This is a genomic window from Mesorhizobium sp. M1338 (assembly GCF_040318045.1).
Lineage (GTDB): Bacteria > Pseudomonadota > Alphaproteobacteria > Rhizobiales > Rhizobiaceae > Mesorhizobium.
This window is the reverse complement of record NZ_JAMYLL010000036.1, coordinates 1-56,471: the sequence shown is the minus strand read 5'-3', so window position 1 is coordinate 56,471 and position 56,471 is coordinate 1. Positions and strand designations below refer to the sequence as shown.

Annotated in this window: 52 protein-coding genes, 3 tRNA genes and 2 pseudogenes (1 of these 57 running past the window's edge); 39 read left to right on the top strand and 18 right to left on the bottom strand. The window is 62.3% G+C overall.

Annotated elements, in window-relative coordinates; translation table 11 throughout:
• From NKH19_RS24710 to NKH19_RS24695, 4 genes are all read right to left on the bottom strand, one after another.
• Positions 1-370, bottom strand: partial view of a cytochrome c oxidase subunit 3 gene (locus tag NKH19_RS24710; RefSeq protein WP_352871314.1) — the 5' portion only. 335 nt of this gene lie to the left of the window's left edge; the window shows 370 of its 705 coding nt (coding positions 1-370); its start codon is at positions 368-370; its stop codon lies off the left edge, out of view.
• Positions 367-2,136 carry a cytochrome c oxidase subunit I gene (gene ctaD / locus NKH19_RS24705; RefSeq protein WP_352871313.1) on the bottom strand — a complete coding sequence of 590 codons (1,770 nt, stop codon included), beginning with the start codon at positions 2,134-2,136 and terminating at the stop codon, positions 367-369. The genes NKH19_RS24710 and ctaD overlap by 4 nt, the downstream gene beginning before the upstream one ends.
• Before the next feature lie 21 nt (positions 2,137-2,157).
• Positions 2,158-3,078, bottom strand: coding sequence for a cytochrome c oxidase subunit II (locus NKH19_RS24700; RefSeq protein ID WP_352871312.1), 921 nt, complete (start codon positions 3,076-3,078; stop codon positions 2,158-2,160).
• 209 nt (positions 3,079-3,287) lie between these two features.
• Positions 3,288-3,362, bottom strand: a tRNA-Asn gene (locus NKH19_RS24695).
• Positions 3,363-3,584: 222 nt separating this feature from the next.
• Between NKH19_RS24695 and NKH19_RS24690 the strand changes: the two genes are divergently transcribed.
• On the top strand, positions 3,585-3,842 hold the full coding sequence (locus NKH19_RS24690; protein WP_352871286.1) for a hypothetical protein: 258 nt from the start codon (positions 3,585-3,587) through the stop codon (positions 3,840-3,842).
• Between the two features lie 22 nt (positions 3,843-3,864).
• On the opposite strand, the gene NKH19_RS24685 is transcribed toward NKH19_RS24690, so the two are convergent.
• On the bottom strand, positions 3,865-4,014 hold the full coding sequence (locus NKH19_RS24685; RefSeq protein ID WP_352871285.1) for a hypothetical protein: 150 nt from the start codon (positions 4,012-4,014) through the stop codon (positions 3,865-3,867).
• 275 nt (positions 4,015-4,289) lie between these two features.
• On the opposite strand from NKH19_RS24685, the gene NKH19_RS24680 reads away from it, so the two are divergent.
• The 8 genes from NKH19_RS24680 (at position 4,290) to NKH19_RS24645 (ending at position 15,323) form a co-directional block, all read left to right on the top strand.
• Positions 4,290-4,363: transfer RNA gene (locus NKH19_RS24680), tRNA-Cys, on the top strand.
• A gap of 90 nt (positions 4,364-4,453) precedes the next feature.
• Positions 4,454-5,122 carry a protein-L-isoaspartate O-methyltransferase family protein gene (locus NKH19_RS24675; RefSeq protein ID WP_352871284.1) on the top strand — a complete coding sequence of 223 codons (669 nt, stop codon included), beginning with the start codon at positions 4,454-4,456 and terminating at the stop codon, positions 5,120-5,122.
• Between the two features lie 184 nt (positions 5,123-5,306).
• Positions 5,307-6,695, top strand: coding sequence for a TolC family outer membrane protein (locus NKH19_RS24670; RefSeq protein ID WP_352871283.1), 1,389 nt, complete (start codon positions 5,307-5,309; stop codon positions 6,693-6,695).
• A gap of 217 nt (positions 6,696-6,912) precedes the next feature.
• Entirely contained in the window at positions 6,913-7,731 is an 819-nt protein-coding gene (locus NKH19_RS24665; protein ID WP_352871282.1) for a DUF2497 domain-containing protein, read from the top strand.
• A 365-nt stretch (positions 7,732-8,096) separates the two neighbouring features.
• Positions 8,097-10,880: a valine--tRNA ligase gene (locus NKH19_RS24660; RefSeq protein WP_352871281.1), complete on the top strand. Its 2,784-nt coding sequence runs from the start codon at positions 8,097-8,099 to the stop codon at positions 10,878-10,880.
• A 356-nt stretch (positions 10,881-11,236) separates the two neighbouring features.
• The gene (locus NKH19_RS24655) at positions 11,237-12,466 is read left to right on the top strand and encodes an outer membrane protein transport protein (protein WP_352871280.1); all 1,230 of its coding nucleotides are present in this window, start codon (positions 11,237-11,239) and stop codon (positions 12,464-12,466) included.
• Positions 12,467-12,772: 306 nt separating this feature from the next.
• Entirely contained in the window at positions 12,773-14,497 is a 1,725-nt protein-coding gene (gene ilvD / locus NKH19_RS24650; protein WP_352871279.1) for a dihydroxy-acid dehydratase, read from the top strand.
• Entirely contained in the window at positions 14,484-15,323 is an 840-nt protein-coding gene (locus tag NKH19_RS24645) for a tetratricopeptide repeat protein (protein ID WP_352871277.1), read from the top strand. Before ilvD ends, NKH19_RS24645 begins: the two co-directional genes overlap by 14 nt.
• A 31-nt stretch (positions 15,324-15,354) precedes the next feature.
• Here NKH19_RS24645 and NKH19_RS24640 read toward each other — a convergent pair whose 3' ends face one another.
• The 4 genes from NKH19_RS24640 to erpA form a co-directional block, all read right to left on the bottom strand.
• Positions 15,355-15,609 (bottom strand): hypothetical protein, encoded by a 255-nt coding sequence (locus NKH19_RS24640; RefSeq protein ID WP_352982927.1) that lies wholly within the window; start codon positions 15,607-15,609, stop codon positions 15,355-15,357.
• 105 nt (positions 15,610-15,714) lie between these two features.
• Positions 15,715-16,518, bottom strand: a complete 804-nt coding sequence (xth, locus tag NKH19_RS24635; protein WP_352871275.1) for an exodeoxyribonuclease III — start codon at positions 16,516-16,518, stop codon at positions 15,715-15,717.
• Positions 16,519-16,535: 17 nt separating this feature from the next.
• Positions 16,536-16,931, bottom strand: a complete 396-nt coding sequence (locus NKH19_RS24630; RefSeq protein WP_352871274.1) for a VOC family protein — start codon at positions 16,929-16,931, stop codon at positions 16,536-16,538.
• Between the two features lies 1 nt (position 16,932).
• The gene (gene erpA, locus NKH19_RS24625; protein WP_027024881.1) at positions 16,933-17,280 is read right to left on the bottom strand and encodes an iron-sulfur cluster insertion protein ErpA; all 348 of its coding nucleotides are present in this window, start codon (positions 17,278-17,280) and stop codon (positions 16,933-16,935) included.
• Positions 17,281-17,384: 104 nt separating this feature from the next.
• Between erpA and NKH19_RS24620 the strand changes: the two genes are divergently transcribed.
• The 14 genes and pseudogenes from NKH19_RS24620 to NKH19_RS24555 all read left to right on the top strand — a co-directional run bounded on the left by NKH19_RS24620 (position 17,385) and on the right by NKH19_RS24555 (position 33,581).
• Positions 17,385-18,599 (top strand): deoxyguanosinetriphosphate triphosphohydrolase, encoded by a 1,215-nt coding sequence (locus tag NKH19_RS24620; RefSeq protein ID WP_352871273.1) that lies wholly within the window; start codon positions 17,385-17,387, stop codon positions 18,597-18,599.
• Between the two features lie 62 nt (positions 18,600-18,661).
• Complete coding sequence (gene argS, locus NKH19_RS24615) at positions 18,662-20,419, top strand: arginine--tRNA ligase (RefSeq protein WP_352871271.1); 1,758 nt, start codon at positions 18,662-18,664, stop codon at positions 20,417-20,419.
• 103 nt (positions 20,420-20,522) lie between these two features.
• A complete protein-coding gene (locus tag NKH19_RS24610; RefSeq protein ID WP_352982924.1) occupies positions 20,523-23,903 on the top strand; it encodes an SPOR domain-containing protein in 3,381 nt (1,126 codons plus the stop codon).
• Between the two features lie 129 nt (positions 23,904-24,032).
• Positions 24,033-25,052 (top strand): beta-N-acetylhexosaminidase, encoded by a 1,020-nt coding sequence (nagZ, locus tag NKH19_RS24605; RefSeq protein WP_352871269.1) that lies wholly within the window; start codon positions 24,033-24,035, stop codon positions 25,050-25,052.
• A 61-nt stretch (positions 25,053-25,113) separates the two neighbouring features.
• On the top strand, positions 25,114-25,914 hold the full coding sequence (locus NKH19_RS24600; protein ID WP_352871320.1) for a segregation and condensation protein A: 801 nt from the start codon (positions 25,114-25,116) through the stop codon (positions 25,912-25,914).
• Entirely contained in the window at positions 25,911-26,678 is a 768-nt protein-coding gene (scpB, locus tag NKH19_RS24595; RefSeq protein ID WP_352871266.1) for an SMC-Scp complex subunit ScpB, read from the top strand. The genes NKH19_RS24600 and scpB overlap by 4 nt, the downstream gene beginning before the upstream one ends.
• 169 nt (positions 26,679-26,847) lie before the next feature.
• The gene (locus NKH19_RS24590; protein WP_013531295.1) at positions 26,848-27,069 is read left to right on the top strand and encodes a twin-arginine translocase TatA/TatE family subunit; all 222 of its coding nucleotides are present in this window, start codon (positions 26,848-26,850) and stop codon (positions 27,067-27,069) included.
• A gap of 29 nt (positions 27,070-27,098) precedes the next feature.
• A complete protein-coding gene (tatB, locus tag NKH19_RS24585; protein ID WP_352871265.1) occupies positions 27,099-27,899 on the top strand; it encodes a Sec-independent protein translocase protein TatB in 801 nt (266 codons plus the stop codon).
• A complete protein-coding gene (gene tatC, locus NKH19_RS24580) occupies positions 27,896-28,771 on the top strand; it encodes a twin-arginine translocase subunit TatC (protein WP_352871263.1) in 876 nt (291 codons plus the stop codon). The genes tatB and tatC overlap by 4 nt, the downstream gene beginning before the upstream one ends.
• A 187-nt stretch (positions 28,772-28,958) precedes the next feature.
• Positions 28,959-29,639, top strand: a pseudogene (locus NKH19_RS24575) (serine--tRNA ligase); the annotation flags it as partial.
• A 102-nt stretch (positions 29,640-29,741) separates the two neighbouring features.
• Positions 29,742-30,413 (top strand): annotated as a pseudogene (gene serS / locus NKH19_RS24570) (serine--tRNA ligase); the annotation flags it as partial.
• Positions 30,413-31,171: a 5'/3'-nucleotidase SurE gene (gene surE / locus NKH19_RS24565; RefSeq protein WP_352655206.1), complete on the top strand. Its 759-nt coding sequence runs from the start codon at positions 30,413-30,415 to the stop codon at positions 31,169-31,171. The pseudogene serS and the gene surE, both read left to right, overlap by 1 nt.
• Positions 31,168-31,821 (top strand): protein-L-isoaspartate(D-aspartate) O-methyltransferase, encoded by a 654-nt coding sequence (locus NKH19_RS24560; protein ID WP_352871261.1) that lies wholly within the window; start codon positions 31,168-31,170, stop codon positions 31,819-31,821. The genes surE and NKH19_RS24560 overlap by 4 nt, the downstream gene beginning before the upstream one ends.
• Positions 31,822-32,060: 239 nt before the next feature.
• Positions 32,061-33,581 carry a peptidoglycan DD-metalloendopeptidase family protein gene (locus NKH19_RS24555; protein ID WP_352871259.1) on the top strand — a complete coding sequence of 507 codons (1,521 nt, stop codon included), beginning with the start codon at positions 32,061-32,063 and terminating at the stop codon, positions 33,579-33,581.
• A 118-nt stretch (positions 33,582-33,699) separates the two neighbouring features.
• On the opposite strand, the gene NKH19_RS24550 is transcribed toward NKH19_RS24555, so the two are convergent.
• A complete protein-coding gene (locus NKH19_RS24550) occupies positions 33,700-34,575 on the bottom strand; it encodes an ATP-binding protein (protein WP_352871257.1) in 876 nt (291 codons plus the stop codon).
• 283 nt (positions 34,576-34,858) lie between these two features.
• Here NKH19_RS24550 and yajC point away from each other — a divergent pair, with 283 nt between their 5' ends.
• Genes yajC through NKH19_RS24530 form a run of 4 tightly spaced genes read left to right on the top strand, consistent with a single transcriptional unit; the run spans position 34,859 to position 39,063 of the window.
• The gene (gene yajC / locus NKH19_RS24545) at positions 34,859-35,197 is read left to right on the top strand and encodes a preprotein translocase subunit YajC (RefSeq protein ID WP_027024896.1); all 339 of its coding nucleotides are present in this window, start codon (positions 34,859-34,861) and stop codon (positions 35,195-35,197) included.
• Positions 35,198-35,248: 51 nt separating this feature from the next.
• Positions 35,249-37,798 carry a protein translocase subunit SecDF gene (gene secDF / locus NKH19_RS24540; RefSeq protein WP_352871255.1) on the top strand — a complete coding sequence of 850 codons (2,550 nt, stop codon included), beginning with the start codon at positions 35,249-35,251 and terminating at the stop codon, positions 37,796-37,798.
• A 28-nt stretch (positions 37,799-37,826) separates the two neighbouring features.
• Complete coding sequence (locus tag NKH19_RS24535) at positions 37,827-38,219, top strand: Mth938-like domain-containing protein (protein WP_352871253.1); 393 nt, start codon at positions 37,827-37,829, stop codon at positions 38,217-38,219.
• Between the two features lies 1 nt (position 38,220).
• On the top strand, positions 38,221-39,063 hold the full coding sequence (locus tag NKH19_RS24530) for a phytoene/squalene synthase family protein (RefSeq protein ID WP_352871251.1): 843 nt from the start codon (positions 38,221-38,223) through the stop codon (positions 39,061-39,063).
• A 64-nt stretch (positions 39,064-39,127) separates the two neighbouring features.
• Here NKH19_RS24530 and trmFO read toward each other — a convergent pair whose 3' ends face one another.
• From trmFO to NKH19_RS24515, 3 genes are all read right to left on the bottom strand, one after another.
• Positions 39,128-40,540, bottom strand: coding sequence for a methylenetetrahydrofolate--tRNA-(uracil(54)-C(5))-methyltransferase (FADH(2)-oxidizing) TrmFO (trmFO, locus tag NKH19_RS24525; RefSeq protein WP_352871249.1), 1,413 nt, complete (start codon positions 40,538-40,540; stop codon positions 39,128-39,130).
• A gap of 570 nt (positions 40,541-41,110) precedes the next feature.
• Positions 41,111-41,251, bottom strand: a complete 141-nt coding sequence (locus tag NKH19_RS24520) for a DUF1127 domain-containing protein (RefSeq protein ID WP_023757605.1) — start codon at positions 41,249-41,251, stop codon at positions 41,111-41,113.
• Positions 41,252-41,300: 49 nt separating this feature from the next.
• Positions 41,301-41,441 (bottom strand): DUF1127 domain-containing protein, encoded by a 141-nt coding sequence (locus NKH19_RS24515; protein WP_013531315.1) that lies wholly within the window; start codon positions 41,439-41,441, stop codon positions 41,301-41,303.
• A 236-nt stretch (positions 41,442-41,677) separates the two neighbouring features.
• Here NKH19_RS24515 and NKH19_RS24510 point away from each other — a divergent pair, with 236 nt between their 5' ends.
• From NKH19_RS24510 to NKH19_RS24500, 3 genes are read left to right on the top strand one after another with little or no spacing between them, the layout of a single operon-like run.
• Complete coding sequence (locus tag NKH19_RS24510; protein ID WP_352871246.1) at positions 41,678-42,796, top strand: DUF2157 domain-containing protein; 1,119 nt, start codon at positions 41,678-41,680, stop codon at positions 42,794-42,796.
• A complete protein-coding gene (locus tag NKH19_RS24505) occupies positions 42,793-43,377 on the top strand; it encodes a GDYXXLXY domain-containing protein (RefSeq protein WP_352871244.1) in 585 nt (194 codons plus the stop codon). Before NKH19_RS24510 ends, NKH19_RS24505 begins: the two co-directional genes overlap by 4 nt.
• Positions 43,378-43,403: 26 nt before the next feature.
• A complete protein-coding gene (locus NKH19_RS24500) occupies positions 43,404-44,852 on the top strand; it encodes an aromatic amino acid lyase (protein WP_352871243.1) in 1,449 nt (482 codons plus the stop codon).
• Between the two features lie 65 nt (positions 44,853-44,917).
• On the opposite strand, the gene NKH19_RS24495 is transcribed toward NKH19_RS24500, so the two are convergent.
• The gene (locus NKH19_RS24495) at positions 44,918-45,415 is read right to left on the bottom strand and encodes an acetylglutamate kinase (protein ID WP_352871242.1); all 498 of its coding nucleotides are present in this window, start codon (positions 45,413-45,415) and stop codon (positions 44,918-44,920) included.
• Between the two features lie 354 nt (positions 45,416-45,769).
• Between NKH19_RS24495 and NKH19_RS24490 the strand changes: the two genes are divergently transcribed.
• Positions 45,770-45,964: a hypothetical protein gene (locus tag NKH19_RS24490; RefSeq protein ID WP_352871241.1), complete on the top strand. Its 195-nt coding sequence runs from the start codon at positions 45,770-45,772 to the stop codon at positions 45,962-45,964.
• A gap of 102 nt (positions 45,965-46,066) precedes the next feature.
• Here the strand turns inward: NKH19_RS24490 and NKH19_RS24485 are convergent.
• Positions 46,067-46,151: transfer RNA gene (locus tag NKH19_RS24485), tRNA-Leu, on the bottom strand.
• A 357-nt stretch (positions 46,152-46,508) separates the two neighbouring features.
• Between NKH19_RS24485 and tig the strand changes: the two genes are divergently transcribed.
• Together tig and NKH19_RS24475 are read left to right on the top strand one after the other, a co-directional pair.
• Complete coding sequence (gene tig / locus NKH19_RS24480; RefSeq protein ID WP_352871239.1) at positions 46,509-47,984, top strand: trigger factor; 1,476 nt, start codon at positions 46,509-46,511, stop codon at positions 47,982-47,984.
• Positions 47,985-48,146: 162 nt separating this feature from the next.
• Positions 48,147-48,671, top strand: a complete 525-nt coding sequence (locus tag NKH19_RS24475) for a hypothetical protein (protein ID WP_352871238.1) — start codon at positions 48,147-48,149, stop codon at positions 48,669-48,671.
• Between the two features lie 60 nt (positions 48,672-48,731).
• Here NKH19_RS24475 and radC read toward each other — a convergent pair whose 3' ends face one another.
• Positions 48,732-49,493, bottom strand: coding sequence for a RadC family protein (radC, locus tag NKH19_RS24470; RefSeq protein ID WP_352871237.1), 762 nt, complete (start codon positions 49,491-49,493; stop codon positions 48,732-48,734).
• A 250-nt stretch (positions 49,494-49,743) separates the two neighbouring features.
• On the opposite strand from radC, the gene NKH19_RS24465 reads away from it, so the two are divergent.
• From NKH19_RS24465 to NKH19_RS24455, 3 genes are read left to right on the top strand one after another with little or no spacing between them, the layout of a single operon-like run.
• Complete coding sequence (locus NKH19_RS24465; RefSeq protein WP_352871236.1) at positions 49,744-50,601, top strand: MipA/OmpV family protein; 858 nt, start codon at positions 49,744-49,746, stop codon at positions 50,599-50,601.
• Positions 50,602-50,640: 39 nt separating this feature from the next.
• Positions 50,641-51,402, top strand: a complete 762-nt coding sequence (locus NKH19_RS24460; protein ID WP_352871235.1) for a response regulator — start codon at positions 50,641-50,643, stop codon at positions 51,400-51,402.
• Entirely contained in the window at positions 51,399-52,724 is a 1,326-nt protein-coding gene (locus NKH19_RS24455) for a HAMP domain-containing sensor histidine kinase (RefSeq protein WP_352871233.1), read from the top strand. Before NKH19_RS24460 ends, NKH19_RS24455 begins: the two co-directional genes overlap by 4 nt.
• A gap of 26 nt (positions 52,725-52,750) precedes the next feature.
• Here NKH19_RS24455 and map read toward each other — a convergent pair whose 3' ends face one another.
• Positions 52,751-53,578, bottom strand: coding sequence for a type I methionyl aminopeptidase (gene map, locus NKH19_RS24450; RefSeq protein WP_352871232.1), 828 nt, complete (start codon positions 53,576-53,578; stop codon positions 52,751-52,753).
• Between the two features lie 275 nt (positions 53,579-53,853).
• Between map and NKH19_RS24445 the strand changes: the two genes are divergently transcribed.
• Both NKH19_RS24445 and NKH19_RS24440 read left to right on the top strand, forming a co-directional pair.
• A complete protein-coding gene (locus tag NKH19_RS24445; RefSeq protein ID WP_352871230.1) occupies positions 53,854-54,150 on the top strand; it encodes a DUF982 domain-containing protein in 297 nt (98 codons plus the stop codon).
• A gap of 64 nt (positions 54,151-54,214) precedes the next feature.
• Positions 54,215-54,628, top strand: coding sequence for a DUF6074 family protein (locus NKH19_RS24440; RefSeq protein WP_352871229.1), 414 nt, complete (start codon positions 54,215-54,217; stop codon positions 54,626-54,628).
• Between the two features lie 236 nt (positions 54,629-54,864).
• On the opposite strand, the gene NKH19_RS24435 is transcribed toward NKH19_RS24440, so the two are convergent.
• Positions 54,865-55,233, bottom strand: coding sequence for a hypothetical protein (locus NKH19_RS24435; RefSeq protein WP_352871228.1), 369 nt, complete (start codon positions 55,231-55,233; stop codon positions 54,865-54,867).
• Between the two features lie 346 nt (positions 55,234-55,579).
• Between NKH19_RS24435 and NKH19_RS24430 the strand changes: the two genes are divergently transcribed.
• Positions 55,580-56,471 (top strand): pilus assembly protein TadG-related protein (locus NKH19_RS24430; RefSeq protein ID WP_352871226.1); only part of this gene is annotated, 892 nt, incomplete at its 3' end.

Here is a 56,471-nt window from a genome sequence, read left to right as displayed (position 1 = left end):
TGGCGAGGCCGAGCCTGACCATGTCGATCTGGCCCCTGCGCGCGGCGACAACGGCGCATTGCAGGGCTATGCTGCTCAGGACCAGCACGCCGGTATTGAGCCAGAGCAGCCGCGGCAGCGGCAGCGGCTGCCAGTCCGACACCGCCATCCGCATGAAATAAGCGCTGGTGAAGAGCGCGAAAAGGCAGCCGACGACAGCGAGGAAGACACCGAGGCCGATCTTGGCGGTGGGCAGCGCCGACCGGTCCAGGCCGACAAAATCACCGGCCAGACCTTGTTCGAGCCACGGCTTGGTCATCAGCCTCTGGTGCGAAAGCCACCATCCGGCAAAGCCGGCGATGACGAGCAGGAAGACCAGGATGACGCTCATGCCGGCTCCCTCGAGGGGCCGAAGGAGCCCGGTATGTTCTGCGGGATGAAATCCTCCTTGGCGCCCGGTACGCTGTAATCATAGGCCCAGCGATAGACGATCGGCAGGTCCTTGCCGAAATTGCCGTGGGCCGGCGGTGTTTGCGGCGTCTGCCATTCGAGGGTCGTGGCCCGCCACGGATTGCCGCCGGCTTCGCGGCCATGCCGGATGCTCCAGATCAGATTGAACAGAAACACCATCTGGGCAAAGCCGACGATGAACGCCATGACGCTGATGAACGAGTTCAGGTGGTGGGCTGACTCCGTCATGACAGTCATGTCGGTCAGTTCAGCATAGCGCCGCGGCACGCCCATCAGGCCGAGGTAGTGCATGGGGAAGAAAATCAGGTAGGCGCCGAGGAAGGTGACCCAGAAATGGAACCGGCCCAGCATTTCGTTGAGCATCCGGCCGGTGACCTTCGGGTACCAATGATAGATCGCGCCAAAAACCACGAGGATCGGGGCGACGCCCATGACCATATGGAAGTGGGCGACGACGAACATCGTGTCGGACAGCGGAACATCGACGACCACATTGCCCAGAAACAACCCGGTCAGCCCACCGTTGACAAAGGTGACGATGAAGGCCAGGGCAAAGAGCATGGGTATGGTGAGATGGATGTCGCCACGCCACAGGGTCAGCACCCAATTGTAGACCTTGATGGCGGTCGGAATGGCGATGATCAGCGTCGTGGTGGCGAAGAAGAAGCCGAAATAGGGGTGCATGCCGCTGACATACATGTGGTGCGCCCAGACCACGAAGCTCAGCGCGCCAATGCCGACGATGGCCCAAACCATCATCCGATAACCGAAGATGTTCTTGCGTGCATGGGTGCTGATCAGGTCGGAGACGATGCCGAAGGCCGGCAAGGCCACAATGTAGACCTCGGGATGGCCGAAGAACCAGAACAGGTGCTGGAACAGGATCGGGCTGCCGCCATTGTGCTGCAGTTGCTCACCCAGCTCGGAGATCGCCGGCATGAAGAAGCTGGTGCCGAGGACGCGGTCGAGCAGCATCATCACGCAGGCGACGAACAGCGCCGGAAAGGCGAGCAACGCCATGACGGTCGCCGTGAAGATGCCCCAGACGGTCAGCGGCAGGCGCATCATCGTCATGCCGCGCGTGCGGCCCTGCAGCACAGTCACCACATAGTTCAGGCCGCCCATCGTGAAACCGATGATGAACAGGATCAGCGAGGAGAGCATCAGGATGATGCCCCAGTCCTGGCCGCCCGGCGTGCCGCTCATGATGGCTTGTGGGGGGTAGAGCGTCCAGCCGGCACCTGTCGGTCCGCCGGGTGCAAAGAAGCTCGACACCAGGACCAGCACGGCGAGCAGGTAGATCCAGTAGCTCAGCATGTTGACATAGGGAAAGACCATGTCGCGCGCGCCGACCATCAATGGGATCAGATAGTTGCCGAAGCCGCCGAGGAAGAGGGCGGTGAGCAGGTAGATCACCATGATCATGCCGTGCATGGTGATGAACTGGTAGTAGGCTTCAGGGGTGATGAAGTCGAACGTGCCGGGGAAGCCGAGTTGCAGCCGCATCAGCCAGGATAGCACCAGGGCGACCAGGCCGATTCCGGTTGCCGTCGCCGAATACTGGATGGCGATGACCTTGGCGTCCTGCGAGAAGACGTATTTCGTCCACCAGCTGTGCGGATGGTAAAGCTCCATTTCCGCGACTTCGGCCGGGGGGATGCCATCCGCGGGCGTGATGTCGACCATAGGAAGACCTCCGTGTCCTTTTCAGCGAGACTCGACCGTTTCGAGCTTTGCCGCAATTTTCAAACCTGGCGCTATCGTCTTGTCCGGCGCCATCGTTTTCCCCGGCGCCACCGTCTTCCCCGGCGCGTTGTCTGCCGCGCCCGTTTGCTGGGGTACCGACAATTGCGCGAAAGTCTGCTGCTGGCCGAGCCAGGCCACATAGTCTTGCTGCGTGTCGACCATGACCACACCATGCATCAAAGGATGCCCTTGGCCGCAAAGTTCGGCGCACAGGACCTGAAAGGTTCCGGTCTTGGTCGGGGTGAACCAGAAATAGGTGACCGAGCCCGGGATCATGTCCATCTTGGCGCGGAATTCCGGCACATAGAAATCATGCAGCACATCGATCGAGCGGAGCAGCATCTTGACCGGTTTGCCGACCGGCAGATGCAGATCAGCCGCTTCGACCACGACATCGTCCCGACCATTGGGATCGCTGGCGATCACGCCCAACGGATTGTCGGCGGTGACCTCGCGGGTGTCGGATGTGCCAAGCTTGCCGTCCTTGCCGGGCAGACGGAAACTCCATTGCCACTGCTGGCCGACGACTTCGACCTCTGTTGCGTCGCTCGGGACGTTGACGAAGCGGCTCCAGACGAACAGGCCGGGAACCAGCAACGCCGTGACCCCGACCGCGGTGACGATCGTCAGCCACGATTCGAGCCGCTTATTCTCCGGCTCGTAGGCAGCCCGGTTCCCTTCCCGATGACGGAAGCGGAAGACGCAATAGGCCATGAATAGAACCACGGCGGCGAAGACGACGCCGGTAATCCAGAAGGTGATGATGATGGTGTTGTCGATATAGCCCCAGTTCGAGGCAATCGGCGTCCACCACCAAGGACTCAGCAGGTGAAACATCACCGAGCCCACAACGACCAAAACGAGTACAAGCGCTACGGCCATGTCCCGTCCCTCCCGGCATTCTGGAGGACGCGAAGCTGGTCCCGGCGAATGCCAAGGTCATCATAGCGCTTTTTTCGGTTGAAATTCCAGAGCCGACTATCTTGACGGGAAAAATGTCGCCAACATCAACTCCTGAAGATGCTCGCTGTCGAGGAAGGAGTATCTGGAGTGCAACCGCGCGCAGGCGGGCGTTCGCAGTTTGGATTAATTGGCTCCCCGGGCCGGATTCGAACCAGCGACCAACCGGTTAACAGCCGGTTGCTCTACCACTGAGCTACCGGGGAACGGGCTCTTATGCGAGTTGCGCAGCGTATAGCTGCCCTTTTCGGCTTTGCAAAGAAGCAATTCGATTTTTTTCGAGGCTTTTTCGCACAGGCGTTTCTCGCAATCGTCGAGGGATGCCCTCATATTAGCCGTCTTGGCAGGGGTATGGAACCGAAAGCGCGGCCGCGGCTTTGGTTCAAGGGTGCTCCAGGACGATCAGACCGGGTCAATTTTTCGAGACGATGACAGCACAAGACAACCAGATGCCGGCACGCAAAATCTCAGTTTTCGGGCGTGAGTTCAAAATGCCGCGCTCGCGCGCGCTCAGAATCACCATCGGTCTCCTGCTGACCATTGGCGGCATCCTCGGGTTCCTGCCGATCCTCGGCTTCTGGATGGTTCCGCTCGGATTGCTGGTGCTTTCTTATGAATTCGCCATGGTGCGCCGCCACCGGCGCCGCTTTGTCGTCTGGTGGGAACGGCGACGCCGGCCGGATTGACGGCCGATAGCGCAGGCACGCCTCAGCGGGCGGCGTGCTCTTCCAGTGCCTCGCGGATCTGCTTGAGAATAGCCGCGGCTGAGGCAAGCCTTGCCCTGTCGTGCGGCGACAGGTTGCCCGTGCCTTCGATGGACAGGCGGTCGATGGTTAGCGCAAAAGCTCTCCGCACCACGGCAGGGATAGGCTGGGCGGCGCGTTCTTGTCGTTTTCCACCATTGCCTGGCGCATTCGCCTCTTGCCGTGATCAACACACGGACCGTCGAAGGGTTTCTTCCCGCCGTGGGTCATGCTTAAGAATCCGCTAGTGTGGCGGCGAGGCTTGGGCCTGACGATTTGACAGGGGCTGCCCGGATTGGCGCGGAGGAAACCGTTCGGAATGCACGGTGGCCGCTTGACGGCATTTTCGCCGCAACCTATTGGAACCGGGTGGAACGCCGGGAGCAACGAGGCCTCGTGGCGGAGTGGTTACGCAGAGGACTGCAAATCCTTGCACCCCGGTTCGATTCCGGGCGAGGCCTCCAATGCCCGGGCCCCCGCGCAGCAGCGCAGGGGCCTGAAGTTCCTGACATAATGAACCGCGGTTCTGGCGCGGCAAGCGGATTGGTTGGGACATGAGCGCTGATTTCTCCGAGCTTCGCGTCAAGATGGTCGATGGCCAGGTTCGCACCACCGATGTGACCAGCGCGCCGCTGCTCGACGCCATGCTTGCCGTGCCAAGAGAGGTCTTTGTCGGCGCCGCTCAGCGCGATCTCGCCTATATCGACGAGGACATCCGCATTGCGGCCGGCGCCGACGGCGCGCGCTACCTGATGGAAGCCTCGCCGCTGGCCAAGCTCATCCAGCTGGCCGAGATCAATCCGACCGACTCGGCGCTCGATGTCGGCTGCGGCACGGGCTACGCTTCGGCCATCCTGTCGCGGCTGGCCAGGTCCGTGGTGGCGCTCGAAAGCGATTCGGCGCTGGTGGAAACCGCCAGATCGACGCTTTCATCGCTTGGCTGCGGCAATGTGACCGTTGTGGAGGGGGAGTTGCCGCAGGGGTATCCAGCCCAGGCGCCCTATGACGTCATCTTCGTCGGCGGCAGCGTCGCGGAAGTCCCAGTGCCGCTGCTCGACCAGCTTGCCGAAGGCGGCCGGCTTGTCGCCGTCGAAGGGCAGGGCAATTCCGGCGTGGCGCGACTTTTTTTTAAAGCCGGGGGGGTTGTAACCGGAAGACGCGCGTTTAATGCGGCAATTAAGCCACTACCGGGGTTTGAACGTATTCATGCCTTCGAGTTCTGAATGATTTGGCCTTGCAGCAGAGGCTTTGTCATGGTCGCTTGCATTTGAACAATCGTTGCTGATCCGCAAACTGGGGGCACTTTGGGGCTGAGCAGCAGGGAACATCGAACACGCGGCGGCGGCTGATCAGGATGAGAAGCCGGTGCGGCGCAGTTCCCATGGAAAAACGAATGAGGGTTTAACCGTGCCGTCTGTACGCAAGTCACTTTTCACCGCCGTCCTCGTTTCGGCGACCATGCTGTCTCCACTGGCCGCTTCGGCCGAAACCATCTCCGGCGCGCTTGCAAAGGCCTATCAGTACAATTCTTCGCTGAATTCGGCCCGCGCCGGCGTCCGTGTTACCGATGAGAGCGTCGCCATCGCCAAGTCGGGCTGGCGTCCGACCATCAACGGCTCGGCGGAAATCGACTACTCCAGCAGCCATCTCAACGGTACGGATCGGAGTGTACGGCTAACCACAGGCAATTTTGGCGTCCAGATCAATCAGACGCTGTTCGACGGCTTTCAGACCAGGAACAATGTCGCTGCCGCCGAATCACGGGTTCGCGCTTCGGTCGAAAGCCTGCGCAACACCGAAGAGAACACCCTGTTCAGCGCGGCGCAGGCGTATATGAACGTGATTCGCGACCGGCAGGTCGCAGTGCTGACCGAACAGAACCTGCAATTCCTGACCGAAACGGCGCGCGCGGCGCGGTCGCGCTTCGAGGTTGGCGAAGGAACGCGTACCGACGTCGCCCAGGCCGACGCTTCGCGGGCCGCCGCCGTGGCTTCGCTGAGCGCCGCCCGGGCGCAGGCACTGGCGAGTGCCGCTAGCTATCGCCAGATCGTCGGCGACGAGCCGGGCAAGCTCAAAGGCGCTTCGCCGGTGGCAAAGCTGTTGCCGTCGAGCCTAGCCGCCGCCGTCGGGGTAGCCTCGAACGAACACCCGGCCATCCTTGCCACCCAGCATCTGGTTGACGCAGCCGCGTTTTCGGTTAAGTCGGCCGAAGGCGCGCTGCTGCCGCAGCTTTCGGCTTCCGCCGGCGTTTCGAGCGCCTATCGCAACACTGTGCCGGGTGCCTTCGCGACGCAGGACGGAACGACCAATTCGGCGAGTGTCGGGGCAACGCTGACCATCCCGATCTATTCTGGTGGCCGCACCTCGGCCATCGTGCGCCAGGACAAGGAATCGCTCAGCCAGGCTCGCATCGAGGTCGACGTCAGCCGCGACCAGGTGCGACAGGCCGTCACCGCCGCCTGGACCGAGTACACCGCCGCGCAGCAGCAGCTGACGGCCAATAGGCAAGTCATCGAGGCCGCGAAGCTGGCGTTGAATGGCGTCATCGAAGAACGCAATGTCGGCCAGCGCACCACGCTCGATGTCCTCAACGCACAGGCGACGGTCATCACCGCAGAGATCAACCAGGCGAGTTATGAGCATGACGTGGTGGTGGCGAGCTACGCCATCCTGCAGGCGACCGGCCGCCTGTCCGTCGACCGCCTTGGCCTGCAGGTGACGAAATACAAGCCTGAAGAGCACTACAATGCAGTCAAGGACAAATGGATCGGCCTGCGCACGCCGGACGGGCGCTGAGGGGCGTTCGGTCCGGACTTTGCCGTCTCGCCGTTTGAGCTGGATTTCTTGCTTCGCTGCTCTTGGCTTTCAAGATCGTGCTAATCTGTTGAAATCCCACAAGTCCCCAGATTGGGGATTCTCGTGCGGCGATCCGTCGGGTACGCTGTCGCCATGATTCGATCCGGCTTTGCCGGAGCGGAAATCCACAGGGTCACAAAAGGCGGCGGATGTGACGATGGCAACGGCAAGCAGCGCACAGCGCGAACCTTCCATGGAAGAGATACTGGCTTCCATCAGGCGAATAATCGAGGACAGCGACGGCGGCCGCAAGCAGCCGGGCGACGCCGATGAGTTGCGCCAGGATCTGGAGCCGGCGTCGAGCGCCGATGCTGCCCCCGACGTCGAGGCATTCCGTGCCGACCTCCATGCCGCTCCCGAGATCAGGAAGCCGGTGACGCTGGCGGAAGTCCAGGCGCAGCTGCCGGCGGCCGAGCCGGTGAGTGCGCGTATGGAAACGCCGGTGCGCGCCGATCCAGCCCCGACCAAACCATCGATGACACTTGCCGAGGTCAGCGCCCGGGTTGCCGCCGAGCCGGCCGCGGTCGACGCGCCGGCACCGCGTCCCGTCACTGCCCCCGACGCTCCCGTTGCCGATTGGCGGCGCGAGATCGCCGCGGTTGGTGAGCAGGCCAAAATGGTGTCGGACAAGGCCGAGGCACGCAAGCCGGTTACCCAGCCGCCGGTTGACGATTCAAGGCACGAACCGAGCGCGAAAGCAGCCTCCGAGCCGCCTCGTCCGGACGCGGTACGGCCGGTGCCAGTTAGCGACGCGCCGCGTCCGGCGATCGTTTCCGAGCATACGGGCCGGCAGGTTGCCGCCGCCTTTGGCGAGCTTTCCGATGCGTTCGCCAGCCGCGGCAAGAAGACATTCGACGAGATGGCCGAAGAGATGCTGCGCCCGATGCTGCAGGATTGGCTCGACAACAATCTGCCGACGCTGGTCGAAAGGCTGGTGCGCGAGGAGATCGAGCGCGTGGCGCGCGGCGCGCAATAGTATCCGTATCGATTGCCAAAAAGAGACGGCGCCTCCGTGGCGCGGTCTCTTTTTGGGCGAAGGTCAGTTTGTATTCGTGGCGAGGCAGACAGGTTTTCGCCGGAATCCCTGACGACAATGGGCCGTGTACGACATCTTCTACGTTCGCCGCTCGGACTACGGCAATGACTGTCCGGCATGCGGAAAGCCTTATTGGGCGCCAAGGGCGAAGTTCTGCGCCAAATGGGGGCATGGCTTCCGTTGAAATGAACAAGGCCACGCCTATCTGCGTGTGATGGCCCGCGACAGCCCTTGCGGTTGACTTGGCCAAAACCTTCCGATTTACACCGGACCAGCAAACTCCCGACAGCGCGGACCATTTTCCCATGCTTGAAAAGACCTACGACGCCAAAACCGTCGAGCCGAAGATCGCCAAAGTCTGGGAAGAGGCCGATGCGTTTCGCGCCGGTGCCGGGGCCGAGGAGGGGGCCGAGGCCTTCACCATCGTCATCCCGCCGCCGAACGTGACCGGCTCGCTGCATATGGGGCACGCGCTCAACAACACTCTGCAGGACATATTGGTGCGCTTCGAGCGGATGCGCGGCAAGAACGTGCTGTGGCAGCCGGGCATGGACCATGCCGGCATCGCCACGCAGATGGTGGTCGAGCGGCAGTTGATGGAAAAGCAGATCCATCGCCGCGACCTGACGCGCGAACAGTTCATCGAGAAAGTGTGGGAGTGGAAGGGCGAATCCGGCGGCGCGATCTTCAACCAGCTGAAGCGGCTCGGCGCTTCCGCCGACTGGTCACGCGAACGCTTCACCATGGACGAAGGCCTGTCCAAGGCGGTGCTCGAAGTGTTCGTCACGCTTTACAAGGAAGGGCTGATCTACAAGGACAAGCGCCTTGTGAACTGGGACCCCAAGCTGCTGACCGCGATCTCCGATCTCGAGGTCGAGCAGCAGGAGGTCAACGGCAATCTCTGGCACTTCCGCTATCCGATCGAGGGCCAGGTCTTCGACCCGGAAAACCTGAAAACCTTCATCACCGTGGCAACGACGCGCCCCGAGACGATGCTGGGCGACACGGCCGTTGCCGTGCATCCCGACGACGAGCGTTTCCGGCACCTGGTCGGCGGGAACATCGTTCTGCCGATCGTCGGCCGCAAAATTCCCGTGGTGGCGGATGAGTATTCCGATCCTGAGAAGGGCTCCGGCGCGGTCAAGATCACGCCGGCGCACGACTTCAACGACTTCGAGGTCGGCAAGCGCCACAAGCTGCCGGCGATCAACATCCTGACCACGGCGGCGGCGGTAAGCCTCAAGGACAATGAGGATTTTCTTGCCGGTCTCGAGGTGACGCCGGAGCGCCAGACGGTCTGGGACGAGCTCGACGGCCTCGACCGCTTCGTCGCGCGCAAGAAGATCGTCGAGCTGATGGAAGAAGGCGGCTTCCTCGAAAAGGTCGAGCCGCATCGCCACGCCGTGCCGCATGGCGACCGCGGCGGCGTGCCGATCGAGCCGTTCCTGACCGAGCAGTGGTATGCCAACGCGGCGGAGCTGGCCAAACCGGCGATCGCCTCGGTGCGCGAGGGCCGCACCAACTTCGTGCCGAAGAACTGGGAGAAGACCTATTTCGACTGGATGGAGAACATCCAGCCCTGGTGCATCTCGCGCCAGCTCTGGTGGGGTCACCAGATCCCGGCCTGGTACGGGCCGGACGGGCGTGTCTTCGTCGAGAAGACCGAGGAAGAGGCGCTGGGCGCGGCGATCGAGTATTATCTGGCGCTGGAAGGGCCGTGGAAGGCCTGGGTCGAGGACAAGCTCGAGAATTTCCAGCCGGGCGAGATCCTGACCCGCGACGAGGACGTGCTCGACACCTGGTTCTCGTCGGCGCTGTGGCCGTTCTCGACGCTCGGCTGGCCGGACGAGACGCCCGAGCTGAAGACCTATTACCAGACCGACGTGCTGGTGACCGGCTTCGACATCATCTTCTTCTGGGTCGCCCGCATGATGATGATGGGCCTGCACTTCATGGACGAGGAGCCGTTCCACACGGTCTATGTCCATGCGCTGGTGCGCGACAAGAACGGGCAGAAGATGTCGAAGTCGAAAGGCAACGTCATCGACCCGCTCGATCTCATCGACGAATACGGCGCCGATGCGCTGCGTTTCACCCTGACGGTGATGGCAGCGCAAGGCCGCGACGTGAAGCTCGACCCGGCGCGCATCGCCGGCTATCGAAATTTCGGCACCAAGCTTTGGAACGCGACGCGTTTTGCCGAGATGAACGAGGTCGCGCGCAACGACGATTTCTGGCTGAACGACGCCAAGCTGGCGGTCAACCGCTGGATCCTGACCGAACTGACGCGGGCGGCGCGAGACATTACGGACGGCATCACCTCATACCGCTTCAACGAAGCGGCCGGTGCTGCCTACCGCTTCGTCTGGAACCTGTTCTGCGACTGGTATCTGGAACTGCTGAAGCCGGTGTTCATGGGCACCGACGAGGCGGCCAAGGCCGAAAGCCGCGCCTGCGTCGCCTTCGTGCTGGATGAAATCTACAAGCTGCTGCATCCGATGATGCCGTTCATGACCGAGGAACTGTGGGCGCAGACCGCGGGCGAAGGCAAGGAACGGCCTTCGCTGCTGTGCCATGCCGCATGGCCATCGCCGGACTTCGAGGACGCGGATGCCGCCGCCGACATCAACTGGCTGGTCGATCTCGTCTCCGGCATCCGCTCCGTGCGCTCGGAGATGAACGTGCCGCCGGCAGCCATTGCACCGCTGGTCGTGGTCGGCGCCAACGATGCGACGCGCGAGCGGCTGGTTCGCGAGGACTCGGCGATCAAGCGGCTGGCGCGGGTTGGCGACATCTCGCTCGCCGATGTCGCGCCAAAGGGTTCGGCGCAGATCGTGCTCAACGAGGCGACGATCTGCCTGCCGCTCGGCAGCCTGATCGATCTCGCCGCCGAGGCGGCACGACTGCGGAAGGAACTGGCCAAGGTTACCGAGGAAATCGCGCGCCTGCACAAGAAGCTCTCGAACGAAAGATTCGTCGCGAGCGCACCAGCCGAGATCGTCGACGCCGAGCGTGAAAAGCTCGCCGAATACCGCGACGCCCAGGAGAAGCTTTCAGTCGCGTTGACCAGGGTTCGCGACGCCGGTTGAGGGTAGAGTCGCGAGGTTTAGTGCCCTCTAAAATGACAGTTTTTTGCCTCGAAAACAGGCATTCCGTTGCGTTAATGTTGACGTAAACGGAAGTTTTGGCCCCATTGTTGCCATAATGTAACAGCGGGGCCAGATACCCTGCAAAATGCCCTCTTCTTGGGCCGTTTTGGAGACGTTTCGCCGATTTTGTTTGTTCGTTTGCACTCAAATGCCGGGTTTTCGGTCTTGCGGGAGCGTCGGAACTTTGCCGAAAACGCACTCTGATCAACTGTACGTGTACGCTTCTTGAATTCGTTGTTGCACCGTTAACCTGAATTGGTTCTAGCTTGATGCACTCGAATTCGGGGAGGACATTCATGACTATTCTGCGACTGAAAGCACTGCTGGGGGCGGGGTGCTTTTCGCTGGCTTTGATCGGGACAGCGATGAATTCGGCGCACGCTGGCGGCCTGGAGCGCGGCGGTTACGACATCGATCTTTTGTTTGACCCCGCGCCGTTCGCTACGGAAGCGGAAGCGACCTACGTGATGCCGGATCGCAAGCTCAAGAATGCACGCGGTCCTGGGGAGACCGACCTCGGTTTCGGGACCACGGCCGATGGGGCCGAGAACTATTGGGTCCCGCGCATCGGCGCGAAGGCCCAAATCGTCCAGGGCGTGGACTGTATGGTTGATTACTCGCAGCCTTGGGGCGTTCATGTTGCGCACGGCATCTGGAACGGTGCGTTTTCCAACATGGAAACCGACATCAAAAGCGATAACTACGCTGCGACTTGTTCTTACAAAATGGATGCGGGCAAGGGTCAGCTCCGCTTTATCGGCGGTGTTTTCTACCAGAAGGTCTACGGCTTCAAGGAAAGCTTGGTGTCACCGCTGGTGCCCGACTTCGGCGGCACCGGTCGCGTCGATCTGACGAGCAACGGCTGGGGCTGGCGCGCCGGCCTTGCCTACGAAATCCCCGACATCGCGTTGCGCGCGAGCCTCGTCTACAATTCGAAAGTTAAGCTCGACAACATCTCGGGCACGCTCGATCTGACCAATGTCGGCAGCGTTGTTCTTCCGATCTACGGCTCAACGCAGTACATGCCGGATGTGGTGGAATTGAAAATGCAGTCGGGCATCGCGCCCGGCTGGCTCGCCTTCGGTTCGATCAAGTGGGTTAACTGGAGCGTGCTGCAGAGTGTGCCGATCTGTCCTGTGGGTGTCCCAACCGCGCTATGCTTTACGAACTCGCCGGGCGAAGTAACGTCGCTCGACCTGATGTATCGTGATGGCTGGACGGTCACGGGCGGCATCGGCCATAAGTTCAACGACGAGTGGAGTGCGGCCGGCCAGCTCTCCTGGGATCGCGGCACGTCGCACGGCTACGGCTCGCAGACGGACACCTGGACGCTGGGCGGCGGCGTCGCTTACACCCCTAAGCCGAATATCGAGGTTCGCTTGGCCGGCGCGGTCGGCGTGCTGACAAGCGGTCATTCCGGTATATTGATTGGCGAGAATGGCAAAGTTGTTGGAGGGGACGCCAGCTACGACTTCGGCAACGATCTGGTCACGGCGATTTCAGGCGGTCTCAAGATCAAGTTCTAAGCCTCTGTAAAGGCGAATAAAAAGGCCGGGCATTGCTCGGCCTTTTCCGTTGAGCGGGTTTGGCCGACGCCTGGGCACCCAAGCCACATTGCATATTAGCCGCACCGCTTTCGCCTCATACGATTGTGACGTTTCGGCAACACTTTCTGAACAACCCCTGCGCTCGAAGTCAGCCAGAGGAAATTGCCCATTTCCCGCCATAAACCCGGCGCACCTCGATCTTGTCTCGGGACACGCGCCAAAAGGCTCGGCGATGGGGCAGGCCGCACCGCCCCGCTGCAAGGAAGATGTGGGGCAAGGAAGAGTATGGACGCCAAAGTCATTTCCAAGGCTAAGCTCCCCAGCCGCTATGTGACCGTCGGTCCGGCGCGGGCGCCGCACCGTTCCTATCTCTATGCGATGGGCTTGTCGGCGGCCGAGATCGCGCAGCCGCTGGTCGGCGTCGCATCCTGCTGGAACGAGGCGGCGCCCTGCAACATATCGCTGATGCGCCAGGCGCAGGTGGTCAAGAAGGGCGTCGCGGCCGCCAGCGGCACGCCGCGCGAATTCTGCACCATCACCGTCACCGACGGCATCGCCATGGGCCACCAGGGCATGAAGTCGTCGCTGGTGTCGCGCGAGGTCATCGCCGATTCAGTCGAACTCACCATGCGCGGCCATTGCTATGACGCGCTGGTCGGGTTGGCCGGCTGCGACAAGTCGCTGCCCGGCATGATGATGGCCATGGTGCGTCTCAACGTGCCGTCGATCTTCATCTATGGCGGTTCGATCCTGCCCGGCAGCTATCGCGGTCGCCAGATCACCGTGCAGGATGTGTTCGAGGCCGTCGGCCAGCACTCCGTCGGCACGATCGATGATGCCGAACTTCTCGAAATCGAGCAGGCGGCCTGTCCGTCGGCCGGCTCCTGCGGCGCCCAGTTCACCGCCAACACAATGGCCACCGTCGCCGAGGCCATCGGTCTGGCGCTGCCCTATTCCTGTGGCGCGCCGGCGCCCTACGAGATGCGCGACCGTTTCAATTTCGCCTCGGGCGAAAAGATCATGGAGCTGATCGCAAAAAACATCCGGCCGCGCGACATCGTCACGCTGAAGGCGCTGGAGAACGCGGCGACCGTGGTCTCGGCCACCGGCGGCTCGACCAACGCGGCGCTCCATCTGCCGGCGATCGCGCATGAGGCCGGCATCAAGTTCGACCTGTTCGACGTGGCGAAGATCTTCGAGAAGACGCCTTACATCGCCGACCTCAAGCCGGGCGGCAAATATGTCGCCAAGGACATGTTCGAGGCAGGCGGCATCCCGCTGCTGATGAAGACACTGCTCGATCACGGTTATCTGCATGGCGACTGCCTTACGGTGACTGGCCGCACTTTGGCCGAAAATATGGAGCACGTTGTCTGGAATGAGCATCAGGATGTGGTCCGCCCGGCCAACAAACCTATTACCCAAACCGGCGGTGTCGTGGGCTTGAAGGGAAACCTTGCCCCCGAAGGCGCGATCGTGAAGGTCGCCGGCATGGCGGAGTTGAAGTTCTCCGGCCCGGCGCGCTGCTTCGATTCGGAAGAGGAATGTTTCGAGGCGGTGACGCATCGCAACTACAGGGAAGGCGAGGTTCTCGTCATTCGTTACGAAGGGCCGCGCGGCGGCCCCGGCATGCGCGAGATGCTGTCGACGACGGCAGCGCTCTACGGCCAGGGCATGGGCGGCAAGGTGGCGCTGATCACCGACGGGCGCTTCTCGGGCGCGACGCGCGGTTTCTGCATCGGCCATGTCGGGCCGGAGGCAGCGGTGGGTGGTCCGATCGGGCTGCTCCGGGATGGCGATTTGATCTCGATCGACGCGGTGAACGGCACGATCGAGGTGGCGTTGTCCGATAGCGAACTGGCGGCGAGGGCAAAGACCTGGAAGGCGCGCACGACCGACTATCAGTCGGGCGCGATATGGAAATATGCACAGACGGTGGGGCCGGCGCGCGATGGCGCGGTGACCCATCCGGGCGGTGCGAAAGAAACACACTGCTATGCGGACATCTGAGTTGTTGAGGTCGTCTGTCTTTTCGGCACTGGTCGCGGCCGCCACTTTTGGCGCGACCTTTGGCGCCGTGGGCCAGGCCATGGCCTTCGACGACAAGGTGTTCGACGACAAGACCGGCGTGAAGCCGCAGTCCAGCCCTTGGGCCGTGTTCCAGTTCGGCTTCTCCGCCTACAAGAACGGCCACAAGGAACAGGCCGCCGAGGCCTACAAATACGCCGCCGAAAACGGCCAGATCGGCGCCACCTGGAAGCTTGCCCGCATGTATGCCGAAGGTGACGGCGTGGCGCGCGACGACTATGAGGCGTTCAAGTTCTTCTCGGAGATCGTCGACCAGGATGTCGAGCCCGGCTCGCCCGAGGAAAGCTATGTCTCCGACGCGCTGGTGGCGCTTGGCGATTATCTGCGCAAGGGCATTCCCGGCAGCCCGGTGACCGAGAACGAGGTGGCGGCCCAGGAATATTACATGCGCGCCGCCGCCAATTACCGCAACCCGAACGCGCAGTTCGAGATGGGGCAGATGTTCCTGAAGGGCGAGGGCGGGGTGAAGGCCAGCGTCAAGCAGGCCGGGCGCTGGTTCCAGCTTGCCGCCGAGAAGGGCCATGCCGGTGCCCAGGCGACGCTGGGCCACCTGTTGTTCCAGAGCGGCAAGATCGTCCGCGGCCTGGCGATGATGACGGCGGCGCTCGAACGCGCTTCGCCGGCCGACCAGCCCTGGATACGCGGCATGCAGGAAGAGGCATTTGCCACCGCGGGCGAAGCCGACCGCCGCACCGCGATCTCGCTGGCCGATGACATCATCACCAAGGGCGGCAACGCGGACCAGTAGTCTCGCGCCAGCCTCACCAACAAAATCTTGATCAGTTCTCTGTCGGTTCCGTCGGCACCATGCTGGGCGCCGGCGTCGAGATCGGCGTGGGGTGCAGGTGCGGCGCCATCGTGTTTGCGGGGCAGCTGTCGCCGACCTTTGTCCACGAGGTGTTGTTGAGTACCATGTCGCAGCGGGCAAGATGGCTCTGGTCGCCAACCGTCAGGCAGGCGACCTGGCCGAGCTGATAGGATTTTCCATTGGCCAGGCATTCCTGATCGGCAAGTGCCGAGGCAGGAGCAGCCATGGCAAATGCCAGGCCGATCGGACAAAGATGAAATCGTATGGTCATGGAACCCCAGCCGCCATGCTGCCCCGCAATGAACTGCTCGAAATGTGGCGATATGAGGGTTTAGCCGTTGTCAGCTGGCCGCAGCGCAAGGTCGATCGCCACCGGTACGTGATCCGACGGCTTTTCCCAGGCGCGGACATGCTTTTCGATCGAGGCCGATGAGAACCGGTTGGCGGCTTCCGGCGACAGCAGCAGATGGTCGATGCGGATGCCGTTGTTCTTCTGCCAGGCGCCTGCCTGATAGTCCCAGAACGTATAGGTGTCGGGCGCGTCGGTGACCGCCCGCACCGCCTCGGTGAAGCCAAGGTTGAGCAGCCGGCGGAAGGCCTGCCGCGTCTGCGGCTGGAACAGCGCATCGCCCAGCCAGTTCTCCGGAAACCGCGCGTCGATCGGCTCGGGGATGACGTTGTAGTCGCCGGCCAGCACCAGCGCCTCTTCGAGCTTCAGGCGCTCTTCAGCCCAGCGCTCCAGCCGCGCCATCCAGGACAGTTTGTAAGGGAACTTCTTCTCGTCATCGATCGGGTTGCCGTTCGGCAGATAGAGCGAGGCGACGCGCAAGGCGCCCTTGTCGGTCGAGAAAACGCCTTCGATGAAACGCGCCTGTTCGTCGGCATCGTCGCCAGGCAGGCCTCTGACAACTTCGTCGAAGCGCAATTTCGACAGGATGGCGACACCATTGAAACCCTTCTGGCCATGGGTTTCGACATTGTAGCCGAGCGCCTCGATCTCGGCGCGCGGGAACTGCTCATCGACCGTCTTGATCTCCTGCAGGCAGGCGATATCGGGCGCGCTTTCGGTCAGCCAATGGGTCAGGTTGCCGATGCGGGCGCGCACGCCGTTGATGTTCCAGGTGACGATTTTCATGACGGTCCCGATGCTGCTCAGTTGGGCTCTTGCGGCGGATGGCGTTCGACGAGCCCGATCGTATTGCCAGCCGGGTCCTTTAGGAAGGCCATCCATTCGGTTTCCCCCGCCGGGCCGAACTGGCCCTCGCTGTCACGATGGACAAGCGTCGGCGTCGCGGTGAAGGGGACGCCGGCCGCCGCCGCCGAGGCGTGGAAATCGTCGAGGCCCGATATGTCGAGATAAACGGTTCCGGCCGGGATGCCGTCGGTGAACAACAGCCTGATATCGCCAGCCATGATGAATGCGATGCCCGGCGGATCGAAGCGCGCATGCAGGCTCATGCCCAGCACGTCGCGCCAAAAGGCCAGAGTTGCATCGAGGTCGCGGCCGGCCGACAGCGCGATCTGACGGACCGCGCCGATGGCGGGCATTCTATATGGAAAAGCTCGTGCCGCAGCCGCAGGAGGCGACGGCATTCGGGTTCCTGATCTGGAACGACTGGCCCATCAAATCGTCGACGAAATCAATCACCGAGCCGCCCATATAGACCAGCGACAGGTCGTCGATCAGCACGGTGGCGCCATCCTTCTCGATGGCGACGTCATCGTCGTTGCGCGTATCGACCAGATCGAACTTGTAAGAAAAGCCCGAGCAACCGCCGCCTTCGACCGAAACGCGCAACGCCGTCTTGCCGGCCTCGCCCGAGACAATCTTCGCGATCCGCCTGGCGGCGGCCTCGGTCATGTCGACTTTCATGGCAGTCTTGGCATCCGCGCCCATGGGCGTCACCTTGCTTTCGGTTTCACATGATAGGTATGAAGCGAGAGGGGCCAAGTCAACCAGGCCAAATCATCTGGACCAAGTCAACCGCGGCGGCATCAGCCATGACCAATGAGTTGGGCGACATCGGATTCGGCTATCGGCCACGCGCCGCCTATGCCTGCGATCCGGCAAAGTCGCGCGGGCGGCTGTTCGACGAGGTGGAAAGCCCAACCCGTACGCCGTTCCAGCGTGATCGCGACCGCATCATCCATTCGACGGCCTTCCGCCGGCTCAAGCACAAGACGCAGGTCTTCATCGCGCACGAAGGCGACCATTACCGCACCCGGCTGACCCATTCGATCGAAGTGGCGCAGATCGCGCGCGCCCTGGCACGGGCGCTGCGCGGCGACGAGGATCTCGCCGAGGCGGTCGCACTGGTGCATGATTTCGGCCACACGCCGTTCGGCCATACTGGCGAGGACGCGCTGAACGAGAAGATGGCCGCCTGGGGCGGCTTCGACCACAACGCGCAATCGCTGCGCATCGTGACCAGGCTGGAGGCGCGCTACGCCGAATTCGACGGGCTCAACCTGACCTGGGAAACGCTGGAAGGTCTGGTCAAGCACAATGGACCGCTGACGGACGCCAACGGTCAAGATCTGAAAGGGCCGGTGCCGCAGGCGATCCGTGATTATTCGCAGCTGCACGATCTCGAACTGGACCGGTTTGCCGGCATCGAGGCGCAATGCGCGGCGATCGCCGACGACATCGCCTACAACAACCATGACATCGACGACGGGTTGAGAGCAGGGCTGCTGACGCTGGACATGCTGGAGATGGTTTCGCTGCCCGGAACCATTCTGAAAGGCGTGCGCGGACGCTATCCCTCCCTCGACGACGTGCGCACCGGCCATGAACTGATGCGGCGGCAGATCACCGCCATGGTCGAGGATGTCATCGTCTCCACCACTGCCAATCTGGAACGCATCAGGCCGCAGAACTCCGATGCGGTGAGAGCAGCAGGCGAGACGATGGTGACTTTCTCGGCCGAAATGGCCGCCTTCGAGAAAGAACTGAAGGCCTTTCTTTACAAGCATCTCTATCGGCACGCGGAAGTCATGCGGGTGCGCGCGGACGCCGAGCAAATCGTCAAGGATCTGTTCGACGCCTATTTCGCTGATCCGCGCGCCATGCCGGACGGCTGGCGCGAGGGGCTGGATCGGGCCGACGATCGCATCAAGGCGCGCAGCGTCACCGACTTCCTGGCGGGTATGACCGATACCTATGCGCTCAAGGAACACCGGCGTTTGTTTGACCATACGCCTGAATTGAGCTAGGGCGGGCTCGATTTTGCCGGCCAACGAGCCGGATTCCCTGTAAAGCCACCAGAGCCAGTCCCATGAACATCTTCGCCGATTTCACCGCGCGAATCATAAAAGCTGTCGAAGCGCTTGATTTGAAAGACAGTAACGGCGTTTCGCCGGATCTATCGCGCATTGCCGTCGAGCCGCCGCGCGACGCCAGCCATGGCGACCTGGCGACCAATGCGGCGATGGTGCTGGCCAAGCCGACTGGCCAGAATCCGCGCGCGCTGGCCGAAAGACTGGCGCAGGCGCTGCGTGAGGACAAGGATGTCGCCGCCACCGAAGTGGCCGGTCCTGGTTTCGTCAATCTCCGGCTGAAGGACGGCTTCTGGCAGACGCATCTGACCGCACTGCTTGGCGAGGGCCGCAACTATGGGCGCTCGACGGTTGGTGGTGGCCGGAAAACCAATGTCGAATACGTCTCGGCCAATCCGACGGGGCCGATGCATGTCGGCCATTGCAGGGGTGCCGTGGTCGGCGACGCGCTGGCCAACCTGATGGCCTTCGCCGGCTACGACGTGACCAAGGAATATGTCATCAACGATGCCGGCTCGCAGATCGACGTGCTCGGCCGCTCGGTCATGCTGCGCTACCGGGAGGCGCTTGGCGATGACATCGGCGAGATTCCGGCCGGGCTTTACCCCGGCGATTATCTCGTCCCTGTCGGTCAGGCGCTGGCCAAGGAGTTCGGCCGCTCGCTCTTGCAGATGCCGGACGACGAGGCGCTCGCCATCGTCAAGGACCGTACCATCGATGCGATGATGGCCATGATCCGCGAGGATCTGGCGATGCTCAACGTGCATCACGACGTGTTCTTCTCCGAGCGCACACTGCATGCCGACAATGCCAGGAAGATCCGCTCGGCGATCAGCGATCTGACGCTGAAAGGCCATATCTACAAGGGTAAGCTGCCGCCGCCCAAGGGCGAGAAGCCCGAAGATTGGGAGGACCGCGAGCAGACGCTGTTCCGTTCGACCGCGGTCGGCGACGACATGGACCGGGCGCTGGTCAAGTCCGATGGCTCATTCACCTATTTCGCCGCCGACGTCGCCTATCTCAAGGACAAGGTCGATCGGGGCTTCGTCGACCTGATCTATGTGCTCGGCGCCGACCATGGCGGTTATGTCAAGCGGCTGGAAGCGCTGGCGCGGGCCATCGCAGGGGACGAGGTGAAGCTCACCGTGCTGCTTTGCCAATTGGTGAAACTGTTTCGCGACGGCGAGCCGGTGCGCATGTCGAAGCGGTCCGGCGATTTCGTGACGTTGCGCGAAGTGGTGGAGGAGGTCGGCCGCGACGCGATCCGCTTCATGATGCTCTACCGCAAGAACGATGCGCCGTTGGATTTCGATTTCGCCAAGGTGACCGAGCAGTCCAAGGACAACCCGGTGTTCTATGTGCAGTATGCCTCGGCGCGCTGCCATTCGGTGTTCCGGCAGGCGAGCGAGCAATTGGGTGAAGCCAATTTCGACCGCAACAGCCTGGCGTCCGCCGTGGCTTTGCTGACCGACGAGGGCGAGATTGGCCTGATCCGCAAGCTTGCAGAATATCCCCGCCTGATCGAGTCCGCGGCACTTGCGCTCGAGCCGCACCGGCTGGCATTTTACCTCTATGATCTGGCTTCCAGCTTCCATGGACACTGGAACCGTGGCACGGATAATCCGGACTTACGTTTTGTTAAGGTTAACGACCGACAATTGACGCATGCCAGACTAGGGCTGGTGCAGGCTGTTTCGGACGTCTTGACGTCCGGCCTGACGTTGATCGGAGCCGCCGCGCCCACCGAAATGCGTTAGGTTTGACTAAATAACCTGTCACCTTTTGCCCACATTGCGCTGGTAAGGGCCAACCCTACGCGACGTCCATGGCGTCCGAATGAGTGCGAGTTCGGGAACAATAATGGCAGACACAACCCAGCTGAGAGTATCCGACAACAACGACATCACTGACGATGATCCGTTCGCGGAACTGACCAGGATCATGGGGTTCGACCCGCGCCAGCCGGTCAAACCGCAGTCGCCCGCCCAGCCGAAAGCCCCAGCCGCCGATCACGTGGCGGAGGAGGGCGATTTCGATATCGATCTCGAGAAGGAAATGATGGGCGAGTTCGGCGCTGACGACAGCGACGCCGCTCCGGTTGCCGAGGCTCGTGAGCCGACTTTCGAGCATGAGCCTGCATTCGAAACGGCTGATGCAGGCGCGATGGACGAAGGCGAGCTTTTGGTGTCGCTCGACGACGATTTCCATCTGGACATGACTGATGTCGACGACCACGCCGTCGGCGATACGGCCGCCGCCGAAACCGCGCCGTCTTTCGACGCTGATTTCGACAATGCCGTCGCCAGTTCGCTTGAGGATGTCTCGCCCTTCGAGGACGACCAGCCGATGGCGGACGAGCTTGCCGCGTCGCTCGACCAGGACGTCCGGATCGATGAGGAGGCCGAAGAGGCCCCGCACGCTGTTGCCGTTGCCGACGCGCCTGCTGTCGAGACGGCCGCCTCGGATCATGAATTCGACGATGCGGTCGCGATCTCGCTCGAAGACGAGCTGATGCTCGACGACCATTCGGTGGCGGAACAGGCCTACACGGCCGCCGATCCCGCCGAGTATCCCATGCCGGAGCAGGCCGCGCGTGATGGCCAAGCTTCCGACGAGAATTTCGCCGGCCACTTCGACGACTCCATGGCCGATGTCGACATGGATTTTGACGTTCGCGCTGATGAGCCGGTCGTATCCGAGGAGCCGGAAGCGCATGATATGCTCGCCGATAGCGCGGATGCGAAGGGCGAGACTCCCAGTCCTGAAGCTGCGTCGGATGAAGCGGCGTCGGATGATGCTTTCGACCTGAACTTCGACGACAAGTTTGCCGAAACAGTCGAAGAGCCGGTCGCCGAAATCGCCGCCGCTGCGGTCCAGCCGGCGGCACCAGAAGCCAATGTCGCACCCGCGGTGCAAGCCCCGATCGCGGACGAACGAAGCCTGGAAGACGAGTTGAATGCGCTGCTGGGTGCCATGACCGCGCGCACGACGCCCCTGGCCAAAGTGGAGCCAGTCATGGCTCAGCCGGCTGACGCCGCTCAGTCGCACGTCGTCGAGGCCGCGGAGACCACCGAGGAACCGGCCGATCTTGTCGGCGACCTCGACTGGGATCTTGAAGAACCCGCGCCTGATCAGCCCCAGCACCTTGGCACCGCCCAGGCAGCCGATGCGGATGTCGACGATCTTCTGCCTGATAAACTTGAGGATCCGGGCTCGGACGTCGCCGGACATGGCGATGTCGATTTCGACAATGATGCGTTCGACGCGGCTTTGGCCAAAAGCCTGGATCCGCGTGGTGATGCGTCCGCTTCCCGGGACAATTCGGCGGATTCTCTCGATTGGCTGGCGGAGCGTTCCACGCCGCCCGAGCCAGCCCGTTCGTGGAGCCGCGTGACGCCGGTTCCGCAGCAGCCGTCATTTAGCGCTCAGCCTGCGTTTAGCGCTCAGCCGGTCGCTTCGATGGCGTCCGTGGCCGCAGCGTCGGCAGTCGCCGCGGTGACGTCCTACCGTTCGGCCGAGCCGGCCGAGACCGTCGCCCCTGTATCCGCGCCGCCATCGCGCCAGTCCGCTCAATACGAAGACATGCCCGATGTCGAGACGGTCGATGTGCCCGAGCGTGTCGTGGCGCTGGCGGACGATCTCGATATTCCAGAACTGCACTTCGAGGAAGATCAGCCGGCGACGTCTGGCTATGACGATCTCGACGCCGAGTTCTCCAGCCTTCTCTCCGAGATGAACGCGGTGGAGGTCGCTGCCGCTCCCACAAGCAACGCGGCCGGCGCGTCTTACGATGATGACTCCTACGCCGCGGGCTTCAAACCGGGCTATGACAGCGTCAAGCCGGGCTATGACAGGGTCAAGCCGGGCTATGACGGGGTCAAGCCGGGCTATGACGGGGTCAAGCCGGGCTATGAGTCGGAAGCCCGGACCTATGCGGCGCGGCCGATGGAAGTGTCTGCCCGCCCGGCGGCGCCAACGGGTTATGCCGATGCCGCCGACGGCTTCGATCTCGACAGTCTGCCCGGCAACCAGCCGGTTTCACAGGCGGACGATTTCACCGTCGATGAACTCGACTACGATCCTGAACACGATGAGGCGATGGCTGTTCCGGGCCTCGGCGAGCGTGAGGCCGCGAGGCCTTCGCGCGGGCGTGGCCTGTTCATCGCCGCGATTGTCGGTGCGGTGGCGGTCGCAGGCGGCCTCGGTGCCTTTGCGCTGACTTTCGGCGGCAAGGGCGGCAGCGAGGCGCCGGTGATCGTCAAGGCCGACAACGCGCCGATCAAGGTCAAGCCGGAGAATCCGGGTGGGGCCGTGGTGCCGAACCAGGACAACAAGGTCTACGACGCGGTCAGGGGCGCGAAGCCCGCCGAGCCGGTCCAGGAAAAGCTGGTCACCAACACCGAAGAACCGGTGGACGTGCAGGCGAAGGACCCGGCCCGCGCCATCGATCTTTCGCCGGACCAGAACGCAGCCGCCGCGGCCGCTGACGGCAACGCCGCGCCGACCGCCGGCGCCGCTTCGGCCGACAACACAGCACCCGCGCCCAAGTCCGAGGATCGCATCGCACAGGTGCTGCAGGAAGCCGACAAGGGCACCAATGCCGATGTCGTCGCCGTTGCGCCGCGCAAGGTGAGGACCATGGTGGTCAAGTCGGACGGTTCGCTGGTGCCGCGTGAGGATCCGGCGCCCGCCGCCCCGCAGATGGCCGCCGCGGAGCCGGTCGATCCGGCGCCGCAGCATGTTGCCCCGTCGGGGCAGGCTGACGCGGACCAGACCGGCACCGTGGCGCCCGCCGCCGCCCCGGCGGACGACGAGCCGGCTCTCAAACCGGTGGCTGCAGCCAAGCCCAAGGCCGAGGCCAAGGCGCAGTCGGCCAACACGCCGGCCAAGGTTCCGCTCGCGCCGCAGCGCCCGTCCGACCAGCCGGTCGATGTCGTCGGCGAGGTCAAGCCCGATCAGGTTGCGTCCATCGATCCGGCATCGACCGCGACCGGCGGTGGTTCGTGGTCGATGCAGATCGCTTCACAGCCGACGGTCGAAAGCGCCCAGTCCAGTTATCAGGATCTGCAGCGCCGCTATGGCAGCGTGCTCGCCGGCCGTACCGCCAACATCGTCAAGGCCGAGATCGCCGGCAAGGGCACGTTCTACCGTGTGCGCGTGCCAGCGCAGTCGCGCAACGATGCGATCAATTTGTGCACCAGCTACAAGGCCGCCGGCGGCAACTGCTTCGTCTCGCGCTAGAGCCGGGCCAACCAATCAAAAGCCGGCGCGGTGACCGCGCCGCTTTTTCATGGGGAAAGCAGATCTGGCGTTTGACCGCTTGTGATCCGGATGATTCCCTTTGATCGCGCGAAGCTTTAGACTTCTGACATGACCGAATCAAAATCCATGATCCTCGGCTGTGCCGGGAAATCGCTCACCCGCGAAGAAATCAATTTCTATCGCAATGAATGCCCATGGGCCTTCATCCTGTTTGCGCGCAACATCGGCGAGACCGAACAGATCCGCGATCTGGTCGCCGAGATGCGCGACTGTATCGGACGTCCGGACGCGCTGGTGTTCATCGACCAGGAGGGTGGGCGTGTGCAACGCCTGCGGCCGCCCCTGGCGCCGAACTATCCGGCCGGCGGCGCGCTCGGCGCGCTGTGGCGCGACGACCATGATGCCGGCGCCCGCGCGGCCTGGCTGATGGCGCGGCTGCATGCCTTCGATCTGCTGCGTTACGGCATCACCGCCGATTGCCTGCCGGTGCTCGACGTCCCGATCGAAGGCGCCAGCGACGTTATTGGCGCGCGTGCCTATGGCAAGGACCCGCGACCGGTGATTGAACTCGGCCGCGCCGCCGCGGAAGGGCTGATGTCGGGCGGGGTACTGCCCGTCATGAAGCACATTCCGGGCCACGGGCGCGCCTTTGCCGACACGCATTTCGAGTTGCCTGTCGTCAACGCCTCGCTGAGCGATCTGCAGCGGCATGATTTTGCCCCGTTTCGGGAGCTCAACCATCTGCCGATGGCGATGACGGCACATGTCGTCTACAGCGCGATAGACCCCAACAACCCGGCGACCACTTCCGGCAAGGTCATCGACGAGATCATCCGGCGCGAGATCGGCTTCGACGGGCTGCTGATGAGCGACGACACGTCGATGAAGGCACTTTCTGGGGATTTCCCGACAAAGGCGGCCTCGATCCTTGCGGCGGGCTGCGATCTGGTCCTTCACTGCAACGGCGTTTTCGAGGAGATGGCCGGCATTGCATCGCGGACCACGGGGCTCGAGGGCACGTCGCTGGAGCGCGCAAAGCGGGCGCTGACCTACATTAAGAACCGCGACGCGGTGGAAGAAACCGAGATACGCGCTGAATTCGCCACCTATTTCGATGCGGTGGCTTAACAAAGGGAAGTGAGAGGAAGTGGCGGAAACATTGGAAAGCAAGGCCGCGAAGGCCGCACCGATGGACCGTCTGTGGGCCGAGAATGACGATTCACGCGTCACCGGCGACCCGTCGCTGGTGGTCGACGTGGCCGGCTTCGAAGGCCCGCTCGATCTTCTGCTGCATCTGGCTCGCACCCAGAAGGTCGATCTGGCGCGCATTTCGATCCTGGCGCTGGTCGAGCAATATCTGACCTTTGTCGAGACGGCGAGGGCGCTCAGGCTCGAGCTTGCCGCCGACTATCTGGTGATGGCGGCGTGGCTGGCCTTCCTCAAATCGAAGCTTCTGATCCCCAAGCAGCCGGGCGACGAAGGCGAAAGCGGCGAGGAACTGGCGGCGGTGCTGCAGTTCCGGCTGAAGCGGCTGGAGGCCATGCGCGACGCTTCGGCGCGCCTGGTCAACCGCAATCGGCTCGGCCGTGACGTGTTCGCGCGCGGCATGCCGGAAATGGTCATCGTCGAAAAGCGCAACGCCTATTCAGCCTCGCTCTACGATCTGCTCACTGCCTATGCCCAGCAACGGCAGAAGCAGGCGATCAGCAATGTGACGATCGCCAGGCGCGGTGTCTGGTCGCTCAAGGACGCGCGCGATATCCTGACCCGTCTGGTTGGGGCTCTCCACGACTGGGCAACGCTGGAAAGCTTTCTGATCGTGTACATGACCAGCCCCGAGGAGCGGCGCACGGCGATCGCCAGCTCTTTCGCGGCCACGCTGGAACTGGTGCGCGAAGGCACGATGGACATGCGGCAGGACGAAGTCTTCGCGCCGATCTATCTGCGCGGCCGCGCACAGGCAATCAAGGCAGTCGAGGTGGCATCATGAGCGAACGCGCCAACGCTTCGGTTATCCCTTTCAAGGTCGGCGATGAACCCGAAGAGGAGTCGCTTTCCCGGGATCCGGCCGAGCAACAAATGCAGAATCCGGCCGAACGGCTGCATCTGGCGGAAGCGGTACGCATGGCCGAGGCTATCGTGTTCGCCAGTGCCGAGCCCGTCAGCGAAAAGCAACTTGCGGCGCGGCTGCCGGACGGCATCAGCATCGCCCTGGCAATGACCGAGCTGCAGCAGATCTACGCGCGGCGCGGCGTCAATCTGGTGCGTGTCGGCGATGCCTGGGCATTCCGCACGGCCGGCGATCTGGCTTTCCTGATGAGCCGGGATACTGTCCAGCAAAGGAAGCTTTCCCGTGCGGCGCTCGAAGTGCTGGCGATCATCGCCTATCACCAGCCGGTGACGCGCGCCGAGATCGAGGACATCCGAGGCGTCGAAACCTCGAAAGGCACGCTCGACACGCTGCTGGAAACGGAATGGGTGCGCATGCGCGGCCGGCGCAAAACGCCGGGGCGCCCTGTCACCTACGGCACCACCGACACCTTCCTCGACCATTTCGCGCTGGAGGAGATCCGCGATCTTCCCGGCATGGAGGAACTCAAGGGGGCCGGACTGCTTTCGGGCCGCATGCCGTCGAATTTCGCCATTCCGGTTCCTCCGTCCGATCCTGATGCGTTGACCGACGACGAGGATGCGCTGACCGACATCGATCTTGAAGAACTCGGCCTGCTGACGCCGCGCGTCACGGAAGATTGACTGGCATTGGCCGCCGATCTGTCGAGGATGCGCGGATTCGTAGCGGGCCATCGCGTTGAAAATGCGTGACATCCGCCACCCTTTCATAAACTCTGTCGCAGTTGTGTTTGAATCCCAACGCGAAAACGCATAGATCATCGCCAGGGAAAACATTCGAGAGAGATTTGTTATGGGTTCATTTTCGATTTGGCATTGGATGATCGTGCTGGTGATCGTGCTGCTGGTGTTCGGCCGCGGCAAGATTCCCGAGCTGATGGGCGACATGGCCAAGGGCATCAAGAGCTTCAAGAAGGGCATGGCCGACGACGACGTTGCCGAAGACAAGCGCACCGTCGAACATCGCGCCGACGAGACCGTTGCGGCCGCGAAGGAAAAAGCCAGCAAGAGCTGAGCCACGGGTTCTAGTCGGAACAAAGTGCCATGTTTGAAGTCGGCTGGACCGAAATGCTGGTCATCGCGATCGTCATGATCGTGGTCGTCGGACCCAAGGATTTACCCAATATGCTGCGCACCTTCGGCCGCACGACGGCGAAGCTGCGCGCCATGGCGTCCGATTTCCAGAAACAGTTCAACGAAGCGCTGAAGGAAGCCGAGCTCGACGACGTCAAGAAGTCGGTCGACGAGCTCAGGGGCCTCAGCCCGATGGCCGAGATCAGGAAGCAGCTCAATCCGTTCGAACAGGCCGCGGCCGACGTTCGCTCCGGCGTCGACGCGGCGATGAAGCCGAAGCCGGCGGCGGACCCGGCAATGCCTGCCGCTTCGACCCCGCTGGCCGCCGAGCCGTTGAAGAACGGTGCAACGACCATGCCTGGCGTCAATGGGCCGGAAGCAGTACCGGCAGCGCCGATTTTCCCGGCAATGACCGATGAATCGGTGGTGACGTCGTCAGTACCGACGGAACCAATTGTGGCGCCGAAGGCGTCAGCGGCGAAGAAAGCCAAGGCTACGCCGGCGAAGGCGATCCCGGTGGTAAAAGCGCAGGCGAAGGCTTCGGCAAATGGTGCAAAGGTTTCTGCGCCGGCGAAAGCGGAGATCGCCAAGGCAACGCCTCTGCCCAAGGTGCCGGCGAAGCCCGCGACCGCGGCACAGGCTGAAACGCCCAAAGCCGCGAAGCCCGTTGCGGCCAAGGCGATCGCGACCAAGACCGTGGCGAAAGCCGATCCGAAGCCTGCTCCGGCGAAGAAGCCGGCGGCCAAGAAGACGGCGGGAGCCGCCAAGTGAGCGTTTCGGACAAGGAAAAGGACGAGATCGAGAAATCGTCGGCGCCGCTGATGGAGCATCTGATCGAGTTGCGCCGGAGGCTGATCTGGTCGATCGGCGGCTTCTTCGTCGCCTTTCTCGTTTGTTTCTTCTTCGCCAAGAAGCTGTTCAACCTTCTGGTGATCCCGTTCAAATGGGCGACGAAGTGGGCCGGGCTCGATCCGCACAAGGTCGAGCTGATCTACACCGCTCCGCAGGAATTCTTCTTCACCCAGGTGAAGCTCGCCATGTTCGGCGGCATGGTGATCGCCTTTCCGCTGATCGCCACGCAGATCTACAAGTTCATCGCGCCAGGCCTCTACAAGAACGAGCGCAACGCCTTCCTGCCGTTCCTGATCGCGTCGCCCATCCTGTTCCTGATGGGCGCGTCGCTGGTCTATTTCTTCTTCACGCCGATGGTGATGTGGTTCTTCCTCGCCATGCAACAGGCCGGCACCGACGATCAGGTGCAGATCTCGCTGCTGCCGAAAGTGTCGGAATATCTCAGCCTGATCATGACGCTGATCTTCTCCTTCGGCCTGGTGTTCCAGCTGCCGGTGGTGACCAGCCTGATGACGCGCGTCGGCATGCTGTCATCCAAGGGGCTGGCCGAGAAGCGCAAATGGGCGATCGTCATCGCCTTTGTCGTCGCTGCCGTGCTGACGCCACCCGATCCGATGAGCCAGATCGGCCTCGCCCTTCCGACCATCCTTCTCTACGAGGTCTCCATCTGGGCTGCTCGATTGATCGAGCGCGATCAGGAAAAGCAGCGCGTGGCGCGCGAGAAGAGGGACGCGGCGGAAACCGTGGCGGACAAAGCACCGGACGAGCCTCCGGCGCCTGCCGCCTCGTAACACCGGGCTGCGTGGAAAACGGCAGCCGCGGCCTAGCCTCATCTTGCATCGATCAAGGATGCGGTTTACGCCCTCTGGCTGAAACGCATCGCTATCAAGCGATGCGTTTCAGTTTTGTTTTGAGCGTGTCGTTGTCCCAAAACCGCTGCGCACTTTGGGCGACATGCTCCCTGAGGACGGATGAACCATGCTTGACATCAAATGGATTCGCGACAACCCGAAGGCCCTTGTCGAGGCGCTGGTCAAGCGCTCGTGGTCGGCGGGTGAGGCGCAGTCCACGGTCGACGGGCTGATTGCCTCGGACGAGGCGCGGCGCGAACACGTCACCGAGCTGCAGACCAGGCAGGAGCGCCGCAACGCCGCCTCGAAGGAGATCGGCAACGCCATGCGTTCGGGCGACGCGGCACTTGCCGAGAAGCTGAAAGCCGAGGTCGGCGAGATCAAAATCTTCATCCAGAACGGCGAGGCGCGCGAGCGCGAGCTCGACAAGGCGCTGACCGATGCGCTGGCGGTGCTGCCCAATGTGCCGTTCGATGACGTGCCTGTGGGCAAGGACGAGCACGACAATGTGGTGAAGCACATCGTCGGCAAGGTGCCGACGCGTCCGAATTGGGTGAAGGAGCATTTCGAGATCGGCGAAGCGCTTGGCATGATGGATTTCGAGCGGGCGGCGAAGCTGTCAGGCTCGCGTTTCACCGTGCTGAAGAGGGGTCTGGCGCGGATGGAACGCGCGCTCGGCCAGTTCATGCTCGACCTGCACACGACCGAGCATGGCTATGAGGAAATCCAGCCACCGCTGATGGTGCGCGACCATGCGATGTTTGGCACCGGACAGCTGCCAAAATTTAAAGAGGATTTGTTTCGTGCTTCGATCAATGATCTGCCTCGATTTTGGAAAGAGTATGAGGACGCTCGCAACGAGCAGTTTGAGGATTTCAGAAACAGCAAAGCCAGCCTCGACAGAATAAAAACTGAAGGGATGGCAAGGCAACGCAAATGGATGAACGACTTTGAAAGTGGGAGGTTTGCTGAGAATTTCTACCTCATCCCCACCGCCGAAGTCCCGCTCACCAATCTTGTGCGCGAGGAGATCACCGCGCATGAAAAACTGCCGCTGCGCTACACCGCGCTGACGCCGTGCTTCCGTTCGGAAGCGGGCTCGGCCGGGCGCGACACGCGCGGCATGCTGCGCCAGCACCAGTTCTACAAGGTCGAGCTGGTGTCGATCACCGATCAGGAATCATCGCTCGCCGAGCACGAGCGGATGACGCAATGCGCCGAGGAAGTGCTGAAGCGGCTCGGCCTGCCGTTCCGCACCATGACGCTGTGCACCGGCGACATGGGCTTTGGCGCGCGCAAGACCTACGACATCGAGGTCTGGCTGCCAGGCCAGAACGCCTATCGCGAAATCTCGTCCTGCTCGGTGTGCGGCGATTTCCAGGCGCGCCGCATGGACGCCCGCTACAAGGACAAGGACGGCAAGGGCAACCGCTTCGTCCACACGCTCAACGGTTCGGGCACCGCGGTTGGGCGCGCGCTCATAGCCGTCATCGAAAACTACCAGAACGAGGATGGCAGCGTAACCATTCCTGAAGTGCTGCGACGTTACATGGGCGGTCTGGAAAAGATCGAATCGAAATAATGCGCATCCTCCTGACCAATGACGACGGCATTCATGCCGAGGGCCTGGCGTCGCTAGAACGCGTCGCGCGCACGCTGTCCGACGATGTCTGGGTGGTGGCGCCGGAGCAGGACCAGTCGGGCTACGCGCATTCGCTGTCGATCTCGGAACCGCTGCGGCTGCGCAAGATCGGCGAGAAGCACTTTGCCGTGCGCGGCACGCCGACCGATTGCGTCATCATGGGCGTCAAGAAGATCCTGCCCGGCGCACCCGACCTGATCCTGTCCGGCATCAATTCCGGCGCCAACATCGCCGACGACGTCACCTATTCCGGCACCGTCGCCGGCGCCATGGAAGGCGCGCTGCTCGGCATCCGCTCGATCGCACTCAGCCAGGGCTACAGCTATGTCGGCGAGGATCGCGTCGTCCCTTATGAGACGACCGAAGCGCTGGCGCCGGCATTGCTGAAGAAGCTGGTCGCAACGCCGCTGCCGGACGGCGTTTTGCTCAACGTCAATTTTCCGAACTGCCTACCCGAAGAGGTCGCCGGGACGGTGGTCACATCGCAAGGCAAGTTGGTGCACAGCCTGTGGGTCGACGAGCGCCGCGACGGGCGCGGCCTGCCTTATTACTGGCTGCGTTTCGGCCGCGAGCCGGTCGAAGGCAAGCAAGGCACCGACCTTTACGCTCTCCGCAACAGGCTGGTGTCGGTGACGCCATTGCAGCTCGACCTCACCGCGCATGAAATCCGCGACCAACTGAGCAAGGCGCTTGCATGAACCAGGGGATCGATGACCGCGAAGGCTTTGCCGCCTTTCTGCTGCGCCTGCGCGGCCGGGGGACGGTGCCGAAGGCATTGATCGCGGCCTTCGAGGCGACGCCGCGGCGCGGCTTCCTGGCGGCCCAATTCCATCAGATCGCCTGGTCGGACCGCATGCTGCCGATCGAATGCGGCGAGGCGATCGAAGGCGCCGACATGCAGGCGGCGGTGATCGCCGCACTCGCCATCGAGCAGGGCAATCGCGTGCTCGAGATCGGGACCGGCTCCGGCTATACCTCGGCGGTGATGTCGCGGCTGGCGGCGCGGGTCGTCACCACCGATCGCTACAAGACGCTCGTCGAGCAGGCCAGGCAGCGCTTCGAGGCGCTCGGTATCGGCAATGTCATCGTGCGCCACGCCGATGGTTCCGGTGGGCTGCCGAATGAAGGGCCGTTCGATCGCATCGTCGCATGGGCGGCCTTCGACAGCCTGCCGCGCTTCCTGCTCGACCAATTGTCGAGCGGCGGCATCGTCATCGCCCCGATCGGACCCGAAGAGGGCGAGCAGGTGCTGGCCAAGCTGACCAAGGTCGGCAGCCGGTTCGAGCGTGAGGACATCGGCCTTGTCCGCTTGCAGCCTATCCTGCGCAGCGTGGCGGCCGTCATCTAGGGGCGCTGATATTCAGGTGGTGCCGGTCTGCAAACGGCAGCGTCCTGCGCAAAACTACGCTCCGCTCCGGTTCTCGGAACCCAGCGTTTTCGACTCGGCCTGACCTGAATCTCAACACCGCTCCGCGCCTTGTAATATTTTAAGAAAAATTGCGTCGAATTCCATGGGGTTAACCGTCGAGTAACATTAACGCGCTTTAATCATGCCTAGTTTGTACCGGGTATGTGCGGGTTAGTGCGATGCAACTCAGTGTTTTGAAGACAAACGGACGCAACCTGCTGCGAGGTTGCGCTGTCCTCATGGTCGCCGGTGCTGCGGCGGGGTGCAGTTCCCAGGTTTCGCGATTCAATGGCGTCGACGACGTCTTTACATCCTCGACCAACAATCAGCGCACCATCATCAACAAGCAGGATGCCGTACAGCAGCCCTATCCGGGTGATGTCGCGGCCGCTCCCATCGATGGCAGCCACACACAGTCGGTCAGCCGCTCCAGCCTCGATCCGGTTTCGACGCGGCCATTGCCGCCGCCCGTTGCCCAGGCGCAGCCGGCTCCCGCACTGGCGCCCGCCGCGAAGCCGATGCGCACCGCTTTGGCTCCGGCACCGCATGTCGACAGGACCACGACCGGCACCGTCGCTCCGGCCGCATCGCCCTTCAAGGTTGCCCAGCCCGATGAACCCCGCGTGGCGCCCTCTGGTAAGCCGCATGCAACCGAGATTGTCGTTCGGGACGGCGAAACGATCGGCGGCCTGGCGCAACGTTACAAGGTGCCGTCCGACGTGATCATGAAGGTCAACGGGCTGAGCGCGACCAAGGGGCTGAAGACCGGCCAGAAGCTGATCATCCCGGCCTATGCCTATTCGAGCAAGGGCGAGCCGAAAGTCGCCGATGCCAAGCCGGCGAAAGACGGCAAGCACGACCAGCCGGCCACGGCACCCGAAAAGGTCGCGGTGCTGCCGCAGCAACCGAAGCTGAAGGAGGGCAAGTCCGCCGCTCAGGTCGACACCTCAGCCGCCGCAAACCAGCCCAAGGAGCCCAAGCCGCAGATTGCCGCGGCCAAGGCGACCAACGCGGCTGGGACCTACACGGTCCAGTCGGGCGATACGCTTTCGTCGATTGCCAGGAAGACCGGCGTCGGCGTCGTTGCGATCAAGCAGGCGAACGGCATGCAGGATGGATTGCTCAAGATCGGCCAGACCTTGAAGGTGCCGGCCGGTGGGACCGCGACCGTCGCCAGCGCCAAGCCGGCCAAGATCGATCCGGTGACCACGGCCACCACCCAGCCCGCCACAAAGGCCACGCCGTCGGACACGCTGGCGTCCTACACGCCGCCGAAGAAAGATTCGAAAGTCATCCAGCAGGCCGAGGACGACGACGCCGTCGCGCCTGACGCCACCGGCATCGGCAAGATGCGCTGGCCGGTGCGCGGCCGCGTGATTTCCGGGTTCGGGTCGGGCAAGGACGGCGTCGACATCGCCGTGCCGACAGGAACGCCGGTCAAGGCGGCCGAGAATGGCGTCGTCATCTATGCCGGCGACGGCCTCAAGGAATTCGGCAACACGGTGCTGGTGCGCCACGAGAATGGCCTGGTCACCGTCTACGGCCACGCCAGCTCGATCGAGGTGCAGCGCGGCCAGAAGGTCAAGCGCGGCCAGGAAATCGCGCTGTCGGGCATGAGCGGAACGACGGACTCGCCGAAGCTGCACTTCGAAGTGCGCAAGAATTCGGCCCCGGTCGATCCGTCCGGCTATCTCGAATAGTCGGGGACTATCTCGAATAGAAGAAAAAAAGCAATTTGCGGGACGTCTGACCTCCAGTCCGCCCGCCGGCTCAGCCCGCTCCGCAAGGGGCGGGCTTTTTCAGTTGGTTGCGGGCAGATCAATCCTTGAGCGGCTTGCCGAGCCGTCCGGCCAGGTCCTGGGTGAACTGCCAGGCGACTCGGCCCGAGCGGCTGCCGCGTGTCGTTGCCCACTCAAGCGCTTCGGCGCGCAACTGCTCGGGATTCATGTCCAAGCCATGATGGCGGACATAGCCGTCGATCATGTCGAGATACTCGTCCTGCGAACATTTGTGGAAGCCGAGCCACAGGCCGAAACGGTCGGACAGCGAGACCTTTTCCTCGACCGCCTCGGACGGGTTGATGGCGGTCGAGCGCTCATTGTCGATCATGTCACGCGGCAACAGGTGCCGGCGGTTCGAGGTGGCGTAGAAGATCACATTGGCCGGGCGGCCCTCGACGCCGCCTTCGAGCGCTGCCTTCAGCGACTTGTAAGAGGTGTCATCGTGGTCGAAGGAGAGGTCGTCGCAAAACAGGATGAAGCGGAAGGGGGCCGCCTTCAGCAAGCCCATCAGCTTCGGCAGCGTGTCGATGTCCTCACGGTGGATTTCGATCAGCTTCAACGGCAGGTCGGACTTGGCCTTGGCGTTGATCTCCGCATGCACGGCCTTGACCAGCGACGATTTGCCCATGCCACGCGCGCCCCACAACAACACGTTGTTGGCTGGATAGCCGGCGGCGAAGCGTTCGGTGTTGTCGACGAGGATGTCGCGGACGCGGTCGACGCCACGGATCAGGCCGATGTCGACGCGGTTGACCTTGCGCACCGGCTCCAGATAGCCCGGATCGGCCTGCCAGACGAAGCAATCGGCCTCGCCGAGGTCGGTTTGGGGCACCGGCGGTGCGGCGAGGCGGCTCACCGCCTCGATCAGCCGGTCGAGTTTCTGGTTCAAGGCTTCAATGCTGCTGTCGGTCATGTCGGTCTTTTGTTTTCTCGTTTTTGACGTGCGGGAGCGTGAGCCTGCCCGATTGCGTCGGGTTCGAAACCGGTTGCAACCTTTTGTTCGAGCGGGATCTTTTCGCAAAACCGGCTCGCGCTTTTCGCGATCATGCTCTAACACGGCTCAACAGGCCGGAAAAGCAGCCGATTTGGCTGGCCGCGCAGTTGCATTGACAACTTTACCGACTATATTCCGGCCAAATTTCAAGGGGCCGCCAAATTACGGTTTGGCGGCTGTTTTCCAATTCAGGAGTACCTCGATGTTCGTGACACCGGCATACGCCCAAGGTATCGGCGCCTCTCCCGACATGTTCATCAGCATTTTGCCGTTTGTCCTGATTTTCGTGATCATGTATTTTCTGATCATCCGGCCGCAGCGCACGCAGCTGAAGAAGCGCGGCGAGATGCTGGCGGCGGTCCGTCGGGGCGATACGGTCGTCACCGGCGGTGGTTTCGTCGGCAAGGTGACCAAGGTGATCGACGATAACGAGCTCGAGATCGACCTCGGCGGCGGCACCAAGGTGACCGCGCTGCGTTCGACTATCGCCGATGTGCGCGTCAAGGGCGAGCCGGTGGCCAACCAGAACGCCAAGAAATAATCCAATTTTAGGCGGAACGATCCGCCAGCATGCCCTGACGGACGACGCCATATGCTGTATTTTTCGCGCTTCAAGATGATCCTGATCTGGGTGGCCGTGGCCATCACAGTGATCCTCGCCGCGCCCAATCTCATTCCCGCAAGCACCTTGGCCAAGCTTCCCGACTGGGTGCCGAAGCGGCAGATGACGCTCGGCCTCGACCTGCAGGGCGGCTCGCACATCCTGCTGGAGATGAATCAGAACGATCTGATCAAGGACCGGCTGGAGACGACGCGCGACGAAATCCGCACGCTGCTGCGCGACGCCAAGATCGGCTATACCGGCCTTGCCGGCACGGGGCGGACCTTGCAGGTCCGCATCACCGATCCCGCTCAGCTCGATGCCGCCAAGACAGCACTGAAGACGCTGACCGATCCGGTCGCTGCCGGCCTGTTCACCGGCGGCTCCATCCAGGAAATGACGCTGGACGATTCCGAGCCCGGCCTGCTCAAGTTCAACGTCACCGACGCCGGGGTCAAATACCGCACATCGACGGCGCTGACGCAGTCGATCGAGGTGGTCGAGCGCCGCGTCAACGAACTCGGCACGACCGAACCCATCGTGCAGCGGCAGGGCGACGACCGTATCCTTGTCCAGGTGCCGGGTCTCCAGGACCCGCAGCGGCTGAAGGAGATACTCGGCCAGACCGCCAAGCTGACCTTCCAGATGGTCGACCAGTCGATGCCGGTGCAGGACGCGCTCAATGGCCGTCCGCCTGCCGGCTCCTCGGTCCTCTATTCGCAGGACGATCCGCCGGTCCCGTATCTGATCGAGAACCGCGTCATCGTTTCGGGTGAAAACCTCGTCGATGCGCAGGCGACATACAATTCGCAGAACAATGAGCCGGTGGTCTCCTTCCGCTTCGATTCGAAGGGTGCCGCGCGTTTCGGTCAGGCGACCTCACAGAATGTCGGCAAGTTGTTCGCCATCATCCTCGACAACCAGGTGATTTCGGCGCCGCAAATCCGCGAGCCGATCTTGGGCGGCACCGGCCAGATTTCCGGCAATTTCACCGCCCAGAGCGCCAACGACCTCGCCGTGCTGCTGCGCGCCGGCGCATTGCCCGCGACGCTGACGGTGATCGAAGAGCGTACGGTTGGCCCGGGTCTCGGTCAGGATTCGATTCATGCCGGCAAGGTCGCCGGCATCATCGGTTCGATCCTGGTCGTCGTGTTCATGTTCGTTGCCTATGGATTGCTCGGCTTCCTCGCCAACATCGCGCTGGCGGTGCACGTGGCGATGATCGTCGGGCTGCTGTCGCTGCTCGGCGCGACGCTGACCTTGCCAGGTATCGCCGGTATCGTGCTGACCATCGGCATGGCGGTCGATTCCAACGTGCTGATCTACGAGCGTATCCGCGAGGAGCGGCGTGCCGGCCGCTCGGTGATCCAGGCGATCGACACCGGTTTTACCAAGGCGCTGGCGACTATTGTCGATTCCAACATCACCTCGCTGATAGCGACCGTGGTGCTGTTCTATCTCGGTACCGGACCGGTGAAGGGCTTTGCCATCACGTATGCGATCGGCATCCTGACGACCGTCTTCACCGCGTTCACCTTCACCCGTCTGCTGGTCTCGATCTGGCTGCGCCGTGCTCGCCCGAAGGAATTGCCGCGCGCGCCGGTGACCTTCGTCCCGCCCGGCACGAAAATTCCGTTCATGGGCATCCGTCGCTGGACGTTCACACTGTCAAGCGCGCTGTCGATCCTGTCGGTTGTGATGTTCATGACCGTCGGCATCAACTACGGCATCGACTTCAAGGGCGGTTCGCTGATCGAGGTTCAGGCCAAGAGCGGCAATGCCGACCTCGCAGACCTCCGCGCGCGGCTGACCGAACTCAACATCGGTGAGGTGCAAGTCCAGCAGTTCGGTACGCCGAATGACGTGTTGATCCGTGTCGGGACGCAGGATGGCGGCGAGAATGCCGAGCAGACCGTCATCGACAAGGTGCGCGGCGAACTGCAGGACAATTATGACTTTCGCCGCGTCGAAGTGGTGGGGCCGACCGTCTCGGGCGAGCTTGCCAAGCAAGGCACGATCGCCATGCTGATCGCGCTGCTCGGTATTCTGATCTATGTCTGGTTCCGCTTCGAATGGCAGTTCGCGGTCGGCGCCATCGTGGCGACGGTGCACGATGTGGTCATGACACTTGGCTTCTTCGTCATCTCCGGGCTCGAATTCAACCAGTCATCGCTGGCGGCGATCCTGACCATCATCGGCTATTCGCTGAACGATACGATCGTGGTCTATGACCGTGTTCGAGAGGATCTGCGAAAATACAAGCGGATGCCGCTGCCGCAACTCTTGAACAACGCCATCAACGAGACGCTGTCGAGAACGACGCTGACCTCGGTGACGACGATCCTGGCGTTGCTGGCACTGGTGCTCTTCGGCGGCGAGGTGATCCGCTCGTTCACCATGGCGATGCTGTTCGGCGTCGTCTTCGGCACCTATTCGTCGATCTTCATCGCAGCACCGCTGCTGATCCTGTTCAAGCTGCGGCCGCAAGCTACGGCCGACGAGGAGAAGCCGGCCGGCGGCGGCAAGGCGGTCGCGACCTGACGCGCCGCCCCGAAGGGGTGACAAAACGGTGACCAGCAAAGGCATCGTCATCCGCGAGGCGCATTTTCCCGGTCGAGCGCCGATCGAAGCCTACGGCAATGGCGGGTTCCGCTTTGCCGACATGTCGCATCGCGGCTCGCTGCTCTGCCTGCCATCCGGCATCCATGGCTGGGAACCGGCGGATCCTCTGGAGCTGACGGTAGCGGATTTCGACAAGCTGCTGGCGCAAGCCGACAGGATCGAGATCCTGCTGGTCGGCATGGGCAGGGGTCTCAGGCCATTGCCCGCCGCACTGCGGGCCGCGCTGAAGGCGGCCGGCATTGCGTCCGACCCGATGTCGACCGGTGCAGCGGTACGGACCTACAATGTCCTTCTGGCGGAAGAGCGCGCCGTGGCCGCCGCGCTCATCGCCGTCGACTGAGATGTCCCAGAATGCCAAAATTGTCATGGACGCGGTGCGCGCCGCCGATCACGACCGCTATCTGACCGCCCTTTACGCGCCGGCGGACAAGCGCGACGCGCTGTTTTCGCTCTATGCCTTCAATGCCGAGATCGCAGGCATCCGCGATCGCATCCATGAAGCGTTGCCGGGCGAGGTGCGCCTGCAATGGTGGCGCGATGTCATTGCCGCCGGCGGGGAAGCGGGCGCCGGCCACCCCATAGCCGAAGCCTTGAATGCCACCATAGCGACATTCAATCTGCCGAAGCCGGCCTTCGAGAACATGCTCGATGCGCGCATCTTCGACCTCTACGACGACCCGATGCCGTCGCGCACCGATCTGGAGGGCTATTGCGGCGAGACGGCCGCGGCGCTCATCCAGCTTGCGGCGATGCTGCTCGACCCCGGCGAGGCGCCACGCTTTGCCGAACTGGCGGGCAGGGCGGGCTGCGCGCAGGCGATGACCGGCCTGTTGCTGTTATTGCCGCTGCACCGCAAACGCGGGCAGTGTTTTATCCCGGCCGATATCCTTGCCGCGGCGGGATCGTCGCCGGCAGAGTTCGTCACTGCCGACGGTGGTCCTGGCGCCAAACGCGCGGTGGCGGCGATGATGGCGCTGGCGCGGGAGCATCTCACCGCCTTTGAGCAAGGCGCTGCGGCGTTGCCGGTCTCGCTGCGCCCGGCATTTCTGCCGCTGGCCCTGTCGCGCGCCTACCTCACGAAAATGGAGCGCGGCTCGCCGCTCGACGGCGTGGCGCGGCTGTCGGCCTTGCGCCGGCATTGGCTGTTGTTGCGTCGCGCGAGCAAGGGCTGGCCAGCACTTTGACGTAAACGTCAATCATGCCGGAGGTGAGCGCGAACGCCTAAGGTCCACTCAGGGAGGAAGCTGGCTACTCAGCGGCTTCGGCTGTTTGCGCCGCCAATCCCAGCCATTGCCGGCAATCGGCGCGTGCGCGCGATGTGATGGCGTGGCGCTTGGCGACGGTTTTGTCCTTGCCGCGCATGCGTTTGCCCTCGGTCTTCGGCGCCTCCACGGGCGGGAACAGGCCGAAATTGACATTCATCGGCTGGAAGGAGCGTTTTCCAGGTTCGTCATCCGAAACGATGTGGCCACCGGTGATGTGGTTGAGCAGCGCGCCGAACGCCGTGGTGAGCGGCGGCAGCGATGGTGCATGGCCGAGCCTCTCGGCGGCAGCGAAGCGCCCGGCGAGCAGGCCGATCGCGGCGCTTTCGACATAGCCTTCGCAGCCGGTGATCTGGCCGGCGAAGCGCAGGCCGGGGCGCGACTTCAGCTGCAGCGAAGCGTCGAGCAAGGTCGGCGAGTTGATGTAGGTGTTGCGATGCAGGCCGCCGAGGCGGGCGAAATCGGCGGTTTCGAGACCCGGAATGGTGCGGAACACGCGCACCTGCTCGGCATGCTTCAGCTTGGTCTGGAAACCGACCATATTGTAGAGCGTGCCCAGTGCATTGTCCTGCCGTAGCTGGACGACGGCATAGGCCTTCACCGTCGGATTGTGCGCATTGGTCAGCCCCATCGGCTTCATCGGCCCGTAGCGCAGCGTCTCGACGCCGCGCTCGGCCATGATCTCGATCGGCAGGCAGCCGTCGAAATAGGGCGTGCCTTCCCATTGCTTGAATTCAGTCTTCTGGCCATCGACCAGCGCTTGCACGAAGGCAAGGTACTGGTCCTTGTCCATCGGACAATTGATGTAGTCCTTGCCGGTGCCGCCGGGTCCGACCTTGTCGTAGCGCGACTGGAACCAGCAAATATCCATGTCGATCGTGTCGAAATGGACGATCGGCGCGATGGCGTCGAAGAAAGCCAGCGCATCGGCGCCGGTCGCTTCCGCAATCGACTGGGCAAGCGATGGCGCGGTCAGCGGACCGGTGGCGACGATTGCCTGGTCCCAATCCGCCGGTGGCAGGCCCGGCACTTCCTCGCGCTGGATGGTGATCAGCGGGTGCGCTTCGAGTTTTTTCGTTACCGCGTCTGCGAATCCGTCGCGGTCTACGGCAAGCGCACCACCGGCAGGTACCTGGTTGGCATCGCCGGCGCTCATGATCAGCGAGCCGGCCAGCCGCATTTCGGCGTGCAACAGGCCGACGGCGTTGTTTTCGGCGTCGTCGGAGCGGAAGGAATTGGAGCAGACCAGCTCGGCCAGGCTATCGGTCTTGTGTGCATCGGTGCCGCGAACGGGCCGCATTTCATGCAGGATGACGGGAACGCCAGCCTGTGCTGCCTGCCAGGCGGCTTCGGAACCGGCGAGGCCGCCGCCGATGATGTGGATGGGATTTTTGCTCATGAGCGCCGGAATAATCGCTTGATGCGGCGATTGCAATTGCCGTGCGTGGTGCGGGGCAAACAACAGCTCAGGGAAGCAACCTCTGAATACAACAACACCCGCCGGGGAGGAGGTCCGGCGGGTGTCGTTTTTGGGGTCGACCCTCGGGAGGAGGTGAAGGCCGACCGTATTCGTCATTGCCGGGGAGGAGGTCGGCTTTGACGAAATCTCTTTCGCTGTTTTTACGAGGGGCGAAACCTCTGGGGCAAAATTCGTTTTTGCCCCGGGGAAACAGCGCCCGCCGCGGGAGGAGGTGCGGCGGGCGCCGTTTTGATGGCCAACCTTCGGGAGGAGGTGAAGGTCGGGCCTATTCGTCATTGCCGGGGAGGAGGTCGGCTTTGACGAAATCTCTTTCGCAGTTTGAAAAGGAGCGAAACCTTTTGGGCAAAATTCGTTTTGCTGCGGGGAAACAACGCCCGCCGCGGGAGGAGGTGCGGCGGGCGCCGTTTTGGTGGTCAACCCTCGGGAGGAGGTGAAGGTTGACCGGATTCGTCAGGGTCGGGGAGGAGGTCGACCCTGGCGAAATTCTGGTTAGATCGCCCGGCGGGCGATGACTTTGATTTCGTCGCGGACGATACCGAGGTCATGCAGCTGGCGGTTCGAAAGGCGACCCAGCTCGGTAACCGTCTCGCGATAAACGCGCCAGTTACGATAGTTGCGGATCAGGTTCATTGTCGTTCTCTTTTTCAAAACTGGTTCGGACCATTCGCGGTCCGAAGAGTTAGACCGCCTTGCGAGCGACGTAAGGAATGTCGCTGCGGCTGATGCCGAGGTCGGTCAGTTCACGGTTGCTCAGGCGGCTCAGCTCGGACACGGTGTCCCTGTAGCGGCGCCAGTTGCGGTAGTTGCGGATCAGGTTCATGGTAGTTCTCGTTTCGTCTTTCTTGCGGATCATTCCGTTTGTGTACGAACCATAGATAGGCGGGCCTATATCGATTTAAAAGCGCTATGGCTGCATGGCAGCAATGCAAATTGTGCAATGCAGCATTAACGCGCGTTCACGGACCTGACACAAAGAAACCCGAATCGGAAAATGCCGTTGCGTTAACGGTTTGGCCGGGTCGGCTGAAAAAAAGACCAAACCGGGGGAGAAGTGGCATGGCGAGTTATTCGTCGCGGGTCAGGGCGGATATCGCGCGGTGGCGGCAAGCCGGGCTGATCGACGCCACCATTGCCGAATCCCTGGCGCGCGATGTCGAGGCCAACGAGCGCAAGTCGTTCAGCTTCGGCTCGATCCTGGCGATGATGGCTGCCTTGTTGTTCGGCGCCGCCATCCTGATTTTCGTCGCCGCCAACTGGGACGCGATCCCGCGGCTGGCGCGCGTGGCGGCACTGTTCGTGGTCATCCTTGGCGGCTACGTCGGTGGCGCGCTGTTGAAGACCCGCGACCATGCGGCGATTGGCGAGGCGCTGTGGATCGTGGCGGCGGCGGCTTTCGGCGGCTCGATCGCACTGATCAGCCAGATGTATCATCTGTCCGGCGACGAGGCATCGGCCCTGATCACCTGGGGCGCCGGCACGGCGTTGGCGGCGGTGGCGCTGCGTTCGAACCCGCTGACGGTGGCTTCTGTCGGCATCGCCGATGCCTGGCTGTTTCTGAAGGGCTTCGATTACTACAGCCGCAGCGAATTTCCGCATGCCTTCGTCCCCATGGCGATCGTGCTGTTTGCCGTCTCGTTCTGGACCCGCAGCCAGCCGGCGCGGCACCTGATCATCCTGTCGGTGCTGTTCTATCTGGTGCTGCTGGTCTCCAACCACGATACGCTGCAGGTGGCGATCCCGCTGGTCGTCGTCGCGGCGCTGCTGTTTGCGGCTTCTGTCTTCGCGCCGGGCCCGGTCGACAGGATCGTGCAGCTTGGCGGCCGTTTGCCCTTGCACGCGTTGCTCGGCTTCCTCACCGGCCTGGCGATGATCCAGTTCGAACTGGCCGACGAGAGCAGCTACAACAGCGGTTTCGCCATCGCTTCGGTAGTCGCGCTTGCCGGCATCGTCGCGGCAATCGTGCTGGCAGGACGGGAGAGCCGTGGGTTGCGCTGGCTTGCCTATGCCGGCTTCGCCTTCGAACTCGCCATCATCTATGTGGTGACCTTGCAATCGATGCTCGATACGGCCGGCTTCTTCCTGGCCGCCGCGGTGCTGCTCGGCATCCTTGCGCTGGTCATCATTCGCGTGGAAAAGCGCATGAAGGGCCCAATCACCACGGGAGCCACGGCATGATCGCCGGGAAAAGACTTGTTATCTCGGCGCTGGTGCTGGCGCTTGTCCAGATAGGCTTCCTGAGCTGGATCATCGCCGGCCGAGCGGCGATCCTGCGCAACGGCAAGGAAGTGCTGCTGAAGATCGAGCCCGTCGATCCGCGCGACCTCCTGCGCGGCGACTACATTATCCTCGGCTACGAGATTTCGCGGATACCGGTGAAAATGATCGCTGACATTCCGGCCGACAAATTATCCAGCGACGATACGTCGATTGTCGTCCGGTTGAAGAAGGGCGCCGACGGCTATTGGCAGCCGACGACAGCCTGGTTCGGCAAGGCGCCAACGCCGGCCGCCGCCGACGAGGCTGACATATCCGGCCATGTCGCCGAGGGCTGGGATCTTCGGGGCGAAGCGATGACCATCGCGCCGGACTACGGCATTGAGCGCTTCTATCTGCCGGAAGGCGAGGGGATGGCGATCCAGAACGACATGCGGGTGCGTCCGTTCGGCATCCGCCTCGCGCTCGCCGGCGACGGCACCGCGCAGATCAAGGCGCTGGTGGACGGCGACAAGACGCTGTTCGAGGAACCGCTTTATTAATGTCCTTGTTTGCCGTGGTGTGAAGCATGCCAGTTACCTTGTCGACGCGTGAGGAGATCAACCTCGACACTGTTTTCCGCGTCGCCTGGAAGAAGGACACGGTGGAGATCGGCGAGAAGGCCCTGCGGCGCATCGCCGAATGCCGTGCCTCGTTCCTCAAGCTGATTGAAACCGATCCGCCACCAGTCATCTATGGCGTCACCACCGCCATGGGGGAGCTGGCGAGCCGCAGGCTCGAACTCGATGAGCGGGACCGCCATGCGCGCATCAAGGCGTTCGCCGCCGCGACCTCGTTCGGTGACCCGCTGCCGGAGCGAGTGGTCCGGGCGATCGTGCTTGCCCGCCTGACGAACTTCGTCGAGGGCAACGCCGCCACCACGCCGCGCATCGCGCTTGCCGTGGCCGCAATGCTCGATGGCCGCCCGATGCCGATGGTGCCGGTTTCCGGCCAGGGCGGCGCCGGCGAAATCCTGGCGCTCTATCCGCTGTTTGCCGAGCTTTCGACGCGCTTCGACCTGGAGGTCAAGGAACGCGGCTCGCTGATCAACGGCTCGCCCTGCGCCGCTGCTCTGGTGGCCGACGCAGCGCTCGCGGCACGCCGCCGTATCGGGATGGCCCAAAAAGTATTCGCGCTGTCGATCGAAGCGTTTCGCGCCCCGCTCGAGCACTACGATACGGCCCTCGACACGCTTTGGGGTGATGAACATGAAGCGGCGGCCCTCCAGGGGTTGCGGGAGTTTCTGGTCGGCGCCGGCGATGGGCGGCGCAACTATCAGGCGCCGGTCAGCTACCGCATCGTGCCGCGCGTGCTCGGCCAGGCGCATCGAGCGCTGTCGGCGGCGGAGCGAGCGGCCACGGTGTCGCTGGCTTCCATATCGGACAATCCGGTCTACATCCCTCCCGACGACGCACATCCGCTCGGCCGCTGCATCAGCACCGGCGGCTATCACAATGCCATGGCGACGCCGGCACTGGACGATCTGGCGGCGATATGGGCCGATATCTGCCTGCTCTGCGACCGCCACGCCTCAAAACTCCTCAACGGCAAGGTGTCGCTGCTGCCCGATCTCCTGATGACCGGACGGCACTCGGCCGACAGCGACGGCCACGGCAATGTCGGCTACGTGCCGATGGCGATCACCGGCTATCTCGAGCAGGCCAAGCTGGCGGCACAGCGCACCTTCATCCCTGGAACGGAATCGGCCGGTGCTGGACAGGACGATGTCGCCACGACGGCGTTCTTCGCCTGGACCAAGGAAGCGACCGCCGGCCGCTGCGTCGATGCCGCCATGGCGATGCTGGCGATGATGGCCTCGCAGGCGCTGCACGTCACCGAACGCGCGCCGCCGCCGGCACTGCGGTCATTCGTCGATGAAATCAGAAATATCGTGCCGCCTGTCGGCGACGATCGCGTGCTGGGGCCGGAGCTGGCAAAGCTGGCCGAGTGGTTCACGGGGAGAGCGTTCGCGGCGTAGATGCAGATGCCGCGCGGGTAAAATCGCTACGCGGCGAAGCAAAACCGTACCATGCCTCGCGGCAGTCAGCCGTTGAACTTGTCAGGGAACTGTTTGGCGATACCGTCCGTCAGCATGTCAGCGAACTTCAACATATGAACGTGGCCTTCGTCATAGGACTTGATATCCGCCGCCCAATCCTTTTTCAGCCGGCCAACGACCTCGCCGGTCGTCAGCTCCAGATGCTTGTGCAGCATTTCCTTCAGGTCTTGTTCGGACCAGTTCGAATTGGCCTTGCTGAGAAATATGGCAATGTCGTCAGCATTGCCCGTCCATTTCTTCTGAGCCGCCGCGAGCTTGTTTTTGCTGCCTGATTTGGCCGCTTTGACCACGTCCGTTGCAATCTTGATGTGGTCCTTCAACAGCATCGCCAGTTTTTGACCTGCCGCATCACCGTAGTAAGGTTTTACTGCGTCGCCGATGTCATCCTGGTTCCGCAGAAGGCGCTTGGCAACCTCATCTGAATCCGGAAGGCCAGTGCGCTGATAATGTAATTGCGCGTATAAGTGATATGATCCTCCCAAAGCTTTCGCATTGCCGATCGAACGTCTCCCGCCGATTGCGGTTCATCAGCGCGAGCGGAGGTGAGGGGTAATGGTCCAGCCGAAATAAACACTGCTGTGACCGCGAAAAAGAGTACTAGGCGCCTATTCATGCCCCTATCTCCCGAAGGATGTACCGCTGTCATTAACATTAGCCGTAGCTAAAAAGTTCCGAGTCGAAACGAAAATGCCGAGTTTTGCGATTGGTACGAAACCGTACATCGCATTGAATCCAGCGTCTGACGGATTAGAATCCCCAATGTCACAGGGCGAGGGTAGTGGGCATCGGTGATTGAGTGCGGTTGTGCTCCCGCCCGTGGATGGGAGGCTCGCATCATGGATCAGGATCTTGAACTTTGCCGCGTGTCGGCGCTCGACAGCGACATCCTGCGAAGCGCTTTCCATAAAGCAATCATCGAAGAGAATATCCCTGAAGATCGATGGCAGGAATTTGCTTTGCTGATGATCCGTGAATTCACCGGCGTTGCGACGGTCGATCCCGACTTGCTGGAGTGGATTGTAAGGAAATAGGCGGCAAAGCCTTGCCGCCCCACGCTGTATGCGCGGGATGGGCCAAGGCTGCACGTTTCACGCGAAGAGTGGCCTGCCACCGGAATCTCGAAGAGCGAAGGGTGGTGCGGATGAAGGGACTCGAACCCCCACGCCTTTCGGCACTGGAACCTAAATCCAGGGCGTCTACCAGTTCCGCCACATCCGCATGAACCGGCAATCCCATGTAGCCATCATTCTGTCAATGTCAGAGACGAGATGTTGGGTTAGGACCAAAATGTTGGTTATTCGCCGAAATGCGAAGACTGTTGAAAATTAGCCTCGCCTGTGACAAAAGGCGTGTCAAATGTGACGGGACGCGACGATCCGCTTCTACAGAATGTGATAAGAAGTAGGAAAAACAAGAACTTATTCACATTTTGGAACGCAGTTTGGGAGAGTTTGAGCCGTATTTTCGGTCAAATCGCCAGGTTCCGTACCAAAAGCCATTCCCGGCAAGAATATACCGGCAGGCTGTAAACGGCAGAGGCCGTGCAGTCTCATTGGTGAAAACAAAGGTTTTACGATGCAGGTCACCGAAACGCTCAACTCCGGTCTCAAGCGCGAGATCAAGATCACCGTGCCGGCCGGTGACATGGAAGCCAAGCTGATGGCGCGGCTTTCGGATGCCAGGAACAAGGTCCGCATCAACGGTTTCCGTCCCGGCAAGGTGCCGGTGCAGCACCTGCGCAAGGTCTACGGCAAGTCGTTCATGGCGGAAGTGGTCAATGAGATCCTCAACGATTCGACCCGTTCGATCATCACCGGGCGCGGCGAAAAGGCTGCCATGCAGCCCGAAGTCATCATGACCGAGGACGAGAAGGAAGCCGAGAAGATCCTGGCCGGCGGCGCCGATTTCGAGTTCCGCCTCAACTACGAGATCATTCCGGCGATCGAGATCAAGGACTTTTCCGACATCAAGGTGACACGCCAGGTATTCGACGTGCCGGATACCGAGATCGACGAGCAGGTCCAGCGCGTTGCTGAATCGGCGCGCAGCTACGAGCCGAAGACCGGCAAGGCCGCCATTGGCGACCGCGTCTCCATCGATTATGTCGGCAAGATCGACGGCGAGGCCTTCAGCGGCGGCGCCGGCACCGATCAGCCGCTGGTGCTGGGCTCGAAGGAGTTCATCCCCGGCTTCGAGGATCAGCTTGTCGGCGCCAAGGCTGGTGACGAAAAGCAGGTCACCGTGACCTTCCCGGAAAACTACCAGGCGGCGCATCTTGCCGGCAAGGAAGCGACCTTCGACGTCACCGTCAAGGAAGTGTCCCAGCCCGGCGCGCTCGAAATCAACGACGAGACCGCCAAGAACCTCGGCCTGGAGTCGCTGGAGCGCCTGCGCGACGTCGTGCGCGGCCAGATCGAGAACCAGTTCGGCGCCATGACGCGCCAGAAGGTCAAGCGCCAGCTGCTCGACCAACTCGACGCGTCCTACTCGTTCGAGGCTCCGTCGAAGCTCGTCGAGGCCGAGTTCAACAACATCTGGGCGCAGGTCAATCGCGACCTGGAAGCGGCCGGACGCACTTTCGCCGATGAAGAGACGACGGAAGAAGAGGCACGTGCCGAGTATCTGCGTCTCGCCGAGCGCCGCGTGCGCCTCGGCCTGGTGCTGGCTGAAATCGGCGAGAAGGCCGGCGTCACCGTATCGGACGAAGAGCTGCAGCGCGGCCTGTTCGAGCAGGTGCGCCGCTATCCGGGCAACCAGCAGCAGGAAGTCTTCGAATTCTACCGCAACAACCCGGAAGCGTTGAACACGCTGCGGGCGCCGATGTTCGAGGAGAAGGTGGTCGATCATCTGCTCGGCCAGATTTCGGTTACCGACGTCAAGGTCAGCAAGGAAGAGCTGATGGCCGACGACGAGGAGGACGAAACCGCCGTCAAGGCGAAGCCGGCGAAGAAAGCCGCCGCCAAGAAGGCCGACGAGAAGAAGGCCGACGACGCCGAAGAGCCCAAGAAGAAGGCCGCGCCGAAGAAGAAGGCCGCCAAGGACGCCGAATAACACCAGCATTTCACTGGAACAGGAGAAGGCCGCCCTCGAGGCGGCCTTTTTCGTTGCCAAACTGCAACAGCCGGTGCGCTTTGCGCACGACGGCCTGTGGCGACCAAGCTTTGATCATTATCTGCGCTTCTATTGCAGCCGCTTGGGTTGTTGGAGGACGTGTTGAGGCTATTCGTCGAAGTGGGGCACGCTGCCGCGGTTGCGTTGATCCTGGTCTCGGTCTGCGGCATTGCCCGTGCCGAAGCCGTGCTTGACAATTGGCGGTTCGAAACGGGCGAGGACGGCCTCGTCACAGCCTCGCTCTATGCCACCAACAAGCTGATCACCGGTGGCGGTGCCTTGAGCTACAGCCCGATCCTGACGATTGCCTGCCGGGCAAACGGCGAGCCGCATTGGACCGAATGGCTGCAACTGAATGACGGTGTCTCGGCCAGCCGCAAGATCACCATGTCGGTCACGCTCGACCAGGGTAGCAAGTTCGATGAGAGCTGGTCGGTCGGGCCGCGCGGCAGGATGCTGGTGCGCGATGGCGCCGATGGCATCAGGCGCCTTGTTGCCGCGAACCGGCTCCAGCTTTCGTGGCGCTTCGGGCTGCTGTCGGGACGCGGCGAGGCCGATTTCAACCTCGCCGGGTTCGGTGAAGCGGTTAACCAGGTGGCCGGCAGCTGCAACACCGATCCGCCGTGACCGGAGCGCGGGCCAAAGCGGCACGACTTGCTCAGGCGCTCACCTTTTGGAACTCACCACTCAGATCAGCAGCAGGCCCTTCATGCTGGAATAGCCTTTTCGCCCGATGATGATGTGGTCATGCACGGCGACGCCCAGCCGCTTGCCGGCGTCGATGATTTCCTTTGTCATCTCGATATCGGCGCGTGATGGTGTTGGATCGCCTGACGGATGATTATGCACCAGGATAATGGCGGTCGCCGAGAGCTCGAGCGCGCGCTTGATCACTTCTCGCGGGTAGACAGGCGTGTGGTCGACGGTGCCTGTCTGCTGCACCTCATCGGCGATCAGCGCGTTCTTCTTGTCGAGGAACAGGATGCGGAACTGCTCGCGCGCCTCGAATGCCATTGCTGAGCGGCAATAGTCGAGAAGCTGCTGCCAGGACGAGAGGATCTCGCGGCCGTGGACCTCGCCGCGTGCCATACGCTGCGCCGTTGCGGTAACGATTTTCAGGTCGAGTGCCACCGCAGGGCCGATGCCCTTGACCTCCTGCAGCAGGCCCACCGGGGCGCCAAGCACTTCGGCCAGCGTGCCGAAGCGTGCCAGCAGCGCCTTGGCCGCCGGTTTGGTGTCGGCACGAGGGATCAGTCGAAAGAGCAGAAGTTCCAGAAGTTCGTAGTCGGGCAGGGCATCCGCACCCGCCAAGGCAAAGCGCTCGCGCAAGCGGTCGCGATGGCCGAGGTAATGCGGCTTTTCGTCGAGCGTCGCCTTGGCTTTCGCCGCAGGCCGCATCGGCGCTTCGGAGAAGAAACTCCGCTCGTCGTCGTCGCTTGTGTTCCCCATACCCCGCCCACATTGCTCCAGCGCAGACATTAGAGCTGTTCTGGCCTGGATTGAAACAGTTCTGTTCTCCGATCGCGAGACGATCCACGGCAGATCGTGCAAGCTCCGCTGTCAGTCTGTGGCTTCCCTATACGGCAAGATGAAACCACGATTGCGCAACAAAACTTAACATCACTTAACGCATGCGGCCACTTTCACCTGACATGGTGACGCCATCGGAGGCTCATTGCCTCGCTATACTGGAGCACGCATGTTCGCCAAAATTGACTCTGGACTATTTGCCGGCCGGGCATCTCTTGCGGCCATGGCAATCCTGTTTTCAACGCATTCGGAGGGCGCGCTGGCGGCAGACGCCATTGCGGTGAATTCCGATGATTTTACCCTGCCGCCCGAGCCTTCCCGTTTCGCGCGCTTCGAACAGAAACTGTCCGACTGGCATGTCGTGCTCGGCGGCGGCGCCATCATCGTCCCCAAATACGAGGGCAGCAATGAGTTCAAGATCATGCCGGTGCCTTTCGTCACGGCGACATTCCTCGACACGGTGACGATCGACCCCACAGGTGCCAACATCGCCGTTTATGAACAAGGACCGTTCGCGTTCAGCGGGCGGCTTGGCTATGAGATGGGCCGCAAGGAAGACGACTCCGACCATCTGCGCGGCTTGGGGGATGTCGACATGGGCGCGACGGTCGGCGTGAAGGCAGCGGCGAAGTTCGGTCCGGCCGAAATATTCGCGCAGCTGGACAAGACCATCGGCGGCAGCGATGGCCTGGAGGGCAGGGTGGGGATCGAGGTGACCCGGCCTCTGTCTCAATCGTTGATGATCGGCGCCAGCGCGTCCGTCGTCTTTGCCGACGAAAATTACATGCAGGCCTATTTTGGCGTCACGGCCGAACAATCGGCTCGCTCCGGGCTGGCGCGCTATGATGCCGGCGCCGGTTTGAAGCGTGCCGATTTTTCGATTTCCGCCACATATATGCTCGACGAGAACTGGATGGTGCGCGGCGAAGCGGGGGTCGGCGTTCTCTTGGGTGACGCTGCCGACAGCCCCGTTGTCGTCGAAAAGATCCAGCCTTCAGGGATGCTTCTCGTCGGATATCGGTTCTGACGCCTACCAGGCATCAATGCAGGCTAGACAAATTCCGACATGGCGCAGCAACGGCACCAAAGCGATTTGAGCGCCGAATCCAGATCGGCGAAGCAAGGTTCGCGTATCCTCATAGTCGAAGACGATATCGAGATCGCGCGCATGCTGGGCGAGACGCTCACCGACAACGGCATGATCGTGGAAATTGCCGAGAGCGGCGTCCAGATGAACGCCGCGCTTCGCAACCAGAAATTCGATCTCATCGTGCTGGATGTCATGCTGCCGGGTGAAAACGGTCTCAATATCTGCCGCCGCCTTCGTGCCGGAACCAACATTCCGATCCTGATGCTGACCGCGCTCGGTGAGGAAATCGACCGCATCTTCGGGCTGGAAATCGGCGCGGACGACTATGTGACGAAACCGTTCAGCGCGCGCGAACTGACGGCCAGGATACGGGCGCTGCTGCGCCGTACAGCCTATGCTCCAGACGAGCGGGACTGGTCGAAGGTGCTTCGTTTCAACGGCTGGCGCCTCGATCCCATACGCCGGCAATTGCATGACCCCAACAATGCGCGGGTTACGACCACGACGCATGAATTCGACCTGTTGCTTGCGTTTTGTCGCAATGCGGGCCGGGTTCTCTCGCGCGAGGAACTTCTGGGCGTAACCCATGCCGGGCTCGCAGGGCCGATCGAGCGTAGCGTCGATGTCCATATCAGCCGGATCCGCAGGAAGATCGAAAAGGACGCGCGCGATCCGGTGCTTTTGAGGACCGTTCGGTTGGGTGGCTACATCTTTACCGCGACGGTGGAGGAAGCATGAAGGGTTTCATCCGCCTTTTCTTGCCACAGTCCGTGCGTGGGCAGTTTGTGGCGATCATTTTCATGGCGGTGATCGTGATCATGTTCGTCGGTTCGGTCGTCGAGAGTTTCATAGAGAATGTCGACCTTCCCGCCGTGGAAGATAACGCAAGGCGTGCGGCCGTTGTTGCTGCCTTGTTGCAAGAAACGCCGGCGGAGGCGCGTGGCGCAATTCTGGCGACAGCAAAGCGGGCCGGCTTTGATTTCGAGATATTGCCCAAGGACCAGATACGCGGCATTCCCCAGTCCTATCTGCAATGGCGAAGTATCGAATGGCTTTTGCGTATCGACAGGGGGACGGTTGACGGACGCTGGATAAGGATCGGCGGCCGATACGCGTTTGTCATCGACCTGGACCAGCGGGACGTCCTGGCCCATTTCGGCATGCCCGATTCCTGGCTGACATCGGGCCTCGTCCGTGCCTCGTTCTATAGGTTCATGGCTTTCGTCGCCTTGCCGGTGCTGATCTGGCTGTTTGCGGTTTGGGCCGTGACGGATCCGTTGAAGCGCATCTCGGCGGCAGTCGGTTCAGCCGAGATTGAGAATAGCGACCAGCTCTTCGTCGAACACGGCTCCATTGAAATGGTAGGGCTGGCGCGCGCCCTGAACAGGATGAGGACGCGCATCCGCACGATGATCGAAAACCGCACGCGCATGTTGCGCAGCGTCAGTCATGATCTGCGCACGCCTTTGACGCGGCTGCGGCTTCGCGCCGAGCGCATGGATGATGGCCCAATCCGAACCGCAATCCTGTCCGATGTCCAGCACATCGAAATCCTGATCGACGAGACCCTAACCTATCTGCGCAACGATGTTTCGACGGAGAAGCTGCAGCGCGCCGACATTGCCAGCGTTCTGCAAACCGTCTGCGCCGAATTCTCCGATGTCGGATTTCCTGTCTCATACTCTGGGCCGGACCGGCTCCTGGGCTGGTGCAAGCCCAATGCATTGGCGCGTGCGATCGCCAATCTTTGCGACAACGGGGTCAAATTCGCTGGCAATGTCACGGTCGCCTTGACAGCGACCGGCACGGCGGCGCGCATCACGGTAGGGGACGACGGGCCGGGTATTCCAATGACGGCACGTGCTCGTGTTTTCGAACCATTCTTCAAGGAAGATGCGTCGCGCGGCATTGCATCGAAGCATGGCTTCGGTCTGGGCCTCTCGATCGTTGCCGACATCGTCCAGGGTCACGGCGGCAGGATCGAATTGCAGGATAACCAGCCCAGCGGACTGGTCGTCACCATCGACCTGCCGAATGCCGCGGATGTGCAGTCGGCATAGACGGCCTCCGCCGGGCAAGATGCGCTCTAAGCCGGCAGGCCCGGACGGTCGAGCTTTTTTGGCGACAGCGTGAAAATCTCGCAACCGGTGTCGGTGACGCCGATCGTGTGCTCGTATTGCGCCGACAGCGAGCGGTCGCGCGTCACCGCGGTCCAGCCGTCCGACAGAACCTTCACGTGCGGCCGGCCGAGATTGATCATCGGCTCGACGGTGAAGATCATGCCGGGCCGCATCTCGACGCCCTCATTGGCACTGCCATAGTGCAGGATGTTCGGCGCATCATGGAAAAGCTGGCCGACGCCGTGGCCGCAGAAGTCGCGCACCACAGAGCAGCGCTCGCCCTCGGCATAGGTCTGGATGGCAGCACCGATGGCGCCGGTGCGGGCGCCGGGCCTGATCGCCGCAATACCACGCATCAGGCATTCATGCGTGACTTCGAGCAGGCGCTCGGCGGCGCGCTTGATCGTGCCGACTGGATACATGCGCGAGGAATCGCCGTGCCAGCCGTCGAGGATGTAGGTGACGTCGATGTTGACGATGTCGCCATCCTTGAGCGGCTTGTTGTCGGGGATGCCATGGCAGACGACATGATTGATCGAGGTGCAGGACGATTTCGTGTAGCCGCGATAGTTGAGTGTCGCCGGCAGCGCGCCATGGTCCATGCCGAATTCAAAGACGAAGCGGTCGATGGCTTCGGTGGTGACGCCGGGCTCGACCATCGGCACCAGCTCGTCGAGGCAGCGCGCGGTGAGATCGCATGCCTTGCGCATGCCAGCAAAGCCTTCCTCGCCATAGAGGCGGATCTGGCCGGTGTTTCTGAGTGGTGCCGTGGCTGCGTCGAGATAGGTGACCATTTTGTCCGTGTAGGCGATAGGGCCCGGCAGGAGAGCCGATGTGAAGATCTCCCCAGATTTGGCACTTGAGGGCAGAAGGTTCAAGGAAGAACTGCCCAACGCGGCCGCGCTTCGGGAAATTCCTCGTGCATGGGGCGATGTCTAGCCGGTTTTTGCCCGGTTTTCCTTTCTGGTCATCCCAAGTGACGACACATTTCTCGGCCAAAAGCGGTCAAAGCAGCTTTTGACGACGAACGGCGTTGCCGCCCCGGTGACGCCGGTTCGGGAGAAGTGGAATGGACAGACTGCAATTCGAGGTGCCGGTGCGCATCGCACCCGCGCCCGGCCTGCCAGTCGAGGAGATCTACGGGGTCGAACAGGCGCTCGATTTTCTCCAGGACTGGCCGGCGCGCCGTCAAGGCCCGATCTATCAGAAAGCGTTCAACGCCTGCTTTGGCGCCACGGTGGACGTGGTCAAGACCGAGGATGCGTGCCGGGCGTTCATGGCGTTTTGCCGGGCGAGCGGACTGATGGCCAGGGACATGATGACGCCGCGCAGGCGCGGCGGTGGGTCGAGGGCGCTCCAGGCCTGAGGGCTGCCACCGTTTCGCCTTGTCCGATTGCAACGCCAACGATCGCGTTTGAAGGCACGGGGCGATGCGTACCACTGCGCCTGTCTCGTCCCCGACGAACCCGCACCAGGATGCACCAGCGTCAGCCCCGTTAAGCATCCGTTTCCACCTTGCCGGCTACGCCATTGCTTGTTGGCAATGGTTGATTCGTTGCGTCAGTCTCATGGTTCGGAAGATGTCCTCAGAAAAAGTTCGTGCGTTCCCGATCGACCGTCAGGTATTCTTGGTCAGGGAGGTTGCCGCCAAGTTAGGCAATCTGCATGGCGAGACCGCAACCTCCTTCTGGAGGGCCAAGGCGTCGGAGTTGCTGGACCTCGTTGCCGGATCCGGCAGGGACAGAACAGCAGCCGGCGACGAGGTGCGCAGGTTCTTCCTGGCCGTACAGAGAGAGATGTTGGCCGATATGGGTGCGGAGACGATGCCAATTCTTTCCGCTTGAAACAAATTTCGTGGCTATGGGGCAGCGCCGCATGGCTGCATGGGTTCGAGCGGCATGGTATCCGGCTGAACGCATCGCAGGCGGGACGCGCTAAGACGGTCGCTGTCGCCGCCGTGACTTGCTGGCGCCGGCCCCGCACGGCCGCCAAGATACGCGACTATGAAAAAAGCCCGCACCGGCGAACCGGCGCGGGCCACAAGGAGTGTCACGTCAAAGCGTGACTACCCCAAAGCTATCTATTCCGTAGAGCCAGTGATCTCGTCCGATGAGTCATCCGTCGTGTCTGCCGGATCTTCAGTTGCGTTCTTGGCCAAAAGCTTGTCCAGGGCTGCCTGCAGGGACAGCGTGGCCTGCGGTGATGCCGGCGTGGTCGCCACGACGCTGAGCGCCTTTGTCAAACCGCTGGTGGAAGGATCTTTTGCCGCCGTGGATGTCGCAGCTCCATGCCCCTGCGATCCAGCTCCAGCTGAATTCCCGCCGTTGCCGTTCGCACCGCCGTTGCCGTTGCCGCCGCCATTGCCATTGCCGCCAGGACCAGCAAACGCCGAAGAGGCGAGAAGTGTGAGCGCCGCGACCGCTGCGAGCAGATTCGTTCGATTTTTCATGGTCCATCCTTCGAGTCGGCCGTCCCGCTCGATAAATCATGCGACGGCGTCGATGAACCCGCCAGACGGACCTTGGTCCCGGTTTGCCGCGCATAAGTCCTATCGCCAACGCGAGCCGGCCGATTGCCCCATAGCGGGTCATTTGCCGCCGTCTCTGCAATTGCGCTGTTAGCAAACAGTAAACTATCGCCACGCGGGATACGGGCTTTTTTGGTCGTCTTGCTGCCTTCAATGCCCGTCGATCAGCCAACGAACCCCTTCTTTTGGGGGACAATAGATCGCTGACAAAAAATGAACTGAACTTTTTAGCCATTCGTTCACATATGCGTGCTTTCTAATCTACGTCATGGCCTTCAATTGCTTCACCCGGATTCGACTTATCGCAAACGGTATATGCCGGGGCACCGGCGCAAATGTTGCCACGATCTTCGCCCTGACCTTGCCGATCGTTGTCGGCTCCGCCGGCTTCGGTGTCGAGACCTCGTATTGGTACTACAACAGCCTGAGATTGCAGGCGATGGCCGATGCCGCCGCCTATGCTGGCGCGCTCGAACAGATCTCGGGTCCCAACAAGCCGAGCATCGTCGCGGCCGCGACCCAGTCGGCTGCCACGAATGGCCTTGGCTCGGGCACGATCGTCGTCAACACGCCGCCGGCGTCGGGACCGAATACGGCGAAGAAAGCGGTCGAGGTGATCGTCGGCCAGAACCTCGACCGGATGTTCACCTTGATCTTCACGCAGAGCCAGGTTCCCGAACAGGCGAGAGCGGTGGCCCTCATCACCGATGCCTCGAAGTCCTGCTTAACCGCACTCGATCCGACCGCCCCGCAGGCTGTACAGTTTTCCGGCAATACCAGCGTGAATTTCACACACTGCGTCATCATGACCAATTCGAACGCCCCCGACGCCATCAATCTTCAGGGCTCGGCGCACCTCCAGGTCGATTGCCTGATATCAGCGGGCGGCGTCTCTCTCAGCAATCCCGTCACCACCGTCTGCGCGGCCCCGATCACCCAGGCACTGCCTGCCGCCGATCCATTTGCCGACCTGCCAACGCCTGCGGCCAGCAATCCGTGCAAGAATGTTAACGGCAACAAAACGACGCAGACAATCCAGCCCGGGACCTACTGCGGTGGCATGAACCTCAATGGTAATGTCACGCTTTCGCCCGGCGTCTATATCGTCCAGGGCAACTTCAAGATAAACGCCAACGCGGCCATTACCGGCAGCGGAGTGA

Excerpts from the sequence above, each read along its gene's own strand:
- ctaD (WP_352871313.1), bottom strand. The coding sequence starts at position 2,136 with ATGGTCGACATCACGCCCGCGGATGGCATCCCCCCGGCCGAAGTCGCG.
- NKH19_RS24700 (WP_352871312.1), bottom strand. The coding sequence starts at position 3,078 with ATGGCCGTAGCGCTTGTACTCGTTTTGGTCGTTGTGGGCTCGGTGATG.
- NKH19_RS24690 (WP_352871286.1), top strand. The coding sequence starts at position 3,585 with ATGACAGCACAAGACAACCAGATGCCGGCACGCAAAATCTCAGTTTTC.
- NKH19_RS24675 (WP_352871284.1), top strand. The coding sequence starts at position 4,454 with ATGAGCGCTGATTTCTCCGAGCTTCGCGTCAAGATGGTCGATGGCCAG.
- NKH19_RS24665 (WP_352871282.1), top strand. The coding sequence starts at position 6,913 with ATGGCAACGGCAAGCAGCGCACAGCGCGAACCTTCCATGGAAGAGATA.
- NKH19_RS24660 (WP_352871281.1), top strand. The coding sequence starts at position 8,097 with ATGCTTGAAAAGACCTACGACGCCAAAACCGTCGAGCCGAAGATCGCC.
- NKH19_RS24655 (WP_352871280.1), top strand. The coding sequence starts at position 11,237 with ATGACTATTCTGCGACTGAAAGCACTGCTGGGGGCGGGGTGCTTTTCG.
- ilvD (WP_352871279.1), top strand. The coding sequence starts at position 12,773 with ATGGACGCCAAAGTCATTTCCAAGGCTAAGCTCCCCAGCCGCTATGTG.
- NKH19_RS24645 (WP_352871277.1), top strand. The coding sequence starts at position 14,484 with ATGCGGACATCTGAGTTGTTGAGGTCGTCTGTCTTTTCGGCACTGGTC.
- NKH19_RS24640 (WP_352982927.1), bottom strand. The coding sequence starts at position 15,609 with ATGGCTGCTCCTGCCTCGGCACTTGCCGATCAGGAATGCCTGGCCAAT.
- xth (WP_352871275.1), bottom strand. The coding sequence starts at position 16,518 with ATGAAAATCGTCACCTGGAACATCAACGGCGTGCGCGCCCGCATCGGC.
- NKH19_RS24630 (WP_352871274.1), bottom strand. The coding sequence starts at position 16,931 with ATGCCCGCCATCGGCGCGGTCCGTCAGATCGCGCTGTCGGCCGGCCGC.
- erpA (WP_027024881.1), bottom strand. The coding sequence starts at position 17,280 with ATGGGCGCGGATGCCAAGACTGCCATGAAAGTCGACATGACCGAGGCC.
- NKH19_RS24620 (WP_352871273.1), top strand. The coding sequence starts at position 17,385 with ATGACCAATGAGTTGGGCGACATCGGATTCGGCTATCGGCCACGCGCC.
- argS (WP_352871271.1), top strand. The coding sequence starts at position 18,662 with ATGAACATCTTCGCCGATTTCACCGCGCGAATCATAAAAGCTGTCGAA.
- NKH19_RS24610 (WP_352982924.1), top strand. The coding sequence starts at position 20,523 with ATGGCAGACACAACCCAGCTGAGAGTATCCGACAACAACGACATCACT.
- nagZ (WP_352871269.1), top strand. The coding sequence starts at position 24,033 with ATGACCGAATCAAAATCCATGATCCTCGGCTGTGCCGGGAAATCGCTC.
- NKH19_RS24600 (WP_352871320.1), top strand. The coding sequence starts at position 25,114 with ATGGACCGTCTGTGGGCCGAGAATGACGATTCACGCGTCACCGGCGAC.
- scpB (WP_352871266.1), top strand. The coding sequence starts at position 25,911 with ATGAGCGAACGCGCCAACGCTTCGGTTATCCCTTTCAAGGTCGGCGAT.
- NKH19_RS24590 (WP_013531295.1), top strand. The coding sequence starts at position 26,848 with ATGGGTTCATTTTCGATTTGGCATTGGATGATCGTGCTGGTGATCGTG.
- tatB (WP_352871265.1), top strand. The coding sequence starts at position 27,099 with ATGTTTGAAGTCGGCTGGACCGAAATGCTGGTCATCGCGATCGTCATG.
- surE (WP_352655206.1), top strand. The coding sequence starts at position 30,413 with ATGCGCATCCTCCTGACCAATGACGACGGCATTCATGCCGAGGGCCTG.
- NKH19_RS24560 (WP_352871261.1), top strand. The coding sequence starts at position 31,168 with ATGAACCAGGGGATCGATGACCGCGAAGGCTTTGCCGCCTTTCTGCTG.
- NKH19_RS24555 (WP_352871259.1), top strand. The coding sequence starts at position 32,061 with ATGCAACTCAGTGTTTTGAAGACAAACGGACGCAACCTGCTGCGAGGT.
- NKH19_RS24550 (WP_352871257.1), bottom strand. The coding sequence starts at position 34,575 with ATGACCGACAGCAGCATTGAAGCCTTGAACCAGAAACTCGACCGGCTG.
- yajC (WP_027024896.1), top strand. The coding sequence starts at position 34,859 with ATGTTCGTGACACCGGCATACGCCCAAGGTATCGGCGCCTCTCCCGAC.
- secDF (WP_352871255.1), top strand. The coding sequence starts at position 35,249 with ATGCTGTATTTTTCGCGCTTCAAGATGATCCTGATCTGGGTGGCCGTG.
- NKH19_RS24530 (WP_352871251.1), top strand. The coding sequence starts at position 38,221 with ATGTCCCAGAATGCCAAAATTGTCATGGACGCGGTGCGCGCCGCCGAT.
- trmFO (WP_352871249.1), bottom strand. The coding sequence starts at position 40,540 with ATGAGCAAAAATCCCATCCACATCATCGGCGGCGGCCTCGCCGGTTCC.
- NKH19_RS24520 (WP_023757605.1), bottom strand. The coding sequence starts at position 41,251 with ATGAACCTGATCCGCAACTATCGTAACTGGCGCGTTTATCGCGAGACG.
- NKH19_RS24515 (WP_013531315.1), bottom strand. The coding sequence starts at position 41,441 with ATGAACCTGATCCGCAACTACCGCAACTGGCGCCGCTACAGGGACACC.
- NKH19_RS24510 (WP_352871246.1), top strand. The coding sequence starts at position 41,678 with ATGGCGAGTTATTCGTCGCGGGTCAGGGCGGATATCGCGCGGTGGCGG.
- NKH19_RS24505 (WP_352871244.1), top strand. The coding sequence starts at position 42,793 with ATGATCGCCGGGAAAAGACTTGTTATCTCGGCGCTGGTGCTGGCGCTT.
- NKH19_RS24500 (WP_352871243.1), top strand. The coding sequence starts at position 43,404 with ATGCCAGTTACCTTGTCGACGCGTGAGGAGATCAACCTCGACACTGTT.
- NKH19_RS24490 (WP_352871241.1), top strand. The coding sequence starts at position 45,770 with ATGGATCAGGATCTTGAACTTTGCCGCGTGTCGGCGCTCGACAGCGAC.
- tig (WP_352871239.1), top strand. The coding sequence starts at position 46,509 with ATGCAGGTCACCGAAACGCTCAACTCCGGTCTCAAGCGCGAGATCAAG.
- radC (WP_352871237.1), bottom strand. The coding sequence starts at position 49,493 with ATGGGGAACACAAGCGACGACGACGAGCGGAGTTTCTTCTCCGAAGCG.
- NKH19_RS24465 (WP_352871236.1), top strand. The coding sequence starts at position 49,744 with ATGTTCGCCAAAATTGACTCTGGACTATTTGCCGGCCGGGCATCTCTT.
- NKH19_RS24460 (WP_352871235.1), top strand. The coding sequence starts at position 50,641 with ATGGCGCAGCAACGGCACCAAAGCGATTTGAGCGCCGAATCCAGATCG.
- NKH19_RS24455 (WP_352871233.1), top strand. The coding sequence starts at position 51,399 with ATGAAGGGTTTCATCCGCCTTTTCTTGCCACAGTCCGTGCGTGGGCAG.
- map (WP_352871232.1), bottom strand. The coding sequence starts at position 53,578 with ATGGTCACCTATCTCGACGCAGCCACGGCACCACTCAGAAACACCGGC.
- NKH19_RS24445 (WP_352871230.1), top strand. The coding sequence starts at position 53,854 with ATGGACAGACTGCAATTCGAGGTGCCGGTGCGCATCGCACCCGCGCCC.
- NKH19_RS24440 (WP_352871229.1), top strand. The coding sequence starts at position 54,215 with ATGCGTACCACTGCGCCTGTCTCGTCCCCGACGAACCCGCACCAGGAT.
- NKH19_RS24435 (WP_352871228.1), bottom strand. The coding sequence starts at position 55,233 with ATGAAAAATCGAACGAATCTGCTCGCAGCGGTCGCGGCGCTCACACTT.